Source organism: Candidatus Firestonebacteria bacterium RIFOXYD2_FULL_39_29, assembly GCA_001778375.1.
Taxonomy (GTDB): Bacteria; Oederibacteriota; D2-FULL-39-29; order D2-FULL-39-29; family D2-FULL-39-29; genus D2-FULL-39-29.
Genome location: MFGV01000090.1, coordinates 1 through 57,671 on the forward strand (window position 1 = coordinate 1; position 57,671 = coordinate 57,671).

General features: G+C 38.2%; 43 protein-coding genes and 1 tRNA gene (1 of these 44 running past the window's edge). 42 read left to right on the forward strand and 2 right to left on the reverse strand.

Annotated elements, in window-relative coordinates; all coding sequences use genetic code 11:
• Positions 1–363: 363 nt before the first annotated feature.
• From A2536_11720 to A2536_11745, 6 genes are read left to right on the forward strand one after another with little or no spacing between them, the layout of a single operon-like run.
• The gene (locus A2536_11720) at positions 364–5,937 is read left to right on the forward strand and encodes a hypothetical protein (GenBank protein OGF44278.1); all 5,574 of its coding nucleotides are present in this window, start codon (positions 364–366) and stop codon (positions 5,935–5,937) included.
• 52 nt (positions 5,938–5,989) lie between these two features.
• Entirely contained in the window at positions 5,990–6,994 is a 1,005-nt protein-coding gene (locus A2536_11725) for a hypothetical protein (protein ID OGF44279.1), read from the forward strand.
• Positions 6,994–7,767, forward strand: a complete 774-nt coding sequence (locus A2536_11730; protein OGF44280.1) for an ABC transporter ATP-binding protein — start codon at positions 6,994–6,996, stop codon at positions 7,765–7,767. The genes A2536_11725 and A2536_11730 overlap by 1 nt, the downstream gene beginning before the upstream one ends.
• Complete coding sequence (locus A2536_11735) at positions 7,764–8,855, forward strand: hypothetical protein (GenBank protein OGF44281.1); 1,092 nt, start codon at positions 7,764–7,766, stop codon at positions 8,853–8,855. Before A2536_11730 ends, A2536_11735 begins: the two co-directional genes overlap by 4 nt.
• Entirely contained in the window at positions 8,855–9,559 is a 705-nt protein-coding gene (locus tag A2536_11740) for an ABC transporter ATP-binding protein (protein ID OGF44282.1), read from the forward strand. The genes A2536_11735 and A2536_11740 overlap by 1 nt, the downstream gene beginning before the upstream one ends.
• Positions 9,559–11,058 carry a hypothetical protein gene (locus A2536_11745; protein ID OGF44283.1) on the forward strand — a complete coding sequence of 500 codons (1,500 nt, stop codon included), beginning with the start codon at positions 9,559–9,561 and terminating at the stop codon, positions 11,056–11,058. The genes A2536_11740 and A2536_11745 overlap by 1 nt, the downstream gene beginning before the upstream one ends.
• Before the next feature lie 79 nt (positions 11,059–11,137).
• Here A2536_11745 and A2536_11750 read toward each other — a convergent pair whose 3' ends face one another.
• A complete protein-coding gene (locus A2536_11750) occupies positions 11,138–12,340 on the reverse strand; it encodes an 8-amino-7-oxononanoate synthase (protein ID OGF44322.1) in 1,203 nt (400 codons plus the stop codon).
• A 356-nt stretch (positions 12,341–12,696) separates the two neighbouring features.
• Here A2536_11750 and A2536_11755 point away from each other — a divergent pair, with 356 nt between their 5' ends.
• The 18 genes from A2536_11755 to A2536_11840 all read left to right on the forward strand — a co-directional run bounded on the left by A2536_11755 (position 12,697) and on the right by A2536_11840 (position 33,366).
• Positions 12,697–13,689: a hypothetical protein gene (locus A2536_11755; protein OGF44284.1), complete on the forward strand. Its 993-nt coding sequence runs from the start codon at positions 12,697–12,699 to the stop codon at positions 13,687–13,689.
• A gap of 115 nt (positions 13,690–13,804) precedes the next feature.
• On the forward strand, positions 13,805–14,128 hold the full coding sequence (locus tag A2536_11760) for a hypothetical protein (GenBank protein ID OGF44285.1): 324 nt from the start codon (positions 13,805–13,807) through the stop codon (positions 14,126–14,128).
• Entirely contained in the window at positions 14,121–15,488 is a 1,368-nt protein-coding gene (locus A2536_11765) for a hypothetical protein (GenBank protein OGF44286.1), read from the forward strand. Before A2536_11760 ends, A2536_11765 begins: the two co-directional genes overlap by 8 nt.
• A 71-nt stretch (positions 15,489–15,559) precedes the next feature.
• Positions 15,560–16,045 carry a hypothetical protein gene (locus tag A2536_11770; GenBank protein ID OGF44287.1) on the forward strand — a complete coding sequence of 162 codons (486 nt, stop codon included), beginning with the start codon at positions 15,560–15,562 and terminating at the stop codon, positions 16,043–16,045.
• Positions 16,042–17,262 (forward strand): hypothetical protein, encoded by a 1,221-nt coding sequence (locus A2536_11775; protein ID OGF44288.1) that lies wholly within the window; start codon positions 16,042–16,044, stop codon positions 17,260–17,262. Before A2536_11770 ends, A2536_11775 begins: the two co-directional genes overlap by 4 nt.
• An 82-nt stretch (positions 17,263–17,344) precedes the next feature.
• Positions 17,345–17,545, forward strand: coding sequence for a hypothetical protein (locus A2536_11780; protein ID OGF44289.1), 201 nt, complete (start codon positions 17,345–17,347; stop codon positions 17,543–17,545).
• Between the two features lie 303 nt (positions 17,546–17,848).
• Positions 17,849–18,970, forward strand: coding sequence for a hypothetical protein (locus tag A2536_11785; protein OGF44290.1), 1,122 nt, complete (start codon positions 17,849–17,851; stop codon positions 18,968–18,970).
• A gap of 14 nt (positions 18,971–18,984) precedes the next feature.
• Positions 18,985–20,871, forward strand: coding sequence for an asparagine synthase (glutamine-hydrolyzing) (locus tag A2536_11790; protein ID OGF44291.1), 1,887 nt, complete (start codon positions 18,985–18,987; stop codon positions 20,869–20,871).
• A gap of 124 nt (positions 20,872–20,995) precedes the next feature.
• Entirely contained in the window at positions 20,996–21,835 is an 840-nt protein-coding gene (locus tag A2536_11795) for a hypothetical protein (protein ID OGF44292.1), read from the forward strand.
• A 119-nt stretch (positions 21,836–21,954) separates the two neighbouring features.
• Positions 21,955–25,203 carry a carbamoyl phosphate synthase large subunit gene (locus tag A2536_11800; protein ID OGF44293.1) on the forward strand — a complete coding sequence of 1,083 codons (3,249 nt, stop codon included), beginning with the start codon at positions 21,955–21,957 and terminating at the stop codon, positions 25,201–25,203.
• Positions 25,166–25,966, forward strand: coding sequence for a twin arginine-targeting protein translocase TatC (locus tag A2536_11805; GenBank protein ID OGF44294.1), 801 nt, complete (start codon positions 25,166–25,168; stop codon positions 25,964–25,966). Before A2536_11800 ends, A2536_11805 begins: the two co-directional genes overlap by 38 nt.
• Complete coding sequence (locus A2536_11810) at positions 25,957–27,354, forward strand: MBL fold hydrolase (GenBank protein OGF44295.1); 1,398 nt, start codon at positions 25,957–25,959, stop codon at positions 27,352–27,354. The genes A2536_11805 and A2536_11810 overlap by 10 nt, the downstream gene beginning before the upstream one ends.
• Positions 27,351–28,118 (forward strand): hypothetical protein, encoded by a 768-nt coding sequence (locus A2536_11815; protein OGF44296.1) that lies wholly within the window; start codon positions 27,351–27,353, stop codon positions 28,116–28,118. The genes A2536_11810 and A2536_11815 overlap by 4 nt, the downstream gene beginning before the upstream one ends.
• The gene (locus A2536_11820; GenBank protein ID OGF44297.1) at positions 28,112–29,029 is read left to right on the forward strand and encodes a dihydroorotate dehydrogenase B catalytic subunit; all 918 of its coding nucleotides are present in this window, start codon (positions 28,112–28,114) and stop codon (positions 29,027–29,029) included. Before A2536_11815 ends, A2536_11820 begins: the two co-directional genes overlap by 7 nt.
• 107 nt (positions 29,030–29,136) lie before the next feature.
• Positions 29,137–30,528: an aspartate ammonia-lyase gene (locus tag A2536_11825; GenBank protein ID OGF44298.1), complete on the forward strand. Its 1,392-nt coding sequence runs from the start codon at positions 29,137–29,139 to the stop codon at positions 30,526–30,528.
• Positions 30,512–31,768, forward strand: coding sequence for a [FeFe] hydrogenase H-cluster maturation GTPase HydF (locus A2536_11830; GenBank protein OGF44323.1), 1,257 nt, complete (start codon positions 30,512–30,514; stop codon positions 31,766–31,768). Before A2536_11825 ends, A2536_11830 begins: the two co-directional genes overlap by 17 nt.
• A gap of 2 nt (positions 31,769–31,770) precedes the next feature.
• On the forward strand, positions 31,771–32,604 hold the full coding sequence (locus A2536_11835; protein ID OGF44299.1) for an AmmeMemoRadiSam system protein B: 834 nt from the start codon (positions 31,771–31,773) through the stop codon (positions 32,602–32,604).
• A gap of 390 nt (positions 32,605–32,994) precedes the next feature.
• Positions 32,995–33,366 carry a hypothetical protein gene (locus tag A2536_11840; GenBank protein OGF44300.1) on the forward strand — a complete coding sequence of 124 codons (372 nt, stop codon included), beginning with the start codon at positions 32,995–32,997 and terminating at the stop codon, positions 33,364–33,366.
• Positions 33,367–33,403: 37 nt separating this feature from the next.
• Here the strand turns inward: A2536_11840 and A2536_11845 are convergent, their stop codons facing one another.
• Positions 33,404–34,582: a hypothetical protein gene (locus A2536_11845; protein OGF44301.1), complete on the reverse strand. Its 1,179-nt coding sequence runs from the start codon at positions 34,580–34,582 to the stop codon at positions 33,404–33,406.
• Positions 34,583–34,831: 249 nt separating this feature from the next.
• Between A2536_11845 and A2536_11850 the strand changes: the two genes are divergently transcribed.
• From A2536_11850 to A2536_11935, 18 genes are all read left to right on the forward strand, one after another.
• Positions 34,832–34,904, forward strand: a tRNA-Thr gene (locus A2536_11850).
• A gap of 171 nt (positions 34,905–35,075) precedes the next feature.
• Positions 35,076–36,548, forward strand: coding sequence for a hypothetical protein (locus tag A2536_11855; protein OGF44302.1), 1,473 nt, complete (start codon positions 35,076–35,078; stop codon positions 36,546–36,548).
• Between the two features lie 81 nt (positions 36,549–36,629).
• Positions 36,630–38,081, forward strand: a complete 1,452-nt coding sequence (locus tag A2536_11860) for an aspartyl/glutamyl-tRNA amidotransferase subunit B (GenBank protein ID OGF44303.1) — start codon at positions 36,630–36,632, stop codon at positions 38,079–38,081.
• Positions 38,082–38,233: 152 nt separating this feature from the next.
• A complete protein-coding gene (locus tag A2536_11865; protein ID OGF44304.1) occupies positions 38,234–39,580 on the forward strand; it encodes a 23S rRNA (uracil-5-)-methyltransferase RumA in 1,347 nt (448 codons plus the stop codon).
• Positions 39,581–39,759: 179 nt separating this feature from the next.
• Positions 39,760–40,533: a hypothetical protein gene (locus tag A2536_11870; protein OGF44305.1), complete on the forward strand. Its 774-nt coding sequence runs from the start codon at positions 39,760–39,762 to the stop codon at positions 40,531–40,533.
• Positions 40,534–40,564: 31 nt separating this feature from the next.
• Positions 40,565–41,053: a hypothetical protein gene (locus A2536_11875; GenBank protein ID OGF44306.1), complete on the forward strand. Its 489-nt coding sequence runs from the start codon at positions 40,565–40,567 to the stop codon at positions 41,051–41,053.
• Between the two features lie 29 nt (positions 41,054–41,082).
• Positions 41,083–42,426, forward strand: a complete 1,344-nt coding sequence (locus A2536_11880; GenBank protein OGF44307.1) for a hypothetical protein — start codon at positions 41,083–41,085, stop codon at positions 42,424–42,426.
• Positions 42,427–42,446: 20 nt separating this feature from the next.
• The gene (locus A2536_11885) at positions 42,447–43,619 is read left to right on the forward strand and encodes a hypothetical protein (GenBank protein ID OGF44308.1); all 1,173 of its coding nucleotides are present in this window, start codon (positions 42,447–42,449) and stop codon (positions 43,617–43,619) included.
• Between the two features lie 33 nt (positions 43,620–43,652).
• A complete protein-coding gene (locus tag A2536_11890; protein ID OGF44309.1) occupies positions 43,653–45,791 on the forward strand; it encodes a hypothetical protein in 2,139 nt (712 codons plus the stop codon).
• A gap of 2 nt (positions 45,792–45,793) precedes the next feature.
• Positions 45,794–46,444 (forward strand): hypothetical protein, encoded by a 651-nt coding sequence (locus A2536_11895; protein OGF44310.1) that lies wholly within the window; start codon positions 45,794–45,796, stop codon positions 46,442–46,444.
• A 30-nt stretch (positions 46,445–46,474) separates the two neighbouring features.
• A complete protein-coding gene (locus tag A2536_11900) occupies positions 46,475–47,203 on the forward strand; it encodes a hypothetical protein (protein OGF44311.1) in 729 nt (242 codons plus the stop codon).
• Complete coding sequence (locus A2536_11905) at positions 47,193–47,687, forward strand: YajQ family cyclic di-GMP-binding protein (protein ID OGF44312.1); 495 nt, start codon at positions 47,193–47,195, stop codon at positions 47,685–47,687. The genes A2536_11900 and A2536_11905 overlap by 11 nt, the downstream gene beginning before the upstream one ends.
• 273 nt (positions 47,688–47,960) lie before the next feature.
• Positions 47,961–48,992 (forward strand): hypothetical protein, encoded by a 1,032-nt coding sequence (locus tag A2536_11910; GenBank protein ID OGF44313.1) that lies wholly within the window; start codon positions 47,961–47,963, stop codon positions 48,990–48,992.
• Positions 48,993–49,164: 172 nt separating this feature from the next.
• Positions 49,165–50,361, forward strand: coding sequence for a hypothetical protein (locus tag A2536_11915; protein ID OGF44314.1), 1,197 nt, complete (start codon positions 49,165–49,167; stop codon positions 50,359–50,361).
• A gap of 174 nt (positions 50,362–50,535) precedes the next feature.
• Positions 50,536–54,342, forward strand: coding sequence for a hypothetical protein (locus A2536_11920; protein OGF44315.1), 3,807 nt, complete (start codon positions 50,536–50,538; stop codon positions 54,340–54,342).
• The gene (locus A2536_11925) at positions 54,342–55,676 is read left to right on the forward strand and encodes a hypothetical protein (protein OGF44316.1); all 1,335 of its coding nucleotides are present in this window, start codon (positions 54,342–54,344) and stop codon (positions 55,674–55,676) included. The genes A2536_11920 and A2536_11925 overlap by 1 nt, the downstream gene beginning before the upstream one ends.
• A gap of 499 nt (positions 55,677–56,175) precedes the next feature.
• Complete coding sequence (locus tag A2536_11930; GenBank protein ID OGF44317.1) at positions 56,176–56,610, forward strand: hypothetical protein; 435 nt, start codon at positions 56,176–56,178, stop codon at positions 56,608–56,610.
• Between the two features lie 2 nt (positions 56,611–56,612).
• On the forward strand, positions 56,613–57,671 hold the 5' portion of the coding sequence (locus tag A2536_11935) for a hypothetical protein (protein OGF44318.1). 528 nt of this gene lie beyond the right edge of the window; 1,059 of the gene's 1,587 nt are visible here — the first part of the coding sequence; its start codon is at positions 56,613–56,615; its stop codon lies off the right edge, out of view.

Below are 57,671 nucleotides of genomic sequence, written 5' to 3' on the forward strand. Positions count from 1 at the left end.
GGACAGATAGAAGTATACAAGAAAGAAGACAATCCTGCCGAGATAAAGATTCTTGAAGAAAAACTTAAAAAACTGCAAGCAAGTCAATAAGTGTATGTAAGTAAATTAAAGAAAACCATCCAAACACATAGTAAGTCATAAAATTTGGGTAATCTCCTATACAAAGAAAACTCTATATTTGGCTTGTTTTATCATAGCTTTACAAACAAAGCAGAGACATTGCCTTGAGTCCGTATTTCCATGTTGGACGGTATATAAACACGACCTGAATTCTAATTCATTGCTGATGGACATTATTATATATTTGTTGTATAATAAATAAATCAAATTTATGTGTATTGTAAAATAAGAGGGTCTGTAAGTATGCTGAAAAAACTAATAAAATATATGCTTATCTGTTTTATAATTCTTTTCACAACTATTCCTGCCTTTGCGGGAGCCATAGAAGTAGGTACTTCAAATCTTACAAATCCTGTTAGTCCGGGTTCTAGTCATCATCTTTTCCAGGCAACAGACGGAACTTTGGTAGCGTTTTACAGCTATAGTACTAATGCTTTCGCTGGAATCAGAGCTTCATTATCGAAAGACAAAGGTGCTACATGGAGAAAACTTGATGATTCAGCTTTGGGATATACTGAGGTTGGAGGAGGAGCCGGAACTTCTCATAGCGCTTTTATGGACAGTAGTAACAATATCTATGTAGCCTATTCTTTTTATAAAGACGGTTTTTCTAATCCTCCGATGGAGATTACTACAACTTCAGGAGGATTGGATATTGAATCAACTTTATCAGGTAGTATTGATTCAAGCACGACAATAATAACGGTTGCAGATGCTTCAACTTTTTTGCCTGCAGGAACACTAAAAGCTGGGAATGCAACTATTACCTATACTAGTAAAACAGAAACTACATTTACGGGGTGTACTAATACTACCACTGCTGCTTCAGGAGTAACAATAAAACAAGAATCATACAGAGAGGTTAGATTTAGAAAATTGACTTATAGCGGAGGGAACTGGGCAGTGAGTATTCCAAAAAGAATAAATACAGTTCTTTCTACCGGAGGTAGAACTGATCCTAGAATTTACAAGGATAACTCAAATCGTTTATGGGCTACGACTAGAAGTGAGAAACATTGTTGGTTTTCAGATGATGATGGTATCACTTGGCTGGCTCCATCGACGACGCTTACCGGTACTATTGCTGCATCTGCAACAAGCATTACTGTTGCGGATAATACTTACTTCCCAGATGGTATTGGAACAGTAAGGTTTGATAATGAATATATATCCCTCGGAGGAAAATCAGGTACGACGCTTTTTACAAATTGTACAAGGGCTCGGCTTGGAACGGTTGCAGCAACTCACACCAGCGGATTAACTATATATGACGATAATCTTCCTGGAGTTACTAATGATACGACATTGTTACTTAATGCGAATAATACTACGGTTCTTTTAGGAGGAGGTGGTGGTGTAAATAATTCTATTCAGCAGACTAAATGGAACGGGACAGGATTTGTGTTATCATATGTTACATCATATTACGTTTCAAGCAGTATTTTGGACTGGTCAGGTGTTGTTACTAATGATAATGTTATTCATTTGGCGTTCAGAGATATTAATGCTGTCGGAACGCAGACTTACAAAGGTATAAAATACAGGTATTGTGATTCCGGCGGGACTTGGAATACTGTAGCTGCAAACGGCTCAAACGAAATAATGATAGATATAAATGATAATGATGATCAGCCGAGTTTGACCACAGACGGGACGAATGTTTATTGTTTTTTTAAAAAATATATAACGGCAGTCAAATCAAACATAGTTTATAGTAAGTTGAATACAACAACGCATACCTGGAGTACTCCTGTATCGATAACAACAGATGCTATGGATAATCAGTATCCGTCAGCGTGTTTGAGATATAATGCATCTTCTGGCTATGTTCCTGTTTCTTGGTCAGCCTGGAGATCATTAAATCTTTTCAGCGTTAGATATTGGAGGATAACTCTTCCTCCGACGGTTACTAATGTAACTCCTGCTACTAATTCTAATTTATCAGCTACAACTGTGACACTTACAGGGAATAGCTTTTATGGATCCTCAATAAATTCCGCGGTTACAGGGATAACAATTGCAACGGCTCCTCCAACAGAGATTACAAGTGATTATTCGGTAGTTTCAGATACAACTATTACAAATGTAGTAATACCTCAGGGTTTATTTCCCGGGACGTATGATATCCGGGTATCAAACGGCAGCGGGGACCCAAACGGTGGAACAAATGTAACCTCAACCGTTAAATTTGTTATAACTGCGCCGGCAGTTACAGTAACAAATTTAACGCCGGCACAGGGTTCAAATACAAGCCCAAATACACTGACTGTATGGGGGGGCGGCTTTTTTGGAGGTGTAGGAAGTAATACGGTAACATCAGTAAAATTAGATACCTCTCCAACTCCAACAACTATAGTTCCTGGATATGCGGTGACAAGCGACACAATGATGACAGGTGTAATTATTCCTGTAGAAGTTGCGGCAGGTACTTATAATATAATAGTGGCTGCTGCAGGCGGTACAAATAGTACAAGTACTGACAAATTTGTTTGTAAAATTGGTCCAAGAGTTACAAGTATAGCTCCTATTAGCGGCTCAAATCTTTCAATTTCTACTGTTACAATAAACGGAAGCGGTTACTGGCCGTCAGGTTCAGATGCTGTAACAAGCATAAAGCTGATGGATGGAGGGACGGAAATAGCAGGTATAACCGGGTATACCGCAATAAGTGATTCCATAATCCAAACCGGAAAAATTGCAGGAGGTTTAAGCCCCGGGTCGTACTGGGTAAAAGTAACAACAATAAACGGTTCTAATGCAACCGGGGCATATTATGGTGTTACTACAAATATACCGGTAGTAAGTTCCTTAAATCCCGGCATAGGCGGGGATACGTGTGCGACAACAATAAGCATAAATGGATCAGGTTTTTTTGCCGGGACAACCAGCAGTAAAATAACAGAGATAAGATTGGAAACAACTCCCACCCCGACATATTTATCAGGTTATAGTGTTATAAGCAATTCTTTAATAAAAAATGTTATCATATCCGGGTTAGCCGTGGGAACTTATGATGTTAAAGTAAAAAGTGCCGGGTTATATGAAAATGTAAGCGGTACAATATTTACGATACAAAACGGACCGCGGGTAATAAGTTTAAGCTCTAATATATCTTCAAATTTAACGGCAACAACAATAACCGTGAACGGGCAATTTTTTAACGGCGCAAGTGAGGTAAGGCTGGATGATCCGTTGAATACACTGCTCGATAATATGGTTGCGGCAGATCCTGATTCAACAATAACAGGAATAATACCGGCAGGATTATATACCGGAGTGTATAATGTAAAAGTTAAAACAAATGAAGGGATAAACATCTTAAGTGATGAAAAGTTTACAGTAACAGGAATATCTCCTGCAGTGTCAACCGTTGTACCCGCCGTTAATTTAAATACTAGTGCTACTACTGTTACAATAACAGGAACAGGTTTTTATGCCGGCACAGGCTCGAATGATGTTGTAAATATAAGTATGGTTGGTCCGACAACAAAAGTGCTTGCAGCATATTCGGTAAAAAGTGATGTATTGATAGATGGTGTTGAAATACCGGGTCTGATTGCTGCGGGAACGTATGATATCAGGGTGAAGACACATGGTGGGGAAAACTCGACTAGTGGTATCAGGTTCGTGGTAACAGCCTTAACACCGGTAGTGAATACAATAACACCGCAGACAAATACGAATTTTATTGCGACAACAGTGACTATAACAGGTACTAGCTTTTTTGGGGGAACTGCAACAGCGGATGTTTTGAGTGTTAAGATTGGTACAACCGAGTTTGGAAGTTACAGTGTGGTAAACGATACAAATATTAGCGGTGTTGTTCCTGCTGCGATTGCCGCAGGAAGTTATGAGATACTTGTTACGACGCATTCAGGTGTTAATATAACTAGTGCGCAAAAGTTTATTATTACTACAATCTCTCCTTCTGTGACAAATCTATCTCCGAATAAAGGCGGTAACACGGGATTTACGGCAATAAGTATAATTGGTACGGGTTTCTTTGGCGGTACTGTAAGTTCTGCGGTTTCAGGCATTCAATTAGATACCGTGATTCCTACAGATCTAACCTCGTTTTCTGTTGTAAGTGACTTGCTAATAAATGCAAATATCCCTGTTGGAGTGGCTGCGGGAACGTATAATATAAAAGTTTCAACAGGCGGGGGAACTAACAGTACAAGTACTGTCAAATATAGATCAAAAATCGGGCCTGAAGTAGTTATTTTTACATCCGGTGTAATGAATAATACTATAGCTGGAAATATTGATATTGAAGGTCTTAATTTTTGGGTTGACGGAGTAGACGCAGTAACAAGTATCAGATTAAACGATCCGAGTAATACGGAATTTGCGACTTGGTCAGTTTCTGATAGTCAAAATATATTAGGTTGCGCAATACCAACAGGAATTATTGCCGGAACTTATGATGTTAGAGTTACCACCTCAAATGGAACTAATGCCTCAAGTACTCAAAAATTTATTGTCAATACGAATCCCCCGACTGTAGTAAGTATTGGTCCTATAGTTGCCGATAATTCTGGTTCTTCTTATATCTCGATTATCGGTACAGGGTTTTATGGCGGAATAACAACAAATAATGTATCTTCAATAAGGCTTGAGGGTTCTACAAATACTGTTATTAGTGAATACAGCGTAGTAAATAATACAAAGATAGTAAATGTAAGGATTCCTTTAGGGACAACTCCGGGAGTCTATGAAGTAAGAACTGTGACCGGAGGCGGCATAAGTGCTACAAACAATGTAATGTTGACAGTAAATACCCCTTCTATTTCAATTACAGAAATTCTTCCTGTCAGTGTATTAAATACTGCTTCTGCTACATTAACTATAAAAGGCGGCGGTTTCTTTGCGGGAATGGCTTCATCAATGGTAACAAGTATAAAACTGGACGATGTTATGAGTACTGCCTTTACAGGCTGGACGGTATTAAGTGATACAGAAGTAAGAAATTTGATAATCCCCTCCGGGGTAAACAGCGGAAGATATAATATTCAAGTAACAGCCTCAGGGATTACGAATGCTACAAGTTCTGCAAAATTTGATGTAATTCTGGATTCCTCGGTTGGAACAACTCAAATGGTGGAAAGTGCTAACGGGGTAAGATTATCTGTGCCTTCAGGCGCTCTTAGCGGAAATACTGTATTTTTAATAAATGATGTGTCAACTTCAGGTACAATAGTAAGTTCAAATAAATATAAATATTCCAACATAAGATTGTGGCCGTATTTGGACAGCAGTGTAAGAGAAATAACATTAACAGACGGGGTAGTTATAAACTCCGGCTATAGTGTTACATTGACATTAACATATACAGGAGTAAATGATCCCGTTTTGGAAGGAAAATTTAGAGTCTTACGGTTAGGAGCTGATAACAACTGGGCTTTTGCGGCTGCTTCAGATACGGTGGATTTTTTAAATCATAGGGTAAGCAGTGTAATATCAAGTTTTTCTATATTCAGGATAGGTCAATATGTGAATGCGGCAAGTAATTTAGACAATGTTGTAGTATTTCCGAATCCTATAGATTTTGATACTGCCGCCAGAAGCACCGTGAAATTTAAGAATCTTACATCAAACCCGATTGTAAGAATATATAGTGTTTCGGGAGATTTAATAAAAACAATTAATCCGCAGTATGAAATAAAATTGACCGGTACCATAAATGACGGTGTCAGCGGAGAGGCAGAATGGAATGGTACAAATGAGCGTGAAGAAAAAGTAGCAAGAGGATTATATCTGTACATGATAAATGATGATCTGGGCAGAAAGAAAATAGGAAAAATTGTTGTTAAATAATTTAATAATTATTGCTGTTGATTTTGCTGCTATTGTAAAGTAAGATATGCTTATGAAGTTATTAGAGAAAAATAGTTACTTTGTTTCATTTTTTATTGCATTACTCATTCCTTTTCTGATTAATCGTCCGGATTATTTGAGTTTATTTGTAATAACTATGATCTATATTCTTCTTGCCTTGGGACTAAATATCGTTGTGGGTTTTTGCGGACTTCTTGCACTGGGATTTGCTGCTTTTTATGGTATAGGCGCCTATATTACGGCTATATTAATGGTGAAATTTGGTTTTACTTTCTTTCCTGCGTTACTATTTGTTATTATTGGCAGCGGTCTTATTGGTTTGGTAAGCGGTTTACCCGTAATCCGGCTTAGAGGTGATTATCTCGCGATTGTAACTTTAGGAATGGGGGAGATTACAAGAATATTTTTCAATAATTATGAAAGTCTTACAAATGGACCAAAAGGTATAAGCAATATTTCAAATCCAGGTTTCTTTTGGATTTCTTTTAATACTCCTGTAAGGTTGTATTATTTGCTTTTAGTGATTGTGGGAATTTCAGTTTTCCTCATCAGAAATATTGAAAATTCAAAAATAGGCAGATCTTGGATCTCTATCAGGGAAGACGAGATTGCGGCCTCCTCGATTGGTGTAAACATTACAAAGATGAAGCTGTTTGCTTTTATTTTAGGAAGTATTCTTGCGGGTATTGCCGGTTTTCTATTTGCCCAGGTTCAAACCTTTGTAAGTCCTGATAGTTTCACTTTTCTGGATTCAGCAATGATTTTATGTGCGGTAGTTTTGGGGGGTATGGGCAGTATTCCGGGAGTGATAATTGGTTCTATAGTATTAATCTTGATCCCGGAGATGTTAAGAGACATAATGCCCGGTTTTGCAGATTATAGAATGCTTTTTTTTGGTTTAATATTAATTGCTATGATACTTTATAGACCTCAGGGAATGTTTCCAAATTCAAGAAGGAAGGCAGAATTACTTCCTGTTTCAGAAACTATAAAAAATGAAGAAGATGAAAGCCTTGCTGAAGAGAGGAGAAGATAATGTCAAAGCTTCTTGAGGTTTTCGGTTTATGCAAAAGATTCAGCGGTATAACTGCTCTGGATAAAGTGAATATAGATATTGAAAAGGGTGAAATAGTCAGTCTCATAGGTCCAAATGGTGCGGGAAAAACTACTTTTTTTAACTGTTTGACAGGGATATATACGCCTGATGAAGGTAAAATATTCTACCTTGATAAACCTATAGACTTAAAAAACCATGTTCCTCACTATATTGCAAAGCTTGGAATAGCAAGGACTTTTCAAGGTATACGACTTTTCCCAAATATGACAGTCATAGAAAATGTAATGGTTGCGGCCTCTATAAGAGAGAAAACATCTTTTTTTGATATTATTCTTAAAAGAAAAAACTTGGAATTCGGGGAAGCTTCAATATTTTCTCAATCTCTCGAACTATTGCATTTTGTTGGATTATCTGATAAAATAAACGATATAGCGTCAAACTTGGCATATGGAGAACAAAGAAAGCTTGAAATTGCAAGGGCTTTAGCTACTGTGCCGGTTTTGTTATTATTAGATGAACCTGCGGCAGGCATGAATGCTTCTGAAACTAAGGAATTAGTTTTGCTTATAAGGGAGATTAAAGATAGAGGCGTAACTATATTTCTGATTGAACACGATATGAAACTGGTTATGAGTATTTCCGATAAAGTATTTGTAATAAATTATGGGAAGAATATTGCATCAGGAGTTCCGTTGCAAATTCAGAAAAATAAGCAAGTCATTGAAGCATATCTTGGGGAGAAGACAGAATGAATATTAATTTATTACTTCAGGAAATGTTGGACCAGCAGGCTTCAGATATTCATTTAAAAGCAGGAAGTCCTCCGATGTGGCGCATAGACGGGGAATTGGTTGGTTTTGGAGATGAAAAACTTACTCCGGAAGCAACTATAAGTATTGCCAATAGTTTAATGGATGAAAAACAAAAACAAAAGTTTGAACGTTCAAATGAACTTGATCTGGCGAAGGAAGTGGGAGAATACAGAGTAAGAGCTAATATTGCCAGACAGCGCGGAACTGTTGCAATTGCCTTAAGAGTTATTCCAAAAAAGATAATGAGTTTTGAGGAATTGCATCTTCCGGACATACTGTTGGAAATAGCAATGGAAAAAAGAGGTTTAGTCCTGGTTACCGGTACTGCGGGAAATGGGAAATCTACTACGCTTGCTTCAATGTTGGATAAAGTGAATGAGACTTTGGCATGCCATATTATTACGGTAGAAGATCCTATAGAATTTGTTTATGATGACAAGAAGAGCTGTATATGTCAAAGAGAGGTGGGTGTTGATACGGATAGTTATGCGGCTGCTCTTAAATCAGTTTTAAGACAGGATCCGGATGTAATTATGGTCGGGGAGATGCGTGATTACGAAACTATGTCTGCTGCTCTTTCGGCTGCTGAGACCGGGCACATGGTTATGAGTTCACTTCATACTATAGATGCCGGCCAAACTGTAGATAGAATAATTGACTCGTTTCCGTTAGAACAACAATCACAGATGAGATCCCAGCTGGCTTCGACTTTAAGTGCTGTGATTTCCCTGAGATTGCTCCGAAGATCAGGGGGTAAAGGACGTGTTCCTGCGGTTGAAATACTTAGAGCTACACCAACTATAAGATCGCTTATAAGAGAACAGAAAACTTCACAGCTTCGTGCGACTATTCAGGCCGGAGCGGTTCAGTATAAGATGCAGACTTTCGATCAGAGCTTGTTAAATCTTTACAGGGAAGGGCTTATTTCAATGGAAGATGCACTCGCAGAGGCAAATAGTGCAACTGAACTAAAACTGGGGCTTGACGGATTGATAAGCAGCGGCGCTTCTATAAAATTAAAAAAATAATGCTTGAACTTTCTGAAGTATGTGTGCGTTATGGTCAGGTAGCAGCGGTAAAAAGCGTCAGTATAAAGATAGAAGAAAATGAAATTGTTACCTTGTTAGGAGCTAATGGTGCCGGAAAAACATCAACGCTTCTGGCGATTGCAGGAATAAATAAAGTAATTAGCGGAAGTATCAGATTAGGAAATACTTTGATTAACGGGTTTTCTCCCGATAAACTGGTGAAAATTGGAATATCCCTGGTGCCTGAAGGAAGAAAGATATTTGGAAAGCTTTCTGTTCTGGAAAATCTTGAGCTCGGAGGATATTTAAGAACCAAACCTGAAAACAGAGAAAAATTAACTGAAGTATATGAAATATTTCCTGTTTTGAAAGAAAGGCAGAGCCAACCCGGAGGTACTTTGAGCGGGGGAGAGCAGCAGATGCTGGCTATTGGAAGAGCCTTGATGAGCCGTCCCCGGGTAATATTGATGGATGAACCCTCACTTGGTCTTTCTCCAAAAATGGAAGAGTGTGTTTTTAAAATGATTACGGAAATTAATAGACGTAAAACTACGGTATTATTAGTGGAACAAAACGCAAACCTTGCTTTAAAAATATCTCATAGAGCTTATGTAATGGAAACAGGAAAAGTCAAGCTTTCCGGGAATGCCTGTGATTTGCTGAAAAATGAAGAAGTTAAAAAGCTATACCTTGGAGAATCTTAATGAATGAAGAGGAACTACAAAAATTATTGCTAGCTGCAAATGAAGTGCTTCAGAAAGGGGATAAGGATAATGCCATTTCCCTTTATGAGAGCATTATTTCAAAGGATCCGAATAATGCTGAAGGTCATATGCGGCTTGCGGAGCTTTATTCTGCCAAGGGACTGATTGAAAAAGCATCAAAAGAATTATTACTGCTTGGTAATGCATATTATGAAAGCAGGCTTTTTAAAAATGCGCTTAAATACTTCCAAAAGGTTCTGGAGATAGATCCTACTCAGATAGATGCAAGAATAAAAGCGGCAGAAATTTATGTTAACGAAGAAATGGAAAGAGAAGCAAAATTGGAGTATCTTGCTATAGCTGAGCATTATCTTTCTTCTAATGATATGAATAAAGCCGAAGAATTTTCCAATAAAGCTATAGGATTAAAAAGTATTGAGGCTCATTATATTCTAGGTTTGGTGCATTTTAAGCGCGGAATGTTTAAAGAAGCGGCTGCTTCACTTGAAACTCTTGTAAAAATTAAAGTAAATCATGTCGGAGCTCTTCTTCATTTAGGATATTCCAATGTTGGGAATGGTAAGTTCTCAGATGCTGTTTTGGCTTTTGAAAGAGTACTTAAAGCCGAACCTGCGAGTATAGATGCTTTAAAAGGTTTAACGGATGCTTTTGGAAGAAAAGGTTCAGCTATGGAGGCTTTCGGGTATTATGTAAAAGCAATGGATGCAATGCTCAAAGCGAAAATTTATGACGATGCGGTAAAATTTGGATTAGAATATGTAAAAGGCTCTCCGACAAATCCTGAAGGACATTTAAAGTTGGCTCAGATATATGAAGCAAAAAGTATGAACAAGGAATCGGCTGCGTCTTATAAAATGGCGGGAGATAACTTCTTAAAGCAAAAGGCGGAGATAAAAGCAAAAGAAGCCTATGATAAGGCGATGCTGCTTGAAAAATCAGGACAAGCTGCTCCTTCTTCTGTTACGGATTCCCGGCCTCAGACGGTAAACTTGACTCCAAATCCTGTAGTAGAACAGCAAATAAAAAAACAGGATGATTTGGTTATTGAAAGAGGTAGTGTTGGAGTTCCTGAGCAACCTGTAAAACCGAAAGCGGATCCGATGAGACAAAGTTTTATTGATTCTGATCCCGTAAGGCCAAAGGCGGAGATTAAACAGGAATCTGAATCTCCAAAGCCTGTCCCCGTGGTTCAGCAAGTACCCCAACGTGAAGAGGTAACTCCTTTAACAGAAGCCAAGGGCGATATTGATGAACTGTTTATTCAGACAGAAAAGCATATGAAGGATGGTTTTTTTGAAAAAGCTATTGAAATATACCGGGTTATTCTAAAGAAAGAACCAAGAAATAATACAGTCAGACAAAAATTGCATCAGGCATATCTTTTGCTGGCTCAACAGGAAGAAGAAATCGGAAATAAAACAGCGGCACCAAAAAAGGATGCCCCTAAAGAAAAGAAAAGTAAGATATCCTACTTGTAAAACAAACTTGAAGCACTAAATTTGAAGCAAAAAAAAAGCCCTGCAAGAAATTGCTGGGCTTTTTTTCCTTGGTAGACGGTTAAATTATTCCTATTTCTTTACCTACTGTTTTAAATTTATCGAGAACGAATTCCATTTCTTCTGTAGTATGCGTAGCTGTATAACTGGTTCTTATAAGTGCCTGTCCTTGCTGTACTGCAGGAGAGACAACCGGATTGACAAATACGCCTTCTTCTTCAAGCCGTTTACTCATTTTATAACATTTAAAATCATCACCTATAAAAATGGGGATGATAGCGGATTCTGTGTCGCCGGTTTTAAATCCCAATGATTGAAAGCCTTTTAACATCATCCTGGTTATTTTCCAAAGATTTTCGCGCCTTTCAGGTTCTGTTTGGATTATCTCTAGAGCTGCAAGTACTGAACCTACATTTGCGGGAGGAATAGAGGCCTGGAACATCTGAGCCCTGGAGGTATGTTTGATATAATTAATTGCTCGTTCCGATGATGCAATATAACCGCCGATGGAAGCAAAGGACTTGGAAAAAGTCCCCATAATTAGATCTACTTTATCCTCTACTCCAAAATGTTCTGCAACACCGCGTCCGTTTTTACCAAAAATACCTACAGAATGAGCATCGTCCACCATTACTCTAGCTCCATATTTTCCTGCAATTTCACAGATTTTTGGAAGCTTGGCCAGATCTCCTTCCATGGAAAATACGCCGTCAACAACAATAAGTTTACCGGCTTTAGGTTCTGCTCTGGCTATTAATCTTTCCAGATCCTGCATATCATTGTGTTTGAACTTAATGGTCCTGGCAAATGATAATCTTGTCCCATCAATAATAGATGCATGATTTGTCCTGTCACAGAATATCAGATCATCTTTACCCGCGATGGAGGAAACTACACCCACGTTGGTCGTAAATCCTGTGGAATATAATAAGGCAGCTTCTTTTCCAAGGAATTTTGCAATTGCGGCTTCACATTTTACGTGTAAATCCAGAGTTCCGTTTAAGAATCTGGAGCCGGAACAGCCGGTACCGTATTTTCTGATTGCTTCTATTGCTGCTTCTTTTACTTTGGGATGACTGGTCAATCCCAAATAGTTATTGGAACCTATCATTATCAGTTTTTTGCCGTGATACATAACCTCTGTATCCTGGCCGGATTCTAAAACTCTAAAGAAAGGATAAAGACCGGCTTTTTTTACCTGATCGGCTGCCGTAAAATTACGGCATTTTTCGAATAAATCTCCTTTTTTTGTCCCGGTTGGAATTATATATTCATCCCCGACGTTGGCGATTCTGGCGGCTTTCAATTTTACATTAAGGCTCTGTTTAGTATAAATGTCTTTAACGTTCTGTCCGAATCTCTTCATCCCGACAGCTTCGCCTTTATGTTTTCGCATCTTGCGTAAACGTCTGAAGGCCTTCATTTTTTTAATTACCATAAATTCTCCTTTTCTTCACCGGAAACTCAATACCGGGAAATCATCTCAATTTTGGTAAGGAAATAAATTCTTTTAAAAACTTACCCGTTTATGCTATAATTCAGATGAAACAGTATTATGAGTATTATAAATCCGTGTACAATAAAAGTCAATCACAATCTAGCCGTTAAGGGAGAAAGGTTATGCTTTTAAAGGGGAAAACTGTTTTTGTAACAGGTGCAAATGGATTTGTCGGTTCTTTCCTTGTTGAACGGCTTCTTAAGGAAGGTGCTCTTGTAAAGTGCCTTGTAAGAAAGACCGGTAATTTAAGGTGGCTTAAGGGTTTTAATATAGATTTTATATATGGTGACATTACAGATGCGAAAAGTTTCAGAGGCAAGTTGAAGAATGTTGACTTTATATTTCATATAGCTGCTCTCAAACACTCAACAAGAAAAAACGACTATAAAAGAATAAACATAGATGCGACTGAAAATATATTAATAGCAGCAAAGAAAGAAGCTCTTCATCTGAAAAGATTTGTGTTTTTAAGCAGTATGGCAGCAATGGGATGTTCAACAAAAGAAATGCCTCTTTGTGAAACTGATATTTGCAGCCCTTTGACTCATTATGGCTCAAGTAAGAAAGAGGCGGAAAATCTGGTACTGGAGTACAAAAATATATTTCCTGTTACTATAATTCGTCCTCCTGCCGTGTATGGTCCCAGAGATGAAGATATACTTGCAATGTTTAAAGCTATAAAAGCAGGGATTCGTCCTGTTTTTGGTATACAAAAAAAATATCTCAGTATGGTCTTTGTTCTGGATTTGGTTGAAGCCCTGCTTTTGTCTGCGCTCTCAAAAAAAGCTTCCGGAAAGATTTATATTATAGCGGAAGATAAACATTATTCCTGGAAGGAAATTCAGGATGTGGTTGCCGGGATTTTGGAAGTTAAAGCAATTACTTTGAAAATTCCTAAAACAATATTGTTCGGTGCCGCTCTAATAGCTGAATTATTTTCAGGGGTGACGGGAGTTAATGTCTTACTGACTACACATAAAGTCAGAGAATTGACAGGGGATTGGGTTTGCAATATCGGAAGGGCAAAAAAAGATCTTGGTTTTAAACCTCTCTATGATATAAACAAAGGAATGCAGTTAACTGCAAAATGGTACAAGGAGAATAACTGGCTGTAATTGGAGGCTCTGAAGGTTAGAGGCTCAGAGGCGCGGCAAAATAAAAGCCACGTTAATGTAAAACGTGAGTAATGTGGAACGTTCAAACGTTTAACGATCTTTAAAGGGGGATATCATGGAAGAGAAAATGAACGAACAGGAGGTTTTCAAATTAATGTTTATGCAATTGATTTACACGCTGCAAAATGCGGCGGTAATGCAGCTGGGCAAGATTATGAATCCGATGACTAATAAAATAGAGAAAAACCTGCAGCAGGCTAATGGGACTATAGAAATGCTCAGAATGCTAAAAGCAAAAACTGTGAATAATCTGGGAAAAGAAGAACAGGAGATGATGGATCAGGTAATTCTGACACTTCAGCTTAATTATGCCGATGAGGTGGAGCGGGAGAAAAAGACCGGAGAGATTAAAACGGAAGAGAAGAAAACAAATGGATGAAGTTTTACTTTCTGAGATAAAAAAGATATTTGGCGACAGGCTAAGGACCTCAAAAGAAGAACTTATTTCCTATTCTTATGACGGATTTATTAAAGAAAGTCTTCCTGAGGCTGTTGTTTTTCCGGAAAGTGCCGAAGAAGTATCAAAATTGGCTAAACTGGCAAATGAGCATAAGTTTTACCTTACTTCGAGAGGTTCGGGCTCCAATCTTTGCGGGGCTGCAATTCCAAAAAGAGGAGGGGTTGTAATTTGCTTTTCCAAAATGGATAAGACAGTCGAGATAAATAAAGAAAACAGATATGCCGTTGTTGAAGCGGGAAAAATACTTGAAAACCTTCAGAAGGAATTGGACGTTTTTAACTTGTTTTACCCTGTTGACTTGGGTTCAAGCCGTATTGCTACTATGGGCGGCTCCGTAGCTCTGAATTCCGGCGGAATGAGAGCTCTGAAATATGGAGTTACCCGGGATTATTTGCTTGGGCTGAAAATTGTATTACCGAATGGAGATATAATAAAGACAGGGGTTTTGACAAAAAAAAATGTCGTGGGATATGACTTAAATTCTCTTTTTTGCGGTTCGGAGGGAACTCTTGGTATTGTTATTGAAGTTACCGTTAAGCTTCTTGTTAAGCCGAAATTTACGAAAGTACTTTTAAATCATTATCAGGAAATAGATAAGGCCTGCAGCGCAGTAAATGAAATAATAGCAAGCGGTGTAATACCTGCTGCTCTTGAACTTGTTGATAATCTGGTGATTAATGCTGTTGAAGATTATGTGAAAATTGGACTTAAGAAAGATGCTGCTGCTTTTTTGTTGATTGAACTTACAGGTGATGAAGAGCAGGTTGAAAGAGATTCAAAAGTTGTAGAAGCCCTGTGTGAAAAAAATAATCCCTCCAGGTCTGAAATATCAAAGAGCGCTGAAGAAAGCGAAAAACTCTGGCTTGCAAGAAAAAGCGGTTTTGGAAGTATGGCACGGTTCAAACCGGTCTGTATTGCTGAAGATATTACGGTGCCGGTATCTTTTTTAGCCGAAACAATAGTATTGATACACGAGTTGAGTAGAAAATACGGAGTTCTTCAGGGTTTGCTCTCTCACGCCGGTGACGGGAATCTTCATCCGCATTTCTTGTTGGACAGTAAAAGCGAAGAGTCTAAAGCTGATGCTATTATGGAAGAGCTTATGCCTTTTGTAATAAGTGTTGGCGGGACCATATCCGGTGAACACGGGGTGGGAATTGGTAAAAAAAAGTATTTGCATTATCAGCTTGATAATATACAGCTTAAGGTAATGAGGAACATTAAGAGAATATTTGATCCGGAAGGCATTTTAAATCCGGGAAGTTTTCTTGATATTTAGAAAAAGATAAAGAGATTTTGCAGAAGATGTTCTAAAGTTTAGATTATACTTAAGTGTTTATTGGAGGGCTTATGAAAAAAATATTTGTATGTTTGTTTTGCGGGATAATATTTGCCGGTTGTAGCGGTACGGCAAAAGCGGTAAAAGCAACTGCACCGGTGGTTAAATATAATATTGGGATCTCTGAAAACATAGACGGTGATGGTGCTTCGCTGAATATCACGGAAATGGTCATTAAAGAACTGATTTCTTATAGTCAGGTTAAATTTGTGGATAGAAGAAAACTAAAGAACAAAATATCTGAAAAGGCTGCTTTGCTTGCGGAAGGTTCGTCTGATAATATCCAGCTTGAGGATCCGATGCAGTATATAATGACAGGTTCTGTAATACCCCTGGGATCAAAAAAAATAGTCCGGCTTTCGATTCTCAATGTACAAACGTCGATAACCGAATCTTCGGTAACATTTGATTACGAGAGATTGGAAGGTGTTCAGGATAAAGTAAAAACCGCTGCGGCTGAACTTATGCGGCCTTTTTCGGGACAAACGGGAAAATGAATGGACTTTTCGATCTTCCGGACAGGTGCTTGAGATGCGGATTCTGTCTGAATTCATGCCCTGTTTATAAAGATCTTAGAGAGGAAATAATTTCTCCGAGAGGTAAGCTCCGGCAGATAAAGGCTCTGTCAAATAACGAGGTAGTCTCTGACAAGCTTATCCTGAAGGTAATGAATAATTGTCTTATGTGCGGGGCTTGTCTTAAGAACTGTCCAAGTTCTCTTGAGACTCCTGCCGCAATCCAAAAGCTAAGAGAACAGTTGTTCGAAAAATATGGTCATGATCTCTTAAAGCGCGGAATGAAATTCATAATGAATAATAACCGTGCTCGTAAGCTTTCCGCCTTCTGGGCCAGGGTTGTTTACAACAATTTTATTGATTCTCTTCCGTTTTCGGTACCTGCCGGAGCTCTGAGTCTGAAGGATATTCCAAAACTGGCGCGACCGCTTTATCCTGTAAAACTTAAAAATAACGGTTCAAAAAAGGTATTTTACTTCGCAGGGTGTGTGGATAAATACATTTACGGGGATACGGCAAGAAGCGCTGTAAGAGTTTTAAATAAACTCGGGTATGATGTTATGGTCTCAAAGGATGAAAGGTGTTGTGGTATTCCGATGCTGATAAGCGGTGATACAAAAGCTATAATTAAAAATGCGAAGCATAATGTAGACCTGATGAGACGTCAGTATTTTGACTACATAGTCTTTACCTGTCCGACCTGTGCGGTTGCATTCAAGGAAAAGTATTACGGGATATTTAGTGAGGATGAAGTATATACTAAAAAACTCGAAGCACTTGAATCTAAATTCATTGAGATAACACAGTTACTTGCAAAAGAAAAAGGATTGAGATCCCTTTTAAACGAACTCCCGCTTAAAGTTACTTATCATGATCCTTGTCACATGGTGAATTCGCTGAATGCAGTTAAAGAGCCGAGGATTGTTATATCTATGATTCCCGGTCTTCAATATATTGAAATGAACCCTGAGAAAACGGCGAATTGTTGCGGTTCGGGAGGTTTTTATCATATTTATTTTCCTGACATATCATCCGGAATAGGAAAAGGGAAAATTGAAATGATCAGGGAAACCCGGGCAGAAACAGTCCTTACCTCCTGTCCTGCCTGCAAAATGCAGATAAACGGTCTGCTGCGTAAAGCAGGAAGTAGTGTCAGGGTAATGCATATAGTCGAACTATTAAATCAAAGAATGAAATAGCAATATTAAACTTAAAAGCTAAAAAACATAAAGTTGAAGTCGTGTTATTCTTGTGTTAAAATCAAATAAGAGGTGATAATCTATGATACAAGAGTTTTTGAGTTCGCCGGGTAAGATATGGACCTACCTTCGCGAGCATGGTGAATCTTCGGTATACAAAATGAAAAAAGATCTAAGCATGACGGATTCAATGCTCTATATTGGTATCGGATGGCTTGCTAAAGAAGGGAAGCTGGATATAAGGCGTGACGACGGAAGTCTTAAGGTCCGGCTTATACAGTAGGAGAAGCAAAAACAGCAAGTTGAGCGAAGTATTTAAATAATAGAACTTTAATCCTTCGCGAAATCCGCCTAGGCGGAGACAGGAAGGAAAGTAAATAATATACTACATTCGCTGAACGGTAATATGTTTGCTTTAGAATCAGTGGAATCCAAAAGCTTTGCAATCAGCGGAATCTAACCCGAAATCCCGCTAAAGCATCAATATTCTTAATGTCAATAATGATGCGTTTTCTACTTCGGATTTCGGGTAACGTTTTAACAGAATTGGTATATATCAGTGGAATTATTATCAAGGAGTGAGAAAATGTCCATAAAAAGGTATATTTTTATATTTGGGTTAACTCTTTCTTTCGCGCTTTTAATTGGTTGTGCAAAGAGAGGAGAGGTCGCTATTATCGGAGTTGGAGCTGCCTTAACAGGACAAGAGAGCGCTATAGGGCAGGATATATCTCATGCAGTAGAATTGGCAGTTGAAGAAGCAAATGCCGGGGGTAATCTTAAGAAAAAAATTGAATTTATTTTTTATGATGATAAGTCTGATCCTAAGGACGCTGTGACGGTAGCCTATAAACTTTCGAATAATTCAGACGTAATAGGTGTGGTTGGGCATTTGGTATCCAGTTGTGCAATACCCGCTTCGGAGATTTATAATAAGAGTAATCTGGCTATGATTACTCCTTCCGCAACAAATCCTAAATTAACAAAGAATTCATTAGATAACGTTTTTAGGACATGTGCTACAGATGATGTTCAGGGTTCTGCAATTGCAAAATTCATTGCTGTTAAACTCAAGAAAAAGAAAATAGCAATCATACATGATCGTCAGGCCTATGGGCAGGGTTTGGCGGAAGAGGTAAAAATAAATTCCGTAAAACTTGGAGTGAAAGTACTGGCATTTGAGGGGATAACAGTAAAGGATATGGATTATTCTTCTATTTTAACGAAAATAAAACCAATGAATCCGGAGGTCGTGTTTTTTGCAGGTATGTATAATGAAGGCTCGTTGATATGCAGACAAATGTCGGATTTGGGGTTTAAAGCGCTGTATATGAGCGGAGATGGTTGTTATAATCCTGTTTTTGTAGAACTGTCAGGAAAAAAATGCGAGGGCGCTGTTGTTAGTTTTGTGGCTCCGCCTTTTGAGGAGATTGATACAGCTAAAGAATTTGTAAAAAAGTTTAGAAAAAGATTTGGAGAAATTCAAACCTATGCGCCGTATGCCTATGATGCGGCAAATCTTATTATTGAAGCTTATAGACAGACCGGTACCTCTGACAGGAAAACAATCTCTGAAACCATAAAGAAAATGAAGAATTTCAAGGGTGTTACCGGCAATATTGAATTTGACGAAAGCGGTGACAGGAGAAATACAAATTTTTATTTTTATAAGGTTAGAAACGGTAAGTTTGAATGGATTAAGGAATAGGCGGCCGTTTCTTTATGTGCGGTATATACGGGGTCATAAGTTTTGACGGTACAAATGTAGAAGAGAGCTCGCTTCTGCTTATGGGCGCGCTTTTAAAGCACAGAGGTCCTGATGCAAATAATATTAAACTGTACAAAAAAGGAAATATACTCTGTTATCTTGGTTCAACCAGACTTAAAATAATAGATCTTTCCGATTCTGCCAATATGCCGGTTGAAAATGAAGACAGTTCAATATCTGCGGTTTGCAACGGGGAAATTTATAATTATAAAAGTTTAAAGTATCAACTTCAAGAAAAAGGCCACAACTTCAAGACTAGGACTGATTCTGAAGTCATACCTCATGTTTTTGAAGAATATAATGAACAGTGTTTTTCAAAATTTGACGGTATGTTTTCTGTTGCAATATGGGATGGGAAAAACGGGCGTTTGCTGTTAGGGAGAGATCCGGCCGGTAAAAAACCTCTTTATTATTACTTTGACGGGAAAAAATTTGCGTTTGCCTCCGAGATAAAAGCGCTCCTTTCTCTGCATTTTGTGAAAAAGAAAATAAATGAAAATAAAATACCGGAGTATCTGACTTACGGTTATATAAATGGACCGGAAACATTTTATGAGGGTATTTTTGAGCTTCCGCCGGCCTCTTTCCTTTATGTTGAGGTTGATGAAATAAAACAAGCAGAAAAATATTGGGAACCGGAGTTTAGCGGGAAGAATACAAAGCCTCTTTATTCTTTTGATGAGGCAAAAAAAAACGTAAGACAAACGATGGTAAATGCAGTTACAAAACGCCTTGAAAGTGATGTCCCTCTGGGCGTATTGCTGAGCGGGGGAATAGATTCTGCCATTGTAACAGGAATAATAAGTCTATTGTTAGGAAAAAAAATAAATACATTTACTGTCGGTTTTGAGGATAATCCGAGTTTTGACGAAAGAAAACCGGCAGCTTTTTTAGCGGAATATTACAAAACCAGTCATACTGAAATGTCTGCCGGTGTTAAAGATATTTCTCTTCTTGAGAAAATTGTTGACCACTATGATATGCCCTGTGGAGATCCTTCAGCTCTTCCGACTTATATTGTGTCAAAAATGGCAAGACGAAATGTTACGGTGGTCTTGAACGGTGACGGAGGCGATGAGGCTTTCGCAGGCTACGACAGGTTTAAAGCTGCGCTTATAGCGGAAAAATTACCGGGTTTTATTTTCCCTATTGGTAAGATGCTTTCCTCTTTAATTCCCCAAAATGATGATTACAATGGTCTTCGAAATCGTTTGGAGAGATTTTTTAGAGATGCCGGAAGTAAAGATGTAATGTCCAGACATCATTCCTGGATCACTATTTTCGATAAAGAACTGATAAAAACAATATATAAGAAATCGGATAAAAATACACAAATTATGAGCGAAGATTTATACTCGGTTTACCTGAAAAACCTTCCGTTACTGCATAAACTGCTGTATTTAAGCATGATGACTTACCTGCCTCAGGATCTTAATGTCAAGATGGACCGGATGTCTATGGCTAATTCCCTGGAAACCAGATCTCCTTTCCTTGATAAAAAAGTTCTGGAAATAGCTGCGCATTTACCGCCTGACTATAAAATCAGAAGAAGTGTCACAAAGTATGTTTTGAGAGAGGCATTTAAAGATATTCTGCCTAAAAATATTTATTCAGCAAGGAAGCATGGTTTTGGAATTCCACTTTCTTCCTGGTTTAAAGTTGAGCTGGGAAAGTACTTTGAAAGTAAGATGCTGGATGTTGAAACGAGTTGTTCGGCATATATCAATCCGGATATTACTCGTATGTTATATAATGAGCACATTTTGGGAAAGCGTGACAGATCAAAAGAATTATGGCTGCTGCTGCAACTGGAGTTATGGATTAATCATAATAAATTTTAACCTGAACAATGATCTAAATCACGAGGAATCTGGACACCCGTCAAAATATTAAGGCTGATTAGATATTGACTTTGATATTGCTTTGTGTGATAATAACTTAAATACCTTTTGGGAGGTGTTTAGTATGAAAAGAATAATTCTGATTGTTTCAGTGGTATTTGTGTCTGCTTCAATGTATGCTGTTGATATATATACAAGGGGCCCAAAGAAAAAGGAAGATGCATTAAAGTCCGGGATAAAAGAAACTGCAGTGGAAAAAGCACCAAAGTATGTAGTCCCAATTCCCGACAGAACTATATGTCCCGTAACAGGAGTACCTATAGATGTCAATGATAAAACGCCTACCTCGAGTTATCAAAATAAAAATTACTTTTTTTTGAATGAAAACGCAAAAGCTCAGTTTGTTCGAGACCCCTTTAGTTTTGCAAAATCTATAGAAACGTGTGATATCTGCGGTAAACAGGAAAAAAAGACGAGGGACAAGTCCAGTTTTATTTCATATGTCCATAATGGGGTCACTTATCATTTTGATAATGTTTTGCATATGGATGAATTTAAGACTAATCCTGCCAAGTATATAATTGGAAAAGAAAATTATGGATCAAGGCAGATAGGGAAAAGTAAGCCTAAAGCAAAAGATACTCTTTCCGTGAAAACGAAAGAAGCAGTTACTCCTGAAGTGAAAAGTGTTCCGCCGGCTGCAGATTCCGGTGTAGACGCACCTGAAAAGAAAGATGTTCCGGCCCCCGTTGATACTAAACAACCGGAGGCTATTCCTGAAATTAAAAGCGTTGCTCCGGCTGCCGAAGAAATTAAAAAAGATGCAGTTGCTCCTGAAAAAAAGATTATTCCTCCGTCTTTACCTGATAAAAAAGTAGAAGTGATTGAAGAAATAATTAGTGAAGAAATAGTAAGTGAAGAAGAAGTTGTAACTTCTGAATCAAAACCGGTTGTTGCGCCTTAAATGAATATTGTAAGAGAAGAGAAGACAAAGGAGTAGTTTAAGAGAATTATATGAAAAAAACAGACACCGTCCGCTTCGTATAGGAGCAGACGGTGTTTTAATGAAAGGGATACAGGCAAATGCCAAAGCGTACAGATATAAAAAAAATTCTGCTTATCGGTTCAGGACCTATTGTAATAGGTCAGGCTTGTGAGTTTGACTATTCGGGCACTCAGGCATGTAAAGCGCTGAAGGAAGAAGGTTACGAAGTTGTTTTGGTTAATAGTAATCCGGCAACAATAATGACAGATCCTGAGTTTGCAGACAGTACTTATATAGAACCGGTTACTGCGGAAATGGTGGCAAAAATTATAGAAAAAGAAAGGCCTGATGCGCTGCTTCCTACTATCGGAGGGCAAACCGGACTAAATGTTGCGGTAGAACTTGCGGAAAAAGGTGTACTTGCAAAATTCGGGGTGGAACTTATCGGGGCGAAAATCGAAGCAATTAAAAAAGCAGAAGATAGAATATTGTTTAAAGAAGCAGTAGAAAGAATAGGTCTTTCCGTGCCTTTAAGTTTTCCCGCTTATTCGGTTGAAGAAGCTGTCCTCCATTCTAAAGAATTGGGTTTTCCTGTTATCATTCGTCCTGCTTTTACTCTCGGTGGTTCAGGGAGCAGTATTGCTTATAATCTTGAAGAACTTAAAGAAAAAGCGAAAGTTGGTATAGAAGCCAGCATGATACATCAGGTGCTTTTGGAGCAATCAATTATCGGGTGGAAAGAGTATGAGCTCGAAGTTATGAGAGATTTGAAAGATAATGTCGTTATCATATGTCCGATTGAAAATTTTGACCCTATGGGGATTCACACGGGTGATTCTATTACTGTTGCTCCGGCTCAGACCTTGACGGATAAAGAGTATCAGGTCTTAAGGGATGCTTCGATAGCCATCATGAGGGAAATAGGAGTGGATACGGGAGGAAGCAACGTGCAATTCGGTATAAATCCTGATAACGGTAAAGTGGTTGTTATCGAGATGAATCCGAGAGTGTCAAGAAGTTCCGCTCTTGCTTCCAAAGCTACCGGCTTCCCTATTGCCAAGATAGCTGCGAAACTGGCGGTAGGATTTTCCCTTGATGAGATTCCTAATGATATAACGAAATATACTTATGCGGCTTTTGAACCGACGATTGACTATGTTGTAACAAAGATACCCCGCTGGACTTTTGAGAAATTTCCCGGCGCGGATGATGTTCTTGGTACACAGATGAAGTCTGTCGGAGAAGTAATGGCAATAGGAAGAACCTTTAAAGAATCTTTTCAGAAAGCTATTAGATCTCTTGAGATTGACAGATACAGTCTCTATTTCTCGGATGAAAAACCTGCGAAAGAATTGATATATGAAAAACTTCGAACTCCAAATTGCGACAGGATTTACTATGTCAGAGAGGCGCTTAAGAGTAAAATCAGTATAAATGAAATATTTGATTATACGAAGATTGACAGATGGTTTCTTTCTAATATGAAAGAACTGGTAGATATGGAAGAAGTTATAGTCAAAGCGAAAAACAAGAAAAAGGAATTGCCGATTGTTATTAAAGAAGCGAAAAAGAACGGTTTTTCCGACAGGTATCTGGGAAAACTTTTAGGAATGAAGGAAATGGAAATTCGGAAAATTCGTATAAAGCATAAGATCACACCCGTTTATAAAATGGTGGATACCTGTGCCGCAGAATTTGAAGCATTTACTCCTTATTTATATTCTACCTATGAAGAAGAAGATGAAGCTCTGCCTACTAAACGGAAAAAGATAGCCATACTTGGCGGAGGTCCAAACAGAATCGGACAGGGGATAGAGTTTGATTATTGCTGCGTGCACGCTGCTTTTGCGCTTAAAGAAGATGGTTTTGAAGTAATAATGATAAACTGTAATCCTGAGACAGTTTCTACGGACTATGACACATCTGATAGACTATATTTTGAACCCTTAACTTTTGAGGATACTTTAAATGTTTTAAATAGAGAAAAACCTGACGGAGTTATTGTTCAATTCGGAGGGCAGACACCTCTTAAACTTGCATTGCAGCTCTTTAAAGAGAAAGTAAAGATAATCGGGACCAGTCCAAAGAGCATAGATATGGCAGAAGATAGAAAGCTGTTTGGCGCGCTGTTAAATAAACTTAAAATACATCAGCCTGAAAACGGTACTGCCCGGACTGTTAAAGAGGCTGTTAAGGTTGCAAGGAGTATCGGATTTCCGGTGCTTGTCAGGCCTTCGTATGTACTGGGCGGACGAGCTATGGAAATTGTATATGACGAAGAGAGTATGGAGAAATTTGTTAAGATGGCGATATCTGTTTCCGGAGAACATCCCGTACTTATTGATAAATTTCTGGAAGATGCAGGAGAAATTGATGTTGATGCAGTCTGTGACGGAGAGACCACTTTAATTTGCGGTATTATGGAGCATATAGAAGAAGCAGGTATTCATTCCGGAGATTCTGCGTGCGTTATCCCTGCTTTCTCTCTTGCGGAAAACCAGTTGAATATTATTAGAAAATATACTTATGCACTGGCTAAAGAATTGAAAGTCATAGGGCTTATGAATATTCAGTATGCGTGCAAGGGAGATACAATATATGTTCTGGAGGTTAACCCAAGAGCTTCAAGGACCGTTCCTTTTGTCTCAAAAGCGACAGGAATCCCGTGGGCAAAAGTTGCTGCAAGAGTTATGTCGGGAAAATCGTTGAAAGAGCAGGGAATAACCAAAGAAATAACTCCAAAACATTTCTCCGTGAAAGAGTCTGTGTTCCCTTTTGTGAAATTCCAGGGAGTTGACTCTGTTCTCGGACCGGAGATGAAGTCCACAGGAGAAGTAATGGGTATTGATATTGACTTTGGACGTGCTTTTGCAAAGTCACAAATTGCGGCAAGCGCTGCTTTGCCGAAAGCAGGAACGGTTTTTATAAGTGTAAAGAATAAGGATAAGAGAAATATTGTATATGTGGCCAAACAATTGGCTGACCTTGGTTTTAAGCTGACAGCTACGAAAGGTACGGCGGAAACTCTCGGTAAAAACGGGCTGGACGTAAAATTTGTTAACAAAGTCGGGGAAGGCCGTCCTAATATTGTAGATGCAATACGGAATAAAGAGATCGCACTGATTATAAATACTCCAACAGGCAAAGGGCCGAAAACTGATGAGTACCATATCCGGAGGGCGGCAATAAATTACAATGTTCCCTGCATTACGACTGTATCCGGTGCTCAAGCGGCGGTGAACGGTATAGAATCTATTTTAAAGGGTGAACTGACCGTAAAATCTTTACAGGAGTACCATTTTAGTAAAAATGAGAAAAACCCGGAAAGCAGTAAAAGAAAAAGATAAAGTCTCCGGCTCGAAGTCTGTTGTAGAGCATTTGGAGGAGCTGCGAAAACGCATAATTATATCGGTGGTGTCTTTTTTTGGTCTTTTTATGGTGATTATAAGTGTTCCCGGATTTACCGATTCATTTGGTTTGCGTATAATGAAACTTCTTCAGGAGTATATATTGAATAATATAAGAGGCGGAGCCGCTCTTAATCTTGTATTTCTTGATCCGCTTGAACCGGTTTTTACAGTATTAAAACTTTCCTCTCTTGTCACACTGGTTGTTCTGGCTCCGCTGTTTCTTTATCAGGCTTATGCTTATTTGAAGCCGGCTTTTACAGGGAAAACAGGAAAACACCTGGGTGCTTTCATTCTGGGGAGCGAAATATTATTTTTGCTTGGAGCGGTTTTTTCTTTGTATTTCCTTATACCTGCATCTTTTAATATTCTTATACGCTTCGGTTTGTCTACGGGCGCCGGTCCGGTTCTTAGTATGGGTAAATTCTTTGATATGTTTTTTTGGATGTTTTTGCTTTTCACTCTTCCCTTCGAACTTCCGGTTCTGATAGGGGTTCTTTCTAAAACCGGTATTGTCACGGTGAGAATGCTTGGAAAGATAAGAAAACCCGCCTATCTTGGGCTTGCAATATTTTGTGCAGCGGTAACTCCTGATCCTACGCCTTTTTCCATGTTAATCCTTTGGGGTTTGCTTTTAATATTGTTTGAATTTGGAGTGTTTTTATCGCATATTTTTGAAAAGGGGGAAAGCAAATGGGTGTAACAGTACAATTTTTTGGAGCAGCCCGCACAGTTACCGGATCAAAGTACCTTTTAACGGGGGATAAAGGCAGAATATTTGTAGATTTCGGAATGTTTAGAGGTGAAGAAAATTTGACTCAAAAAAATTACGAGGAGTTTGATTTTAACCCTGCGGAAATTCAATATGTAATACTTACCCATGCTCATATTGATCATAGCGGATTGATACCCCGGCTGGTAAATAAAGGTTTTAGAGGGAAAATTATTTGCACGAAGCCTACTCTGGATCTTTGCAAAATAATGTTTTTAGACGCAGCTCACGTAGAAAGTATAGAAATTGAATGGCGCAATAGAAAGAGGCAGCGTGCGGGCAAAACTCTTTTGTTACCTGTTTATAACGCCCAGGATGCGGCTTTTTGTATGCAGTATTTTGAGGCTGTGGAATATAATAAATTAAAAGACCTGAAAAACGGATTTAAGGTCCGCTTTAATGATGCAGGGCATATACTTGGATCATCCATAGTTGAGCTCTTTACAAAGATTGATGGTAAAGAAAAAAAGCTTGTCTTCTCCGGTGATCTGGGAAATGAAATGCAGGAAATAATACGAGATCCCGAAAAACTTGAAACGGCGGACTATTTGTTTATAGAATCTACATATGGGGACCGCTTGCATAAAGGACGAAAAGAGACTTTAAAAGAATTTGAAAATGCTATTATGAGCGCGAATAAGGACAAAGGAAATATAGTTATCCCCGCGTTTGCAGTGGAACGCACACAGGAAATTGTGTATGAGCTTTCGCAGATGTATAAAAAGAACAAGCTGGACGGGTTTTCTGTCTATGTCGATTCTCCATTAGCTATCGCTGCTACAGAAATATTTCAGGCTAATTCAAGATATTTTGATGAGGAGACAAAAAAGGAGATAGAGAAAGGAATTAACCCGTTTTCTTTTCCTTCTCTGGTTTACTGTAAGCGCATGGAGGATTCCAGGTCTTTAAATGATATAAAAAGTAATGCCATTATTGTTTCAGCAAGCGGAATGTGTGAAGCGGGCAGGATTAAACATCACTTAAAGCATAACCTCTGGCGAGAGGAATGTGTTATAATATTTACAGGTTACCAGGCTATTGGAACGACCGGAAGGGCTATTGTTGAAGGAGCTAAGGCCGTGAAGATCTTTGGTGAAGAGATTGCTGTCAGGGCCAAAATATTTACCCTGGGTGGTTTTTCAGGGCATGCCGATCAAAAAGGTCTGCTTAGATGGTTGTCTTACTTTAAGACAAAAAAGATGCAGGTTTTTGTTGTTCATGGCGAAGAAAAAGGAGCTCTTACCTTCGCTGATGTTATAAGACAAAAGAAGCATTATATCGTAACGGTTCCCGAATTGGGACAAAAAGTAAAGTTATGAAGACGCTGGTAAAAACAAAAGTATTGAGCAATAAAAAGGTTTCAAGTCAATATTGGAAAATGAGGGTTTTAGCTCCCTCTATTGCTGCCGCCGCTATACCCGGTCAGTTTTTAAGTTTAAAGATAGGAAGTGATAATATCCCGCTGCTTCGCCGGCCGATGTCTATTCACAGGATTAAACCTCCTTTTTTAGAGATTCTTTATAAAGTGAGAGGCAAAGCTACCGAGATGCTTTCCCGGTATCATTCTAATGATTTCTTGGAAATTCTTGGTCCGCTCGGAAATGGTTTTCAGTCAGATGTTCCCTGTAAAACTGCAATACTTGTTGGGGGCGGTTATGGGATTTCTCCGCTGCTTGCCTTACATGAACGGCTTAAAAAGCTGGATAAAAAAATAATCACTATAGTCGGAGCAAAATCCGCAGAACTTCTGTACAAAGAAGGTTTTACCGGAGTAAAGACAGTTACCGAAGATGGTTCTTCCGGGATTAAAGGTCTGGTTACAAAGGCTCTGGACAAGACCTGCTGCGGGCTGGAAGGAGATGCGGTTATATTCGCGTGCGGACCGGACAGAATGCTTAAAGCCGTTTCTGATGTTGCCGTGACTTATAATATTCCGTGTCAGGTTTCTTTGGAAAATCTTATGGCCTGCGGTGTCGGAGTTTGTCTTTCCTGTGTTTGTGCTGTAAAACAAGGATTTAAAAGTGAATATAAAAGGGTCTGTGTTGACGGCCCGGTATTTGATTCAAAGGAAATTGAATGGTAGATTTAAGAGTAAAAATAGGTAAACTAACTTTGCAAAATCCTGTTATGACTGCTTCCGGAACTTTTGGTACGGGAGAAGAACTTGAGGATTTTGTTGATTTAAATAAGCTGGGCGCGATAGTCGTAAAAGGAGTCACCTTGCTGCCTCGCGCAGGAAATCCGACACCCCGTATTGCGGAAACAGCTTCCGGAATGCTGAATGCTATTGGGCTGCAGAATCCGGGAATTGACAGGTTTATTTTTGAGAAAACGCCGTACTTTGAAAAATTCAAAGTACCGTTTATCGTAAATATTTCCGGCTATGAAGCGTCTGAATATGGAGAACTTGCAAAACGGCTGGAAGAGGTTCCTGCTGTTTCCGGACTTGAAGTAAATGTATCCTGCCCAAATGTTAAATACAGCAATGGTTTGGTCTTTGCAAAGGATCCAAAAGCTGTAGGATTGATTACAAGACTTGTTAAAAAAAATACAAAGAAAACCGTGATAATAAAATTATCTCCCGAAGTTTCTGATATTAAAATAATTGCTAAGGCTGCGGAAGATAACGGTGCTGATGCCTTATCCCTTATTAATACTATTTCCGGCATGGCCATAGATATTGATTCAAGAAAACCAAAAATTAAAAATATACTAGGCGGGCTTTCTGGTCCAGCCATTAAACCGATAGGGATACGATGTGTCTGGCAGGTTTACAATAGTGTGAAAATACCCGTCATAGGCATGGGCGGTATCATGAATGCTTCTGATGCGATTGAATATCTTTTAGCCGGAGCAGCTGCGGTGGCGGTCGGCACCGGCAACTTTATTAATCCGGCTGTTACTTTAGATATACTGGAAGGTATTAAAAAATACATGAAAATTAATAAAGTAAATAAAGTTAAGGATCTGACAGGCAAAATAGTAATAGAATAAAGGAAAAGTACAAATGACAAAGTACAAAGTACAATATTTGGAGGATATATATAACTCAATATATTGCCATTTGTCATTTGTAATTTGTATTTGTTCCGGCGGTGGTTATGTCTGAAACACGGATAGAAAAAGATCAGCTGGGAGAGATGAATATTCCAAAGGAAGCTTACTATGGCATTCATACTGCCAGGGCTATGGATAACTTCAAGATAAGCGGACGTACTGTTAATTCTTCTTTGATTAAAACAATTGCTCTTGTTAAGAAAGCAGCTGCTGAAACTAATCATGAATTGAAGTATTTAACTGACAATAAAGTAAAAGCAATTGTTACTGTTTGTGATGAAATAATTGATGGCGGTCTTACCGGGGAGTTTCTTGTGGATGCTCTGGCAGGAGGCGCCGGGACTTCAGTCAATATGAACCTGAATGAAGTGATCGCAAACCGGGCTATCGAGATCTTAGGCGGAAAAAAAGGCGAATATTCTGTAGTTGATCCTTTTAAAGATGTTAATCTTCATCAATCCACAAATGATGTTTACCCAACCGCATTAAAAATTGCTTGTATATATTCTCTCAGGACTCTTAGTGCAAAGATAACTGCTTTGCAGGGGGCATTTCAAAGAAAAGAAAAAGAATTTGCGGCTATTATTAAAATTGGCCGTACAGAGATGCAAGAAGCTGTTCCAATTACACTTGGTTTTGAATTTTCGGCTTTTGCTGAAGCTGTAGGCAGAGACAGGTGGAGGACATTTAAATCAGAAGAACGGCTAAGGGTGGTTAACCTCGGAGGAACTGCTGTCGGTACCGGGATGGGCGCGCCAAAGAGTTATATCTTTCAGGTGATAGAGAAACTAAGAGCGCTTTCCGGCTTGGGTATCTCAAGAAATGAAAATGTAATGGATTCCACGGCAAATACCGATTCGTTTGTGGAAGTTTCCGGAATAATGAAGGCTCACGCCGTAAATCTGATTAAGATAGCCGATGATTTGAGATTGCTTAATCTGCTGGGAGAAATTAAACTTCCTGAAGTGCAGGCAGGTTCTTCAATTATGCCTGGAAAGATAAATCCTGTTATTGCAGAAGCTGTAATACAAACGGGCCTGAAAGTCATTGCAAATGATGGGATAGTAACGGCGGCTTCAACAAGAGGAACTCTTCAGATAAATGAATTTATGCCGGTTATTGCTGACGCTATACTGGAAACTTTGGATCTTTTAATTAATATTAATGATATACTTGTTAAATATATTGACGGGATAACAGCGGATGAAGAAAAATGTAAGGAATACTTTGAGAAAAGTCCGGCACTTGTTACAGCATTTTTGCCTCATATCGGGTATGAGTCCGCAGGCCGTCTTTTAGCCGAATTTAAAGAAACAAAAAAAGAAAATTTGCATGAGTATTTAATAGAAAAGCTCGGGGCCGAACTCGTAGAAAAAGTTCTTTCTCCATACTCTCTGGTTGCGCTCGGATATAGAGATGATGCAATCCACACCTAAATCGCTTCGCCTTCAAATAGGCATTTTTGGCAGGGCTAATATCGGGAAGTCAAGTTTTCTTAATATGATAGCCGGTCAGGATGTCTCAATTACGAGTCCGATAGCGGGTACGACCACGGATGTAGTGGAAAAGACGATGGAACTTCTTCCTCTCGGGCCTGTTGTATTTCTTGATACTGCGGGTTTTGATGATAAATCAGAACTGGGTGTTTTAAGGGTCAAAAAGACAAAAAAGATATTTGACCGTTCTGATGTTATCCTTCTCCTGCTTGAAGCCGGAGTTTGGAGCGCTTACGAAGAAGAAATACTTGCCGAAGCTAAAATGAGAAATATTCCGGTTATTCTTGTAATTAATAAAACTGACCTGAAAAAACCTGAAGCAGCTTTTCTTCTTTTGTTGAGAGAAAAGAGTGAAAAATATATTGAGTGCTCTTCTTTGGATCAGGGAAGCAGGGATAAATACATTAATGCCTTAAAAATAAAGCTTATTGAAGTTTGTCCTGAGGGTTTTTTAAATCCTCCTGCCCTGCTTGGTGATTTGATCAGACCGGGAGGGATGGGGATTCTTATAGTTCCTATTGACCTGCAAGCGCCAAAGGGCCGTCTAATCTTGCCTCAAGTTCAGGCAATAAGGGATGCTTTGGATAATGATGAAGCTGTTGTTGTCTGCAAGGAAAGAGAATATGCGCATGTCCTTGCAAATTTAAAAAATCCTCCGGACCTTGTGGTCTCTGATTCTCAATCTGTCTTAAAGATGGTAGCGGATACTCCGGCATCCGTAAAATGTACGACTTTTTCAATTCTGTTCTCCCGTTATAAAGGGGATATTGTTGAAGCCGCTAAAGGTATTACGGTGGTGGAGAATATGAAACCGGGAGATAAAATACTTATTGCCGAAGCCTGTTCACATCATGCTATTGAAGATGATATTGGCAGGGTAAAAATCCCGAGATGGATAAGACAGTATATTGGCGGTGATGTTACAGTCGATATCTGTTCCGGCCGGGATTATCCTGAAAATCTTTCCGGGTATAAGCTGGTTGTCCACTGTGGTGCTTGCATGCTTACGAGAAGAGAGATGCTTGCCCGTATTCATAAAGCAAGGGAGTACGGTGTTACGATTACAAATTACGGAATTGCAATTGCTTTCTTGCAGGGGGTATTAACGCGGGTACTTTCTCCTTTTCCTGCGGCACTTGAAGCATACGAAAGAGAAATGAAAAAAAGAAAAAGGAAGTAAGAATGCAAAACCTTAGAAAACGACGCCTTCCTCAAGGTTGGTATCCGGTCGGTAAAACGGAGACAATCAAGGAGATTGAAAACTTTTCAAAGGGGAATTTATATGGGGTTCTGCATAATGGAAAGTACGGAGGGATTATTCCTCATGCGGGCTGGTACTATAGCGGAGACCTTGCGGCAGCGGTTATGCGTAACTTAAAAGGGATAGAGCCCGAACTTGTAATTCTTTATGGAGGACACCTTCCTTCCGGTGAAACACCTCTTATTACCATTGAGGAGGGATGGGAGACCCCGCTTGGTCGTGTGAAAATGGCGGTTGAATCCGCAATCGAAATAAAGGGAAAATTCGGTCTTTTTGAAGATGTTTATCCGGATAATACCCTTGAAATACACCTCCCTTTGTTGAAATATTATTTTCCTGCTGCAAAACTTTTAGCGCTGAGATTGCCGGCTTCGATGGAATCTGCGAAACTCTCTGAAGATATTATTAAAATAGTTCAAAAAACTTATACAAGCTTTATAGTTTTGGCCAGTACGGATCTTACTCATTATGGTCCTAACTATGATTTCACTCCGGCAGGAGAATCTAAAAATGCAAATGCATGGGTGGAGAGTCACGATAAAGGGTTTATTGATCTTGCAATTAAACTTAAAACAAAAGAACTGCTGCAATATGCTGATAAAAATCAAAGTGCTTGTTCTTCCGGTGCTGTTGCAGGTTTAACAGCCGCCGTCAAAATGCTTGGAGCTGTAAAAGGGGAACTGCTGGGATATAAAACAAGTTATGAAATAACTCCTTCAGATTCGTTTGTAGGATATGCGGGGATTATTTATTAAAAAAAAGTAAAAGATAAAATATTTGTATTCAAAAAATTTGACCCGGTACAGAGGTGAAATAAAATCAGGATTAATCGGCCCGGTAGTCATAAAGCTGGTCAATCAATATGGTTCTTCGCTGAAGAGATAATTTTGTTTGTTGGAAAAAATAGTTTTAAATGTATATAAATTCACCTTATCGCCTCTTGACAATTCCAAAATCCGAGCTATACTCTATAGTAGTGATGTTATTAATATAAAGGTAACCCGTGAAAGGCGGGCTCTGCAAAGCTATAGGGCTTCTTAGTTGAAGATGGAAGCAGCCAGCTACCGTACCGAAAGGTCGTAAGTGTGACTGCTAAACCATCTTTAGAAGATGGTTTTGTTGTTTGTAGAAACCTCAGGGGGACTATGGATAAAAAGCTGAAAGTTCTTGTGGTTGATGATGAACCTGAAATTAGAGAGTTGTTTAAGATGCTCTTAGAGGGAGAAGGGCATGAGGTCCAAGTTGCCGAAAATGGTAAAGTAGGTGTTGAATTGTTCAAGATTTCTGTATTTGACGTGGTACTTTTAGATGTTCATATGCCTGTAATGACAGGCCCTGAGGCTTTAAAGGAAATAAAAAAACAAAAACCATGCCAGAAGGTTATTATTTTCAGCAGTAGTTCAGATCCATATTTGAAGTTTGAAAAAGAAGCAGAAAAACTCGGGGCTTTTAGTTGTCTATATAAGCCTGTAAGCGTTGAAGAAATATTAGGTATAATAGAAAAAGCAGTATTGTAAAGGAAATAGTCATACAGGCATTTTAAACATGTTAAAACTAATTAATTTTAGCGGATTTCTTTCCTGTTGTTTTTCTGTTTTTAATTATTTTTAGTCTATATAAAAGATTTTTTAAAATATATTTTAAGTTTGGCTTCTTTTTTAAAGAAGGTTCCAGATCTGCCAGAATTGAGTTAGTAAATTCTGTCGGAGAGTTTGAGTAAGCTCTTGCTATATCAAAATTGATAAAACCCTTCTTGAGTAATGCCTTTAAGGATTGATTTAAACTCTGCATTCCCTGTTCTTTTCCCGTGGATATTGCAGTGGGAATCTGACGGACTTCATCATTTACAATTAAGTTTCTGATAGCAGAAGTGGATATCAGTATTTCTACTGCAGGAATCCTCCCTTTTTTATAACCTCTTGGTACTAACTGTTGAGAGATTACGGAATTAAGTGCTCCTGCAAGTTGTGTCCTTATTTGCGTCTGCTGCATCGGCGGAAAGACATCAATTATTCTGTGTATAGTTTGGGCTGCATCGATTGTATGTAATGTGCTTAGAACAAGATGTCCTGTTTCTGCAGCGGTTATCGCAGTGGAGATTGTTTCCAGGTCTCTCAGCTCTCCAATCATTATAACATCAGGAGTCTGCCTCACTACGGAAGTAAGCGCGGCGGAAAAAGATTCAGTATCTACATGTATTTCTCTTTGCTCAACTATACTTTGCTTGTTTTCATGGTGGAATTCTATAGGATCTTCTATAGTTATAATATGGCATTTTCTTCTGCTATTAATCAAATCTATCATTGCGGCGAGTGTAGTGCTTTTCCCGCTCCCTGTCGGACCTGTAATCAAAATAAGACCGCTGTGAGTAAAAGCAAGTTTTTCAATAATTGGAGGCAGGTTTAGTTTGGAAAACTTTGGCAGAAATATAGAAATAGGTCGTATGGAAGCTGCCAGTGTTCCTTTTTGAAGGTACGCGTTTACCCTGAATCTGCTTAAGCCGGTTATTGAATAGGAAAAATCCAGTTCTTTTCTTCTTAATAAAATAGATTTTTGTTTTTCTGTAAGCAGGGATTCTATAATATTTCTGCATTCTTCAGGCGAGAGTTTCTTCTTGTTCATTTGTACTACTTCGCCGTCAACCCTCAAGCTGATTGGCGTATTTGCAGAGAGGATGATATCAGATGCTCTTTCGTTTAGCGCAATCTCACATAGTTCTCTGAAATTCAACACCCAGACCTCATTTTATAATCTAGAATTTTGCCAATAATACTCAAAAGCATTATAAAATATTGAGCAATACAAGTCAATAGCTTGTTTGTTTTGTGAAAGGTGAATCAGAGGCGGCTCTTGGATAGTAATAAGCTTCAGCTTGTGCAGTTTCGCCGCAGATGCACTGCCTTTGCTTTTGGCTTACTGTTACATAGAGGAAAAACACAAAACCCTTTAAAACCCTTTTGAAATATGATAAAATACTTCTATGCTGATGTAGCTCAGTTGGTAGAGCAATTGATTCGTAATCAGTAGGTCGCCGGTTCGATCCCGGCCATCAGCTTAAAAATTTGAGCAATTCTCAAATTTTTAAAGAGCAATTGAACAATCGAAATTAGAAAATAGATATAGGTAATTGCGGTCTATTGTCGATTTTCTATTTTCTGAATAATAGCAGTAAAAGCAGTCTAGATAAAGACACTGGTTCCTGAATCGAGTTCCGGATTACAAAATTATGTATATATTAAAAGCGTATTGCATAGCCACACTATTCCTGGCGCCGCTTTTTGGCGGTACTTATTCTATTATACAGTATTTTAATATCCTGATTAACAATTCGAAAGTCGGTTATTCCTCTGTCATTGTTGAAAAATCAAAATATAACGGTATGGAATGCTTAAAAGAGACAGATTATATGTTGTTTGAAATCAACCGGTTTGAAAGCAAGGTAAAAATGGAGACAAAATCAGAGATGTTCTATAACGAAAAACTGGTGCCTTTTGGATTTAAAGCTGTTGAAAATATGTCGGGACAGGAAAAAATTATCGAAGGTGTAATATTGAATAATAAGTTGTTTCTTACCGTAAAGCTGGCAGGAGCAGTTGAAAAGAAAGAGCTGGATTTTCCTTCGGATGTTGTTTTTGACGATATGGTTGATGATAAATTACGTTCTTCTCCAATAATTGAGAAAACCAGCACTAATATCAAAATATTTGACAAGAGTAATTTAAATTTTACGGATGTCAATGTCAAAATAATAGGCCCTGTTAAGGAAAAGATTAATGGAAAAGAAGTTGCGGGTTTTTCTGTGGAAACAAAGATGTACGGGATTAGTTCTTTTCATACCGTTGACAAAAACGGCTTATCGTTGAAATCAAGTTTTCCCCAGATGGGCTTAGTTTCAGTGAAGACTACTGAAGAGGATGCAAAAAAAGCCTTTTCTACAGAGGTGGATATCTTGTCTGATTTTGCCATAAAAGCAAGTCAATCAATAAATGATCCAAAAGCGGTAAAAGAGATGAATTGCAGTATTATTTTTGAAGACGGCCTTCCTGCAAACTTTAATAAAGAGAGTATAAAAAACACATCAATACGTATACTTAAAGATAACATGGCAATCTGTACCTTAAGGAGAGAGGTTTTTGATGATACTATGGCAGCTTTACTCCCGATAAAAGAAAATAAAATTGAAAAATACCTTAAAGCAACTTCATATGAACAGTCAGGGGATCCTTTGATCAAGAGTACTTCTGCAGAAATAATAGGTCAGGAGAAAAATTCTTATAAGGCTGCCGGTTTGATCGTCCACTGGGTTTACAAAAGCTTGAAGAAGAATGCTAATTATAAAGCGGCTTTTGACACAGCCAAGGAGACTATTGTCAAGAAAGAAGGGGATTGTACGGAACATTCAGTTCTTGCAAGCGCGCTTTGTAAGGCGGCAGGGATTCCTACTAAAATTTGCGGTGGAATAATGCCTATGTATGACAAATTTTATTATCATATGTGGCTGGAAGTTTATGTGGGGAGCGGGAAATGGGTGCCTATGGATCCGACATATGATGAGATAATCCTGGATGCCGCTCATATTAAAATATCAGAGGGCATTCTTGACGATGAAGGAAGATTTAAGCTTATGCTGGATATTTTAAGTTACTTCAGAAAAGTAGAAGTTCAGATATTCAAACTTGAATACATTAATGATAAATAGGGAATAAGAAAATAATAGAACAGGTCAGTACCACTGAAATAGTTATATGTCGGTTAAATCGTTTTTACGGCAGGGGGAAAGATGAGTAAGTATGAGACAATAATTGGATTGGAAGTTCATGTACAGCTAAAAACTGCTACAAAGCTTTTCTGCGGTTGCTCTACAAAATTCGGAGCGGAGGCAAATACTCAGACCTGTCCGGTGTGTGAAGGACTTCCGGGGGTTTTACCGGTATTAAATAAAAAAGCCGTGGAATTTGCAGTAAGAACAGGGCTTGCTTTAAACTTTGAAATAAATGAGTATGCGAAATTCGACAGGAAAAACTATTTTTATCCGGATCTTCCAAAGGGTTATCAGGTTTCCCAGAAAGACCAGCCTTTTTGTGAACACGGGAAGCTTGAGATTAGCGTGAATGGTGTAAAAAAAGTGATCGGGATAACGAGAGCTCATCTTGAAGAAGATGCCGGCAAACTCATTCATGCCGGAGCTTCAGGTCAGATAGGCGATGCCGAGATTAGTCTGGTGGATTTAAACAGGACTTGCGTACCTCTCCTTGAAATTGTTTCTGAACCGGATATCAGGTCTCCGGAAGAGGCTTATGAATACCTCAGTACACTTAAAAGTATTCTTCAGTATATCGGAGTTTCTGATTGCGATATGGAAAAAGGGTCGCTACGTTGTGATGCGAATGTTTCCCTTCGCCCGTTCGGACAAAAAGAATTTAATCCTAAAGTTGAGATAAAGAATTTAAACTCTTTCAAGAATGTTAAAGATGCCCTGGAATATGAGATGGCGAGACAGACGGAATGTCTGGATGCAGGGGAAAAGACATTTCAGGAAACCAGGCTTTTCACTGCGGATAAGGGAACAACCACTCCGATGCGTTCGAAGGAAGAAAGTAATGATTATAGATATTTTCCCGAGCCCGATCTTGTGCTGAATCATATTACCTGCGAAATGATTGAAGAAATAAGAAAGACCCTGGTGGAACTTCCGGCTGCAAGGCATGAAAGATTTGTAACTGCTTACGGGCTTCCTGAGTATGATGCCGGCGTGCTTACGGCCTCAAAAGCATTTGCGGATTATTTTGAAACCTGTGCCGGTATGAATAAGAATTATAAAGCTTTGAGTAATCTGGTTATGGGTGATCTGATGGGCTTCTTGAAAGCTGCGAATTTGGATATTACTGAATCACCTGTAAAGCCCGAAAATCTTGTTAAACTTGTAAAACTTATCGATGACAATGTGGTTTCGAGCAAAATAGCAAAAGTAGTGTTTGAAGATATGTTTAAGGATGGGGCAGATCCGGAAATAGTTGTAAAACAAAAGGGTTTGGTGCAAATAACAGATGAAGGTTCAATAAGCAGTATAGTTGATAAGGTGCTTTTGGAAAATCCGGCTATAGTTGCCGAGTACAAAAGCGGTAAAGACAAAGTAATAGGTAATCTTGTCGGAAAAGTCATGAAAGAATCTGCGGGAAAGGCTAACCCCGGACTGGTAAATAAAATATTAAAGGAAAAATTAAGCAAATAGCGATAATAATAACTAAGATTTAAGCACTAAATACTAAACAAATAATTAAGGTTAAAGCATTAATAACTAAACAAAAAATATTAATTACATTACAGCGATCTTGTTTAGAATTTAGAATTTCATTCTTAGTGATTATTTTTCTGGAGGTTATTTTGAATCAACCTGTTAAAGTAGGAGATAAGATAACATTAAAGATAGACAGTGTTGCGAACAGTGCGGACTCTGTCGGGAAGTATGAGAACTTTATCGTCTTTGTCCCGTTTGCGGTGCCGGGGGATGAAGTGGAAGTTCTCATCACGGAAGTCAGAAAGAATTTTTCTCGCGGGAAATTAACCAAAGTAATAAAGCCCTCGCCTTTCAGGGTAAAGCCGGAATGTTCGGTTTTCGGGGAGTGCGGCGGCTGTCACTGGCAGGAGATCGACTACAAAAAACAACTGGAGTACAAAAAACAGATAGTAATTAATGCCTTCAAAAAATTCCCGGGCGTTAATATAAATGATGTGATCCCGGCAAAGGACCCGTTCTTCTACCGGAATAAAACGCAGTTCCCTGCGGATACCGTCCAGAAAAAACTCGGGCTCTTCTCGCTCCGGAGCCACTTCGTTGTGGATGTCGAGTTCTGCCCTCTTGTAAGTAAAGAGATAAATGCCATTTATGCTGAGATAAGGAAGTATTTGACGGAAACCGGGTTTGATATTCCGACACTCAGACACGTGATAATACGTGCTTCCGAGACGACGCGTGAAGCGGTGGTGACTTTTGTGCTAAAGAATGAAGATTTTAGAAGGATCCATCTCTTATCGGAACATCTTATTGGAAAATTTCCTGAACTGGCGGTTTTATACAATATTAACAGGGAAGATACCAACGTGATAATGGGGGATAAGCATTTTACCTTTTCCAAAGATGGGCGCATCTCCGAAAAACTGGATAAGATAGATTACCGGTTTTCTTCCATCTCATTTTTCCAGACAAACACTTCGCAGGCCAAGATAATATTTAAAAAAATAAAAGAATGGTGCAGGGGCTCGCTTGAAAAGACGGCGCTGGACCTTTTTTGCGGGGTCGGAGCAATTTCCCTGTTCATCGCAAAGGAATTCAAGGAAGTTGTCGGCGTGGAAGAGATGGGACAGGCCGTTTTGGACGCGGTGGCTAATTCTGATAAGAACAGTATTTCAAATTGTGAGTTTCTAAACGGCAAATCGGAAAGGATTCTTGTAAAATTAATGAAACAGGATTTCAAACCAAATACGATACTTTTAGACCCGCCGAGGAAAGGATGCGAACAGGAGCTTCTTAATTTAATCCCTAAGACCGGCGCGGATACTGTTATTTATCTCTCCTGTGATGTGATGACACTGACCCGGGATCTTGAGACCCTGACTAAACACGGGTTTGAAATAGAAGAAGTTATGCCCGTTGATATGTTCCCTATGACGTACCATATAGAAACCTTGGTGAAACTTAAGAAGCAGAGGCTCGGATGCTCAGATGCTTAGAGGTTTAGCGACAGCAAAAAAATAGAAGACGAAGACAGAGGGCGGGGGAAAGACCGCCATTTAGTTAGTAACGTATAACGTGCAACATTGTTTGTATATATCAGTGTAATCCAAAAGCTTTGTAATCGGTGGAATCACATGCAGAAGAGCAAGTAGATTTAGAAAGTTAAAAGAGAAACATAGGAGAAAAAGTGTTAAAGACAGCCATATTAGCTGCGGAAAAAGCGGCTTATATTCATAAACAGTACTATAGAAATTTATCAAAAGTCATGTATAAGAACGGTAAAAATAATTTAGTAACAAGAGTTGACATTGAGAGTGAGAGAATTATAATGTCGACCATAAATAGAGTTTATCCGTCCCATGGATTTATAGGTGAAGAAAAAGGAGCTAAAAATCAAAATAATGAATATTGCTGGGTTATAGACCCTCTGGATGGTACGACTAATTACGCTCATGGTTTTCCTATGTTTTGTGTTTCAATAGCTTTGCAGAAGAACAAAGTTACAGAGCTTGGGGTTGTATATGCAGTAGTACTGAATGAACTCTTTACTGTTGAAAAAAATAAAGGAGCACGATTAAACGGAAGGGAAATGAGGGTTTCTCAAACACCTAAGCTTGAAACAGCGCTTATTGCCACCGGTTTTCCTTATTCTGTTCAAAAGGCGCCGGGAGATAATTTTAAGTATTTTGAGAGTTTTTGCAGGAAAGCTCAAGCTGTAAGACGTTCAGGTGCTGCTGCGCTTGATCTTTGTTATGTCGGGTGCGGGGTTTTTGACGGTTTTTTTGAGCAAGAGTTGCAGCCCTGGGATACTGCGGCGGCAGTGCTTTTTATTGAAGAATCCGGCGGAAAAGTTACTGACTATAGAGGTGAAAACTTTAATATTTTCAAAAAGAAAATAGCAGCCAGTAACGGTAAAATCCATGGGGAAATCCTTAAACTGCTTAAATAGTCCGGTGTAAATTCAGGCTTATGAGGTTGGGATGAGTGAAGGCGAACTTCAAATAGAAAGGAGAAAAGTCCCCAGATGGAAATGTTCCATTAATGTTAAGTTTAAAATTATTAAAAATGAAAAGTTTGGCATTTTCAGGGATGCTTTCACAAAGATAAAAGAAGGAGAAAGTAAAGACATCAGTGCCGGCGGGACTCAAATTGTTTCAAAAGTGCCTGTAAAGAAGGGAGATAAGCTTACTATGAGTATTTATATGCCTGCAACGGATAATACCGTAAGAGCACTTGGTGAGGTTGTAAGAGTTAAAGAAATGGAAGAAGAAGGGGTAAAAAAGTACTTTATTGGAATAAAATATGTTGATATAATAACAGAAAGCGATGATTTACTTGAAGAAATAATGAATCAAAAATTAAAAGCGGGAGCCAAGACCAATATATCAAAAGAAGAAGCTCTCAGGCTTGCAAGGTATGAGTATTTTATCCGTTTGATAAATGAAGAATCGTTTAATTTTAAAGAATAGGAAATGACAAAATTCATTTTGGAGGAAAAATGGGTATAAAAATAGTATTCATCGGTGCCAGTTATCTTTTTAATCACAGAGTCTTTAAGGATTTTGTAAAGGTACCTGAACTTAAAGGCGCGGAGCTTGTTATATATGATATTAAGCAGGAACCAATTGACATTGTCAGTAAAGTTTGCGAAATAATCAAATATGAGATGAATTCTGATATAAAGGTTTCAGGTACAACCAACAGGAAAAAAGCCCTTCAGGGCGCCGATTTTGTTCTTTCAACTTTTAATGTCGGTGTTGAAAAAGCGGACAAACAGGTATTGGAAGTTTGCAGGAGGCACAAAATATCTTACGGCATAGGTGACACTATCGGACCCTCAGCTTTAATCCGGTCTTTTAGAAATATTATTGCTACTCTTGATCTGTGCAAGGACATGGAAGAGTATTGTCCTGAGGCCTGGCTTATTAATTTTTCTAACCCGATGGCGCAAATAACGCATGCAATACGGAAATATTCAAAAATCAAGGCAATAGGCCTTTGTCATGCCCTTTTTGCGGGAGAGGATCTTGTTTCAAAGACTTACGGTGTGGATAAAAATGAAGTTCAGCTTTTTGCCGCGGGAGTTAACCATCTCACATGGGTGCTTGAAGCTTATGTAAAGGGTCAAAGCAAGACGAAAACTCTCTATAAAGATACTATGGCTTTTCTGTACACCAGGAAAAAAGACAGGAATTTCAGTAAGGATGACTGGGTAAAAAAAGAACAGATGGAAGAGGATTGGAAACTTACAATGCGGCTTTTTGAAAAATATGGCGCGCTGCTTGTGGCCGGAGATACGCATGTCGCGGAGTTTTTCCCTTTTTTCTATAAAGAAAGTACGGGGCACGGAAAGAGATATGGTATCGAACCGATAAACATAAAAAAAAGAATACAAAAAAAACTCTGGATGAAAAATTTACTTGTAAAATGGGTTAAAGGGGTGGAAAAGCCCTGGGACATGGACAAGTTTTCAGGAGAAGATGCGCATTCTATTATTGTTTCCATAATCGCAAATAAGAACCGTATACATCAGGTAAATATTTTAAATAACGGAAGTATAAAAAATGTTCCAAGCTGGGCGACAGTGGAAGCGCCGGCAATATTTGGCGGCTACGGTTATAAGAATGTTGCTCTTGGGAATATGCCGAATCATCTGGCATCAATAATTACTAACCTTGCGACTATTCATGATTATACGGTAGATGCAATTGTAAAGAGAGACAGGAAACTGGCAATCCAGGCGCTTCTGCTTGATCCTTTACTTAAAGAATTTGATACAGTTGAGAAACTTCTTGATGATTTGCTTGCAAGTCAAAAAAAATATATACCGTCTATAAAGTAATTTCCGGGGAGAAATAAAGATTGGATAAAAAGTCGCAAAAAATAGCGGTATTGACCGTCGGGATTGTCGGTGTCCTAATAGGTGTTATTATTATTTTATCTTTGAATATATCAGAAGAAAAGAAAATACTTATTAGTACAGAAAAGCTCAATCCTTCAAGAGAGGCAATGTCCCTGCAGAATTCTTTCATTGCAGTTGCGGATCTTGTAAGTCCTGCGGTTGTTAACATCAGTACGGAACAGATATTAAAATACCGTTATTACGGTTATGATTATGATGATTTTTTTGACAGATTTTTTGATTCGCCTTACAGAAAACCTAAAGAGAGATATTACAAAAGACAAGGGCTCGGAACAGGAATGATTGTTTCTAATGACGGTTTTATCTTGACGAATCAACATGTTGTAAATGAGGTGAATAAAATTACCGTGGTGCTTGCGGATAAAAGTGAGTATGAGGCAAATGTTGTTGCCCTGGATAAGAGCCATGACCTTGCTCTTATTAAAATATATCCAAAAGGCAAACTTTCGAATGTTCTCCTTGCGGACTCTGATAAAGTAAGAGTAGGCGAGTGGGCTATTGCAATAGGCAATCCGTTTGGTTACGACCATACAGTTACGGCAGGTATTGTCAGCGCGAAGGGAAGAATATATCAGAGTAATGAAGAAGGCGGGATAAAAGCGATGCCGAATCTTATACAGACGGATGCGGCTATAAATCCGGGTAATTCAGGAGGACCGCTGGTAAATATTTCCGGAGAGGTTATGGGAATAAATACATTTATTGTTTCCACTTCCGGTTCCTACGCGGGAATTGGATTTGCTGTGCCCATGAATGATGCAAAAGAGTTATTGAAGGAAATTAAGGCTGCCGGCAAAAAAGTAAAAAGTTCGAAGAAAGAAAGTGTTTCATATTTCGGGATGAAAGTATCCGGTGTTGATGTTGTAATGATCAAAAAGTATGGACTTGCCGTAAAAGAAGGTGTTCTTATTACTCATGTTGAAGAAAGTTCTGAGGCTGATACGGCGGGACTTATGACGGGTGATGTTGTAATAGAAATAGATAAAAAACAGGTTAAAAACACGGAAGACTATGAAAAATATATAAAAAATTCAAATGCTAAAGACGGGGCTCTTATGGTCGTTAACCGCAGGGGGGTTGTTTATTTTGCTGTTATAAATAAACAAGAATAAAACTAATTTATTAAGGAGACTTTTGTAAAATATATGAATAAAAAACATGAGTTAATCGGTATCGGTTGGTTTGCGGTCTCGTTATTTATCTTTATCTTTCTTTTGTTCGGACTCTTTGCGGGGCAGGATATGGGTCTTGCCGGAAGAGCAATAAAGCTGGCATTTTTTTATATATTTGGATATGCCTCCTTTATTGTTCCTGTGATTTTTGGTTTCATCGGTTACTATAGCTTTAAAAAAGATGAGCCAAAAAAACCTGTTTATAAAATAGGGGGAATATCTCTCTTTTTGCTTGCTTCTTGTTTGTTTCTTTATCTGATAGGTGTTTCTGTAGAAAATGAAAATATGCTCGGTTATCTTTTAGGCCTTGGGCTTGAAAAACTTATAAGCAGTATCGGAGCCTGGATTATCTGCGGTATCATGGTTATATTTTCTTTGTACTTTTTAGAATTAGAATATCTTCCTAAAAATGCAATTACATTGCTTTGGGAAAGATATTTAGAATGGAGAAAGTTTAGAAAAGAAAAAAAGGAAGAAGGAAAAGAGGAGAGGTTAAAGAAACAGGAAGAAAAAGTGGCAAAAACAGCAAATAAGGAGAGACAAAGGCAAATACAGATTGTTGAAAAAGAAAAAATAAAACAGGATCCGGTGAGAATTGACGCTGCTAGAGAAGAACGTAAAGCTAAACCTGTAGAGAGAAGTTCTAAACCGCTGTTAAAATCCGGAGCAGGAATCAAAAATTCTCTCGAGGACGGAGAGACGAAAGAGTATACCCTGCCTCCTTTTTCACTGCTGGCGGATTATGAATCAGCCGTAAAGATGGGGAAAGAGGATTTCAGGGAGAATGAGAATATCATAAAGCTGACACTTTTCAATTTTGGTATTGATGTGGAACCTTCAAGGACGGTGATGGGTCCTGTGGTTACCCGCTATGAGGTTAAAGTAGCTGCCGGGCAAAAGGTAAATAAAATAGTTGCCTTGTCAAATGACCTGGCAATGGCTTTAAGAGCCACGCATATAAGAATAATAGCGCCTATTCCCGGAACCAATGCTGTCGGAATTGAGGTACCAAATAAAAAATACAGTACAGTCAGTCTAAAAAGCATAATAGATTCCGCCGAATTTAACAACCCCTCTTACCGCCTGCCGGTCTCTATAGGAAAGACTGTGGATGGTGAAAATATGATTGCAGACCTTGCGGATATGCCTCATCTTCTGGTTGCCGGAGCTACGGGTGCCGGAAAAAGTGTATGCTTAAATTCAATAATAGTGTCTCTTCTTTACAAGTTCAGACCTGAAGACCTTAAACTTCTTCTGATCGATCCGAAAAGAGTGGAATTTTCTCTTTACAATGATATTCCCCACCTTTATACACCCGTAATTACGGATGTTAGAAAGGCTTCAGAAGCTCTAAAACATCTTTGCCGGGATATGGTGGACAGATATGATAAACTTTCAAAAGCTCATGCCAGGGATATTGTTTCTTACAACAAAAAGGCCGAGGTAAAGCTTCCTTATGTGGTGGTAATTATTGATGAGCTTGCGGATATGATGTTACTCGCTGCGAGAGAAGTAGAGGATGTTATTACCCGTCTGGCGCAGCTGGCAAGAGGTGTCGGTATTCATCTGGTATTTGCCACGCAGCGTCCGTCTGTGGACGTCATAACAGGTGTTATAAAAGCGAACTTTCCGTCTAGAATTGCGCTTCAGGTATTCTCAAAAGTAGATTCAAGAGTTATTCTTGATACGGGAGGCGCGGAAGAACTTCTGGGAAAAGGAGATATGCTTTTTTCTCTTGCAAGTTTTCCGAGACCCGTGCGATGCCAGTGTTCATATATCTCTACTGCAGAGATCAAGGAGATCATGGATTTCTGGAAGGCGCAAGGCGAGCCGGAAATGGTTTCTATTGAAGTTAAAAGTGAAACGGGAGAGGGAGAAGGCAGCGGTGAGGACAACGAACTTTTTCTTAATGCCCTGTTTTTTGTTAAAGAAAGAAAACGCGCTTCCGTCCAGTTGCTGCAGGGAGCTTTTCATATCAGCGGAGGAAGAGCAACTAACCTGGTTTCTCTAATGGAATCTAAAGGCATAATAGGCCCGGGTGTGGGGAATAAACCAAGGGATATCTATTTTGATAAAATTGAAGAAATATTGAAAAAGAATAAAAAGGCTTAAGCATGAGGATAATATTAATACTGTTGCTTTTTTCAGAAATGGTTTTTCCGCTTAATTATGATGAAGCTATTGAAAATTTGACGGATAGTTTTAATAATAAGCTGGAAACCTTTAGTGCGGATGTGACACAGGAAGTAAAAATATCTGATATGACGGAAACGCAGATTTTAAAAGGGACGATAACTATTAAAAAGCCGGATAAAATAATGTTAGAATATACTTCTCCCGTTAAACAGAATATAATTTCAGATGGGAAGACGCTTTGGGTATATTTTAAAGAACAAAATCAGGTCATAGTCCAGGCTGTGTCCGGCATGGAAAATAAGGATAATATTATATTCCAACTGCCAAAATACTTGAAATATCTTAAGGATAAATATGTCGGGAGTTTGAAAGAAGAAGAAAAATACGAGGAAAAGGGTGCTGTACTCTTGGAATTTGTTCCAAAGAAAGAAGGAGAAGATTTTACCAGAATTAAACTTTGGGTCGACAAAGAAAAATGGCTGCCTTTTTCAACGACGGTATATATCGGGGAAAACAACAGCATAACGGTGCGTTTTTCCAATATTAGGACTAATGAAATGACGGATGATTCTGTATTTAATTTTAAATTGCCGGAAGGTGTGGAGAAAATTACTTCTTTATTGCAGTAATGGAAAATAATATGTGAAATGGGGGTTTAAATGCAGGAAAGCGATATTGGTCCGAAGTTATTGAAAGAGAGAGAGTATAAAGGGCTCTCAAAAGAAAAAGTAAGTGATGATCTTAAAATTCAGGGTAAATATATTGAGGCAATAGAAAAAGGAAATTTCGACTTGTTACCCGGGGAAGTTTATGTAAAGGCTTTTTTAAAAACCTACGGGGACTATCTTGGCTTGAACGGCGGGGAACTGGTGGAGGAATACAAAAATTGGAAGAAACCGACAGCTGTTATTTCTCCTGATATATTTATTCATCACCAGAAGATAAGAGATAAGAGAAAACGCATACCGGTTAGATTTGAAATTACTCCTGAAATTAAAGTCGGAACATTGGTTGTACTGTTTATAATATTATTTGTAATTCTGGTACTTATGCTTAAAAGCTGTGCCGGTTCGGCAAATAAAACTGAATCAAGTACTAAACTGGAGAGTTCGACTATGCCTCCGCTCCTTCTTGAGGTGGAAGTTGTCACAGGTGACTGCTGGTTTGAAATAACAAAGGATAGCGAAGCTCCGATTAAGGGTCAATATCCCAAAGGCTATACCCGCGGATATTCCGCAAATGAAGCTTTCTATTTGAAAGTGGGGGATAAAAATAATATGAAGATCAGCTTTAACGGGAAGCCGGTACCTATTGGGACATTTAAAGACGATAATAATGTTGTGTCTTTTACTTTAAAAAGGGAGGATAATAAAAAAAATGGCAAATGACAGCTCTTTTGATGTGGTATCTAAACTGAACTTACAGGAAGTTGATAACGGAGTAAACCAGGCGGTAAAAGAAATACAGACCAGGTTTGATTTCCGGGGAAGTAAAACAGAAATAACTCTCTCTAAGGAGAAAAAAGAGATTACTATTGTTTCGGATGATGAGTTCAGACTCAAAATGGTCATAGATATTCTTGAGTCCAAGCTTTTAAAAAGAGGTATTCCCTCTAATGCCCTGAATTATGGTAAGGTGGAACCCGCGTCCCAGATGGCGGTAAGACAGGCGGCGAAGTTTATTGAAGGTATAGATCAGGAAAAAGCGAAGGAAATAGTAAAAGTTATAAAAGCACTCAATTTGAAAGTAAACCCTACAATACAGGGTGATCAGGTGAGAGTAACGGCGAAGAGCAAAGATGATTTGCAGACAGTAATGGCGCATTTAAGAGGATATACGAAGGTGCCGCTGCAGTTCACGAATTTTAAATAGAACAAAGGTTCTAGGCTCTGGGTGCTAGGTTCTGGGAAGAAAGGCTTATATTTCGGAGGTATTGAATTTTATGACGTTATGCCAAAGAAAACCCCGAGCAGCCTGTCCGCCAATCTTTTAGGCGGATGAGCTCGTGGTCCGCCTTGGGCGGATCCTATCGTCGAAACTCCGTGCGTAAGCTCGGAGAGGTTCATAATAACACATTTGAAAAAGACCTTATAAACTTTAGAAACCTTACAAACTTTATGGACGGTTTTTAAAAGGAGTTTTATCTTGGATTACAAAAATTACTATGACATACTTGGCGTTGATAAGAAGGCCGATGCAAAAACTATAACTTCTGCTTATAGAAAACTGGCAAAAAAATATCATCCGGATTACAATCCGGGGGATAAAAAGGCCGAAGAGAAATTTAAAGAGCTAAATGAGGCAAATGAAGTTCTTTCAGATAAGAGTAAAAGAGAAAAATATGACAGTTTAGGTTCCAACTGGCAGCAATATGCAAATCAACCCCCAAATAGCGGTTTTGGCGGCAGAACAAGATATACTTCAAACAAATATGATGAAAGTGTTTTTGGGGAAGGCGGCTTTTCTGACTTCTTCAGAACATTTTTTGGGGGGGAAGGTAAGGAAAAAGCAGGTTTTAGTTCTTATGAGGACGGTTACTCTACTGTTGAAACGGGAGCCAGCAGGGGGGACATTGATACAAAAATTGAGTTAGACTTGAAAGACGCATATCTTGGAGGAGAGCGTACATTCCAGCTTTCGGTGCAAGAGGAGTGCTATACCTGCGGAGGACGAGGGGTTATTTCCAGAAATCAGTCCTGTTCTGCCTGTAGTGGTAACGGTATTTCTGTAAAAGTAAAAAAACTGACTGTGAAGATACCTTCCTGCATAAAAGACGGATCAAAGATAAGAATTGCCGGACAGGGAAATAAAGGAAGGAATGGAAGAGCCGGAGATCTTTATCTCTTAGTAAAAATAAAACCGCATCATTTTTTTGAACTTGAAGGGAGTAATCTTTCCTGTGAACTTCCTGTTTCAGTGACAGAGCTTACCCTGGGCGCAAACATAGAAGTCCCGACTTTTAAGAGCAAAGTTACAATAAAAGTTCCTCCAGGAACACAGAATGGTTCAATTTTTAGATTGAAAGGTATGGGTTTTTGTTCTTCAGGAACATCGGGAGATCTTCTGGTAAAATTAAATGTTCAACTTCAGAAGTCCTTGAATGAAAAAGAAAAAAAACTATATGAAGAACTAAAAAAACTTGAAAAAGAAAATCCGAGAAAAGACCTGGCTTTGTAAGCGAAGAGCTCACTTACAAAGCAAATTCAAAGCCCGAAACTCGAAACATGGAGGATTCAAAGTTGGAAGGAACTGAACAAATTAAATTTGGAATAAAAAGAAGCGCGATGAAATATATTTCAAAGATTTTAGACGTTATAGGCTTTTATGGGCATATTTTAACTGGAGCAAGATGATTAATAGTAAAACTGTTGAATCGTGTTTTGACAATACGATCAAGGCCCTGCTTTGCTTATTTTTTCTTACCTGTACGGTTTCAATCTCTCTCTCTGAAATAGGGTTTTTTGGCGCTTTTTTTGTCTGGCTTGTTAAGATGGTATATTTCGGAAAGTTTGAATGGAAGAGAACTCCTGCTGATCTGCCCTTTCTCATTTTCACACTTTTAACACTGTTTGCTGTTTATATCGGCGTGGATAAAGCAAGTGAGTTGACCAACAGGTTAAAACCTCTATCCTTGATGTTTATTTATCCGCTGGTGTTAAACAACCTTAAAAGCAGGAAAGCTGCGAAAGAGTTTCTTTTATTAATGCTTGGCTCCATTCTCATACAGTCTGCAATAATAATCTATTATGGCTTGACCACGTCCAATTTGTCCAAAGGCTATGGAGTGGGAGGAACAATGAGTGTTACCCTGACAGCAGGAGAAATGCTTGCCACAATTTTAGGATTTGCTTTGTGTTTTCTGGTGTCAGTTAAAGACAAAAAGGTAAGGATGTTTTCGGCTATAACGTTCATTGCAGGAAGTATTGCCTTGCTTTTTACTTTGGCAAGAGGAGCCTGGGTTTCTTTTGTTTTTCTACTTCTGGTTTTTGTTTTTTTATGGAATAAAAGAGTATTTTTTCTATTTTTAGCCGGGATAATAGTTTTCTCAGCCGGCGGTTATTTTGTAAAGGGAAATGTCTTTCTGAAAAAGGCAGAATCAACTTTTAACACAACACAAGGTACGACGCCTATTCGCTTTGCCATGTGGAGGGGCGGTCTTTTAATGCTTAAAGATAACCCGTTTGGTATTGGAATAGACAATGTTTATAAAAACTTTGAGAAACCAAAATACAAACTTTCGAATCCAGGATATCCGATTTTTGGACATCTGCATAATAATTACTTACAGCTGGCGGTAGAGAGAGGAATCTTAGCCTTAATTGCGTTTTTGTGGCTATTTTATGTATTTATCCGAACAAGTATAGCGGGTTATCTTAAAGAAAAAGATAAAGAACCAAAATTTATATATTTAGGAATAATGCTTGCCTTCTTAGCTTTTATGATAGGAGGAATGTTTGAATACGGTCTCGGATCGGCTATTTATGCTGCTATTATCTGGGCATTAGCCGCAATGGGAATGACATTGAAATCAATAACCGAGAAATAAACTCGATTTTTAGTCGGTTAAGATTCAGTAATAATAGATTTTATCTGTAAAAATTTGTTTTTATCAATCTGTGTAATCAGTCCGGACTTTCGGACTATATTCGTTGACTGCGGCAACATTTGGTAGTAAAATAATTAATAATAGTAAAGAAAGAAGGTGAGTATAGGAGTTGAAGTGTTTTCAGAGTTTAAGCAATATTTTAAAAAATATCGTGTATCGGGGTTTTTCAGTGTAATAGTTGTTATTATTGTGATTTTTGGAATATTTTCTTTCCTGAATCAGAAAAGTCAAAATGAAAAGAAATACAGAGAAGAACTTAAAGTTATTGCCGATTTTAAAGCAAAGCAAATCTCAGATTGGTTTAATGAGAGGATGGCTCAGGCAAATTTTCAGAATAATGGTGGAACGTTTGCTTACAATCTGAGAGATTACGCTAAAAACCCGTCCTCGGCGGAGCTGCGTAATAAAGTAAAAGTATGGTTGGATAATTATGTAAAAGTATATCATTATTCCTGTGCTACTGTCTACGATTCCTCAGGGAAGATTTTGCTTTGTCTTGATAGTAAATGTGAAAAAGTTGAGGCTGAGGAAAAATTGGCCCGCCTTGCTCTAAAGAATAATGAGATTGAGCTAAATGATATTTATAGTAGTTCGTATCAAAACAGTGATTTAAATATTGCAGTTCCTCTTAAGGTAATAGAGGACAAAAATATATTTCAGGTAGGAGTTCTTGTCTTAAAAATAGACCCAAAGGAGCGGCTTTTTCCGCTTTTAAACACCTGGCCCACTCCCCGCAAAACAGTTGAAACACTGCTTTTTAGAAGAGAAAGTAATAAAGTTGTTTTGTTAAGTGAAGCAAGAATTGTTAATAATGTTTCGCCTGAGCTGTCTTATAATTTAAATAAAAAATCACTTCCAATAGGAGTTTGGTCTGTAGCTAAAGATGTTGAAGGATTTTATGAGGGACTTGATTGCAGGGGCATAGAAGTTCTTGTCTATGCCGTGAAAATTCCTGCTACACACTGGTGGATGGTGGCAAAAATTGATTCTGCGGAATTTAATGCACCTGTTGTTTTAGCGGCGAGAAATACAGTTTTTATTGTGCTCACCATGATAATCATCTGCTTTCTCTTCGTATATCTTGTCTACTATAGAGATAGAAGTGTTTTAATGGAAGAGAAAAATATCGTAGAGATGGAAAGAACGATAATTGCCCACGAAAAGGATTTTCTGGCAAAATATTCGAATGATACCATAATGATAGTAGATGAATATTTTAATATTCTGGATGTAAATGAAAGTGGTTGCCGCATGTATGGTTATACACGGGAAGAAATTTTAAGCATGAAAGCGGATAATTTAAGACCGCCTGAAATGAAATCAGATTTTAAAAAAACTGCAAAGATTATGTATTCGGCCGGTAATTACATCGGGGAAAATATTCATATTAAAAAAAACGGAGAAAGATTTCCGATAGAGGTCAGTTCAAATGCTTTCGAAAAAGACGGCAAAAAACATCTACATGTAATAATTCGTGATATCTCTGTAAGAAAACAAATCGAAGCAGAAGCATTACTGCAGCAATCAAAATATAAAGAACTTTTTGATAATATTGCCGACTGTGTTGTTGTTTGTACCTCTCCGGATAATGGTGAAAGTTTCAATATTGTTGATATTAATAAATCGGCTGAAGTTCTGGAGAAAGTAAACAAAAAAGATATCATTGGGAAATCTTTGAAAGAGATTTTCCCCGGAGTTGTTGATTTTGGACTTTACGAAATACTTGGAAAAGTATGGCAAACAGGAATTCCTGAATATTGTCCGCCAGCTTTTTATAAAGATGATAAGATTGAGGGTTGGAGGGAGAATTATGTTTATAGGCTCCCGAGAGGCGAAGTAGTTGCAGTCTACAAAGATCTGACGAAAGAAAAAAACAAGCAGGATAATTTGAATTTTCTCTATAAAAGTTCTTTAGAAACCGGATCTATGATGTTTAATGTTGACTTGTTTTCGTATGCTGCAAAGAAAATATCAGAATTGGACGAAAATATTATTATTCTTGCGAGTGCTTTTGATGAGAAAACAAATATACTGAAGGTAAAGGCGGTGGAAGGCCTTGGTTTAATGTCAGATACCATTACGGGGTTGCTTGGAAAAGATATATTGAATTTTGATTTAATAGTGGAAGGGAATGCGAAAAAGCATTTTCTGGCAGGCAGAATGAATAAAGTACCTGTTGATTTTTACGAATTTAATTTAAGAGCTGTGCCGCGTCCTGTCTGTAATGTAATCGAAAAGATGCTGAATTTTGAATCTTTTTATGCTATGGGAATAGTGCATGATAAAAAATTGTTCGGATGTGTTTCCCTTGTAATGAGAAGAGGGGCTAATTATGAATTACTGAAAATAGTTGAGTCTTTTGTCTCTCAAATTTCTTCAATATTACAAAGAAGACTTCTTGAAGAAGAACGTATGAAAATGCTCGGAGTGATCGAAAAAACTGAAGAAAAGTACTTGCAGATATTTAATTTAAGTCCGCTGCCGATAATGATCACGCGCCTAGATGATGGCTGTTTCATTGAAGTCAACGATTCAGCTGTAAAGTTAATTGGGGCAAAAAAAGAATATATTGTCGGCAAAACATCAATTGAGCTGGGTCTATATACAGATCCTGAGGATCGAAAGAAGATAATTGAGCAGTTACAAAAGTGCGGGGTTGCTATTGGTGTTCGGGTCAGACAGTACACATTGGGAGGTAAGGAGTTGCTTGTCCTGCAAAATTATAAGGTATTGGATATAGAGGGGGTTAGATGCGTTCTTACTATAACACAAGATATAACCGAACATAAGCAGCTTAAAAATAAACTTATACAGGCTCAAAAACTTGAAGCGGTAGGTCAACTTGCCTCAGGTGTCTCGCATGAGTTTAACAATTTACTTACAATTATCAGTTTAGCCATGGAAGAAGCAAAAAGAAAAAACACACTTGAATTTTATTCGAAAATAACAAATACAGTGATTAAAACAAGTAAACAAGCTGCGTCTATCGCAAAACGCCTGAATGAATTTGCGAAAAAAAGAGAGATCGCCTATAGAAAACAAACTGTTACTTCTGTGGTGGATTATATTCTTGAGCTTTTGAATAATCAAGCGTTGAAAAAGAATATCATCATAGAAAAAGAGTATCTTTTTGAAGAAGAAATATATTTTGATGACACTTTACTCCTGCAGGTTATACTAAATGTTGTTCAAAACGCAATACATGCTGTTAAAAATGAAGGGAAGATAAAGGTTTCTGTCAGAGAAGATCTCGGGGTAATCTCCATAATTGTGAGTGACAATGGTATAGGTATCTCTAAAGAGCATCTGTCAAAGATATTTGACCCGTTTTTTACTACAAAAGGTGCCTTTGGCACAGGAGAAGAGGTCGGGACCGGTCTTGGACTTTCGGTAAGTTATTCTATTATGCAGAGTCTAGCCGGAGATATTTCGGCAGAGAGTGAAGCGGGCAAAGGCAGTACTTTTACTATCAGGATACAGGCTTTGAAATCTTATAATCCTGTTGTAATGAAAAAAATGCCTCTTATTCAAGATCCCGGAAAACTAAATGTGCTGATTGCTGAAGAAAAGAAGAGTATTAGCACTATTGTGTCCGATGTCTTGAAGGAAAAATGTTTAAAAATAATAGTCACAGATAACGGGCAGGATGCTTTTAATGTTTTAGGTTCGGAAACAATTGATTTGCTTATTGCCGAGCTTAATGTTCCGGCTCTTAAAATAGAAGAAACACTTGCACTTGCAAGGGAGAAAAATCCGAAAGTATCTGTTATAATATTAACTGATGTAAAAAAAGAAAGTTTCTCTCCCTGGAAAGATAAAATAGATAAGGCAGGAGGGGCAGAAGTATTGCATAAACCTTTCAAGGAAGAAGAAGTTAAAGTACTTCTCGAAAAAATTACAAAGGAGCAGGGAAAAGTATAATGACTAAAAAGATTAAAGTATTGATAGTGGATGATCAGGCGGAATTAGCAATGCTTTTGGAAAGCAACCTTGAATCCTACGGCTTTATTACGGAGAAAGCGGCAAACGGCAAAGAAGCTCTGGAAAAGCTTAAAGTGTTTTCTGCGGATGTAGTTATTATGGATTACATGATGCCTGTTATGAACGGGTTGGAGGCGCTTAAAATTATAAAACAGCGGCATGCTCTAATTCAAGTGATAATTCTTACTGCATTCGGCAGTTTTGAAACTGCAGTTGCAGCCATAAAGGCCGGCGCTTATGATTATGTGAACAAACCTTTTTCGTTTAAAGAGCTTTCTGTTCTTATTGAGAAATCCTACGGAGAGCTGGTTAAAAAAGATGAAAACATTGCTTATAATAAAAATTTAAAAAATGCCGGTTATTTTGGCGCAAATATAAAAATGTCTGAAGTTATGCAAATTATAGAAAAAGTGGCACCACTAACCTCAACTGTTTTAATCTATGGGGAAACGGGAACAGGTAAGGAACTTGCGGCGAAGGCTGTTTTTGAGAAAAGTTTACGGAAAGATAAACCTTTTGTGGTTTTAAACTGCGCAGCTTTGCAGGAGTCTTTAATGGAGAGTGAGCTTTTTGGTCACGAGAAAGGATCTTTTACCGGGGCAATTAAGGATAAACAGGGACTTGTGGAGCTTGCCGATAAGGGTACTTTGTTTTTGGATGAGATCGGGGAACTGGGTTTAAATTTGCAGGCAAAACTCCTAAGGTTACTGGAGCAGGGGGAGTACCGTCGTGTTGGTTCAACTGTTACTAAAAAGACTGATATAAGAGTTATCGTTGCAACAAATAAAGATCTTTTGAAAATGACAAAAGATGGGAAATTCAGGGAAGATCTTTTATTTAGATTAAATATAATTAACATAGAACTTCCGCCTTTAAGGGAACGAAAGGATGATCTTCAGTATCTGCTGTATATTTTCATAGATAAATATAAAAAAGAGTTTAATAAGGAAATTGAAGGTGTAAACAGTGAAGTCTTGAAAATGCTTATGGCCTATGAATGGCCCGGAAATATTAGAGAGCTTGAAAATGTAGTGGAAAGTTCGGTCATAATGAGCAAAGGAAAAGTAATTGAGCCGGAAGCCCTACCCAGTAAGTTTGCAGGCGATATATCCCAAATGAAGACAACAGGAGTAAAAACCCTTGCTGAGATAGAAAAAGATCATATTTTTAAAGTATTACAAGAAAATAATAATAATAAACTGAAAACCGCCCAGATACTTGGTATAGACAGGACAACGCTGTACAGTAAACTTAAGCTTTACAAGATAGAATAAGAGCAAATCCGAAGCTTTAAATTCTAAATTAGAAATAGAAGCGTCGTACTTATATTGATCAAATCGTCATTCTTGTATGTATTGCCTTTTGGCGAACGATAGCTCGCCTCAAAAATAGATGTCATCCGTAACTCTTATAAATACTACCCGCCTGGGAGTACCAATATTTTTAGAGAGCTAAAAGCAGCGCGTTTGTCTCACAATGTGTAGTATAATCCCACACTGAAACAATCCATAAATCTGCATTTATATGGTTAGTTCTCCTTTAAAATAAATATTTTCTTGTATCAGTGTCCACTTACGGTGAGATCTCGCTAAAGACGGAGAATCCTGTAACTTTGTAATCTCATCAAAAGATTTGCCCGATATAACTGGCGGAAGTGGAATCTTTTTAGCATTGTAGGAAAATCCCACACACGATCAAAAAAAACATCATTTTAGCAGCATAATTGTCTGGCATGCTTCTTGCTTATATTAGTAGTAACAGTAGGGGAGGATTATGATGAAGACAAAAATTAGGATTCTGCTTGTAGAGGATAATGAAACTGAGGCTGAATTAATAATAGGGCTGCTGCGTTCAAAGAAAGCAAAGGTTTTTGATATTAAAACGGTTACTAATTTGACTGAAGCTCTTAAAGCTTGTCAAAAAGAGGTCTTTGATTCTATTATTCTTGATCTTAACCTTCCTGAAAGTAAAGGAGTAAATACTTTGGAACGCTTCTATTCGGTTGTAAAGGATACTCCAGTGATTGCGCTTGCAGATTCCGCGGATAGAATTATTGGTTTTTCCATAAAAAAAGAAGAGATTCAAGATTATATTATTAAAGATCAGTTAAATAAGGATAAACTTGTTGAAGCACTGCTGGTTGCAGCTATAAAAAGTAAAAATATGGGGGAATTAAGAAAGGCCTTTGTCAGGAAAGGGATGAGGTGAATATGGATAAACCAAGAATACTTCTCATAGATGATGAAGAGATGATTACAGAGCTCATAAAAGAGATATTGAGCGATTTCTATGATATTGAATGCGTGAATTCTTCCATTTTGGGAGCAGAAAAAACAAAAGAAGGTGCTTATAATGTTGTCCTTTCAGATCTTAAAATGCCGGGACTTGACGGCATTGGCGTGCTTAGAAAGGTTAAAGAATATTCTCCGAAAACAGATGTAATAATTATGACAGGTTTTGCGACTATTGATTCTGCGGTAGAGGCTATTAAATTTGGAGCTTTTGATTATATTACCAAACCTTTTGAGATTGATTATTTGAGACAAAAAATAGATAATTGCCTGAAAAAACAAAAACTTAACGAAGAAGTAGATAATTTAAAAGATATTATTTCTATTCATGAAGTCAGTAAAGCTTTGAGTTCCTCCATGGGGTTGACACAAATGCTGCAACTGATTCTGGATAAGGGCTGTAAACTTTTAAGCGGCGATAGCGGATCAATAATGTTATTGGATGAAAGTACTAAAGAACTGGTTATTGGGGCTCATGTTGGTTTAAATGATGAAATAGTTAAGGATCTAAGAATAAAATTGGGGCAAAAAATTGCAGGCTGGGTTGCTGAAAAACAAGAAACCGTGCTGCTTTTGAACGGGTTGGAAAATGATAAGAGGTTTTTTGATCAGGAACCTAGAAAAGATATTAAAAGCTCTATGGTTACAGTCATGAAAAGTGATAATAAAGTTCTGGGGGTTATTTCTATTAATTCCTTGAAAAGTGCTGATTATTTTAATGACAGAGCCTTGAAAATATTTTCTATTTTTGCGAATAATGCGGCTTTTGCTATTAAAGAGGCAAAAAATTACGACAGAATGAAAGAGCTTGACCGGTTGAAATCAGAGTTTGTTTCCAGTGTATCTCATGAATTGAAAACACCGCTTACTTCTATAAGTGCTTCTATCGAAATGATTGAAGGGGGTTATGCCGGAGATATTACACCGAACGTAAAACATTTTATGGATATCATTAGAAATAATTCTAACCGTCTTGTG

Excerpts from the sequence above, each read along its gene's own strand:
- A2536_11810 (OGF44295.1), top strand. The coding sequence starts at position 25,957 with ATGGGTGTAACAGTACAATTTTTTGGAGCAGCCCGCACAGTTACCGGA.
- A2536_11790 (OGF44291.1), top strand. The coding sequence starts at position 18,985 with ATGTGCGGTATATACGGGGTCATAAGTTTTGACGGTACAAATGTAGAA.
- A2536_11760 (OGF44285.1), top strand. The coding sequence starts at position 13,805 with ATGGAAGAGAAAATGAACGAACAGGAGGTTTTCAAATTAATGTTTATG.
- A2536_11930 (OGF44317.1), top strand. The coding sequence starts at position 56,176 with ATGATGAAGACAAAAATTAGGATTCTGCTTGTAGAGGATAATGAAACT.
- A2536_11730 (OGF44280.1), top strand. The coding sequence starts at position 6,994 with ATGTCAAAGCTTCTTGAGGTTTTCGGTTTATGCAAAAGATTCAGCGGT.
- A2536_11900 (OGF44311.1), top strand. The coding sequence starts at position 46,475 with ATGCAGGAAAGCGATATTGGTCCGAAGTTATTGAAAGAGAGAGAGTAT.
- A2536_11915 (OGF44314.1), top strand. The coding sequence starts at position 49,165 with ATGATTAATAGTAAAACTGTTGAATCGTGTTTTGACAATACGATCAAG.
- A2536_11805 (OGF44294.1), top strand. The coding sequence starts at position 25,166 with ATGAGAAAAACCCGGAAAGCAGTAAAAGAAAAAGATAAAGTCTCCGGC.
- A2536_11725 (OGF44279.1), top strand. The coding sequence starts at position 5,990 with ATGAAGTTATTAGAGAAAAATAGTTACTTTGTTTCATTTTTTATTGCA.
- A2536_11890 (OGF44309.1), top strand. The coding sequence starts at position 43,653 with ATGAATAAAAAACATGAGTTAATCGGTATCGGTTGGTTTGCGGTCTCG.
- A2536_11795 (OGF44292.1), top strand. The coding sequence starts at position 20,996 with ATGAAAAGAATAATTCTGATTGTTTCAGTGGTATTTGTGTCTGCTTCA.
- A2536_11860 (OGF44303.1), top strand. The coding sequence starts at position 36,630 with ATGAGTAAGTATGAGACAATAATTGGATTGGAAGTTCATGTACAGCTA.
- A2536_11925 (OGF44316.1), top strand. The coding sequence starts at position 54,342 with ATGACTAAAAAGATTAAAGTATTGATAGTGGATGATCAGGCGGAATTA.
- A2536_11740 (OGF44282.1), top strand. The coding sequence starts at position 8,855 with ATGCTTGAACTTTCTGAAGTATGTGTGCGTTATGGTCAGGTAGCAGCG.
- A2536_11765 (OGF44286.1), top strand. The coding sequence starts at position 14,121 with ATGGATGAAGTTTTACTTTCTGAGATAAAAAAGATATTTGGCGACAGG.
- A2536_11755 (OGF44284.1), top strand. The coding sequence starts at position 12,697 with ATGCTTTTAAAGGGGAAAACTGTTTTTGTAACAGGTGCAAATGGATTT.
- A2536_11720 (OGF44278.1), top strand. The coding sequence starts at position 364 with ATGCTGAAAAAACTAATAAAATATATGCTTATCTGTTTTATAATTCTT.
- A2536_11775 (OGF44288.1), top strand. The coding sequence starts at position 16,042 with ATGAATGGACTTTTCGATCTTCCGGACAGGTGCTTGAGATGCGGATTC.
- A2536_11785 (OGF44290.1), top strand. The coding sequence starts at position 17,849 with ATGTCCATAAAAAGGTATATTTTTATATTTGGGTTAACTCTTTCTTTC.
- A2536_11780 (OGF44289.1), top strand. The coding sequence starts at position 17,345 with ATGATACAAGAGTTTTTGAGTTCGCCGGGTAAGATATGGACCTACCTT.
- A2536_11770 (OGF44287.1), top strand. The coding sequence starts at position 15,560 with ATGAAAAAAATATTTGTATGTTTGTTTTGCGGGATAATATTTGCCGGT.
- A2536_11905 (OGF44312.1), top strand. The coding sequence starts at position 47,193 with ATGGCAAATGACAGCTCTTTTGATGTGGTATCTAAACTGAACTTACAG.
- A2536_11735 (OGF44281.1), top strand. The coding sequence starts at position 7,764 with ATGAATATTAATTTATTACTTCAGGAAATGTTGGACCAGCAGGCTTCA.
- A2536_11815 (OGF44296.1), top strand. The coding sequence starts at position 27,351 with ATGAAGACGCTGGTAAAAACAAAAGTATTGAGCAATAAAAAGGTTTCA.
- A2536_11830 (OGF44323.1), top strand. The coding sequence starts at position 30,512 with ATGCAATCCACACCTAAATCGCTTCGCCTTCAAATAGGCATTTTTGGC.
- A2536_11745 (OGF44283.1), top strand. The coding sequence starts at position 9,559 with ATGAATGAAGAGGAACTACAAAAATTATTGCTAGCTGCAAATGAAGTG.
- A2536_11895 (OGF44310.1), top strand. The coding sequence starts at position 45,794 with ATGAGGATAATATTAATACTGTTGCTTTTTTCAGAAATGGTTTTTCCG.
- A2536_11880 (OGF44307.1), top strand. The coding sequence starts at position 41,083 with ATGGGTATAAAAATAGTATTCATCGGTGCCAGTTATCTTTTTAATCAC.
- A2536_11840 (OGF44300.1), top strand. The coding sequence starts at position 32,995 with ATGGATAAAAAGCTGAAAGTTCTTGTGGTTGATGATGAACCTGAAATT.
- A2536_11875 (OGF44306.1), top strand. The coding sequence starts at position 40,565 with ATGAGTGAAGGCGAACTTCAAATAGAAAGGAGAAAAGTCCCCAGATGG.
- A2536_11835 (OGF44299.1), top strand. The coding sequence starts at position 31,771 with ATGCAAAACCTTAGAAAACGACGCCTTCCTCAAGGTTGGTATCCGGTC.
- A2536_11820 (OGF44297.1), top strand. The coding sequence starts at position 28,112 with ATGGTAGATTTAAGAGTAAAAATAGGTAAACTAACTTTGCAAAATCCT.
- A2536_11800 (OGF44293.1), top strand. The coding sequence starts at position 21,955 with ATGCCAAAGCGTACAGATATAAAAAAAATTCTGCTTATCGGTTCAGGA.
- A2536_11825 (OGF44298.1), top strand. The coding sequence starts at position 29,137 with ATGTCTGAAACACGGATAGAAAAAGATCAGCTGGGAGAGATGAATATT.
- A2536_11855 (OGF44302.1), top strand. The coding sequence starts at position 35,076 with ATGTATATATTAAAAGCGTATTGCATAGCCACACTATTCCTGGCGCCG.